We start from the raw sequence: 55,886 nt of genomic DNA, 5'->3' as shown, positions 1-55,886 counted from the left end.
GGGCAGACGGGCCGGGCGCCTTCGAGGGGGCGGGCCGGGGGAGCCGGTGGCCTCAGGCCAGCAGGTCCTCGAAACCGCCCTCGCGGGCCAGCGCCTCCAGCTCGTCCAGCGCCGCCACGGCCGCCGCGGCGGCCCCCGGGTCGGCCTCGGCGAGACCGCTCTCGGCGAACTCGTCCTCGTCCAGCCGCCGTACGTCCGTGCCGTCGGCTGAGCGCCACAGGTCCAGGTCGAGGTCCTCCACGACCAGCCGGCCGCCGGACAGGGCGGCCGGGCGGGTCACGTCGCAGTACCAGCCCTTCAGCGTGCCGTCCCCGGCCCGGACCTCCTTCACCGAGTACCAGCGGTCCCGCCAGTAGTGCTCGGTGAACACGTCACCCGGCTCGAAGCGTACGAAGCCGAAGTCGCGCACACCCTCGCCCGCCCACGGCGCGCGAACGAGGACGTGGCCGCCGTCGTCGCGCAGCAGCTCCGCCGCATAACGGATCTTCGTACGGCCGCCCTTGACCAGCACGACCTCCACCTGGGCCGCCGGTTCAGCCGAGTTCACGGACATAGCGCACCTCCGTGGCGCAGATCTCGTACCCGAGCCACTTGTTGATCGCGATCATGGGGTCGTTGCCGGCGTCGTTGCCCGTGAAGGCCTCGGTGATCCCGGCGGCACGGGCCCGGTACAGGGAGTGGATCTTGGCCAGCTTGGCCAGGCCCCGGCCGCGGTGGGCCCGGGCGGTGCCGGTCATCGCGGTGGAGTAGCGGGTGGCGCCGTCGGTGTAGGCCACGCTGAGTGCGACGGGACGGCCGTCGGCGACCGCCAGCATGGTCAGTTCGTGGTCCAGCAGCGGATGCCGCCAGCTCTCCGCCAGCCATGCCTCGTAGTCCGTCAGCTCCACGGGCACCATGCCGGGCTCGTCCGACACCGTCTCCGCGTCGAGCTCGAACACCGGGCGTGGGTCGTCGGCGAAGTCGGCGGCCGTGCGCAGCTCGACGCCCGGCGGGAGCTCCGGCAGCGGCGGCAGCTCGCGGTGCGCCAGGTCGAGGCGGAGGAAGTGGGCGGGGCGGCCCTCGGTGTAGCCGTGCAGCTCGGCGAAGGCGCGGTTGGCGGGCTCGTCGAGGACCCAGGTGTACAGCCTCGTCGCACCGACGGTCGCGAGGTGCTCCTCGGCCACCCGGGCCAGCAGCCGGCCGGCCCCCCGGCCGACCCGGTCCGGGCGCACGTAGACGTTGAGGGCCCCCTGGCCGGGCTCCGGGCTGTCGTACGCCAGCGACACCCCGGCCGCGCCGATCACCTCGCCGTCCTCGACCGCGACGAGCGTGCGCACGTGGGCGTCCGGATGGCGCTGGGTCCCGAGGTGACGGACCGACTCGGGGGTGAACAGGATGTACGGCAGGGCGAGTTGACGGACCCGGGCATAACCCGCGGTGTCGGCCGGTACGTCGGGGTCGAGATCACGCACGATCACGGTCATGAGGCGGCACCGTACGGGCAGACGGGACGGGGGTGCCTCTCATTTTCTCCCGGGTGCGGGACAATCGGCCTGTGAGCCTGAAGATCCGTATCGATGACAGCGCGCCCCCGTACGAGCAGGTCCGGGCGCAGATCTCCGAGCAGGCGCGGTCCGGCGCGCTGCCGGTGGGTTACCGGCTGCCGACCGTACGGGGGCTGGCGGAGTCGCTGGGGCTCGCGGTGAACACGGTGGCCAAGGCGTACCGCGCCCTGGAGGGCGACGGGGTGATCGAGACCCGCGGGCGCAACGGGACGTTCGTCGCCGCCGCCGGCTCGGCCGCCGAGCGTGAGGCCTCGCTGGCCGCCCAGGCGTACGTGGAGCGGGTGCGCCGGCTCGGCCTGGGGGAGCCGGAGGCGCTGGCCGCGGTACGGGACGCCCTGCGGGCGGCCTACGAGACGCGCTGACCGCCGCCCGGAAGTCCTCGTACTGGGCGTACTCGGGCTTTCGGGCGGTGCGGCGAGAGCGCGTGCCGGGCGCCGCACGGCAGAGGACCACTTTCGCAACAGGCCCTAGCCGTGGCGGGCCGGTTCCGGGGTGCGGGTCACCGTGCGGCCCGCCCGCAGGGCCGCCCTCGCGAACGTCACCGCGTCGGCCACCGCCGCACCGCCGGGGTCGTTGTTGAAGTACGCGTACACGTCCGCCGTGTCCGGCCACGTCGTCGCGACGCGGTCCACCCACGTCTCCAGTGACCGTCTGCCGTAGCGCGGCCACGGCTGGGCGCGCCCCTGGTGGAAGCGCACGTACCCCCAGTCGGCGGTCCGCCACAGCGGGCTCACCGGGCGGGCCAGCACGTCCGCCCAGCACAGCGCCGCGCCCCGCGCCTCCAGGACCGCCCGCACCTTCGGCGTCCACCAGGAGTCGTGGCGCGGCTCGACCGCGACCCGGGTGCCCCCGGGGAAGCGGGCGAGGCAGTCGTCGAGCAGGGCCGGGTCCGCGCGCAGGGTCGGTGGGAGCTGGAGGAGCACCGGGCCGAGGCGGTCGCCGAGGCCCGCCGCGTGGGTCATCAGGCGCCGGACCGGTTCCTCGGGCTCCTTCAGCCGCTTGATGTGGGTCAGATAGCGGCTGGCCTTGACCGCCACCACGAAGTCCGGCGGCACCCGGTCCCGCCAGGCCGCGAAGTTCTCCCGGGACGGCAGCCGATAGAACGCGTTGTTGATCTCCACGGTGGCGAACAGCCGCGTGTACTCCTCGAGCCACAGCCGCGTGGGAACACCCGCCGGGTAGACGACGTCCCGCCAGTCCTTGTACTGCCACCCCGAGGTGCCGACGAACAAGGTCATGCCACCATCAAAGCACTACAGGTACAGCCCCGCGTCCGCCCCGTCCCGCGCCCCCGGCACCGACGTGGGCGCGCTGCCCCGGCGCAGCGCGTACAGCTCGGCGAGCGTCGCGCCGTCCCGGCCGACGGCGTCCGGGTGCCCCTCGGCCTCGCCGCCCAGCCAGGTCATCGCCTCCCGGCGGGTCAGCGGGCCCACCTCGATCCGGGCCAGACAGCGGCCGGGCCTCACCACGGCCGGGTGCAGCCGCTCCAGGTCCTCGTTGGTGGTGACGCCGACCAGCACGTTGCGCCCCTGGCCGAGCAGGCCGTCGGTGAGGTTGAGCAGCCGGGACAGGGCCTGGCCCGCGGTGTGCTTGGCCTCGCCGCGGATCAGCTCGTCGCAGTCCTCCAGCAGCAGCAGGCGCCAGCGGCCCTTGCCCGTGCTGTCGTCCTCGCCGATCGCGATGTCCATCAGGTAGCCGACGTCGGAGAAGAGCCGCTCCGGGTCGAGAACGCAGTCCACCTGGCACCAGTCCCGCCAGGAGCGGGCGAGCGTGCGCAGCGCGGAGGTCTTGCCGGTGCCCGGCGGCCCGTGCAGCAGGAGCAGGCGGCCCGCGATGTCCTCGGGCGTCGTCCTCATCAGCCGGTCCATCGCGTCCGCCACCGGCGCCGTGTAGTTGGGCCTGACCTCGTCCCAGGTGCCCGCCGAGATCTGGCGGGTGGTGCGGTGCGGGCCGCGCCGCGGGGAGACGTACCAGAAGCCCATCGTGACGTTCTCCGGCTGCGGCTCCGGCTCGTCGGCCGCGCCGTCCGTGGCCCGGTCGAGGACGGTCTTCGCCAGTTCGGCGGTGGTCGCGGTGACCGTGACGTCCGCGCCCCGGTTCCAGCGGGAGACCAGCAGGGTCCAGCCCTCGCCCTCGGCGAGGGTCGCGCTGCGGTCGTCGTCGCGGGCCACCCGCAGCACCCGGGCGCCCTCCGGGAGCAGGGTGGCGCCGGAGCGCACCCGGTCGATGTTCGCCGCGTGCGAGTACGGCTGCTCGCCCGTCGCGAAGCGGCCGAGGAACAGCGCGTCGACGACGTCGGACGGCGAGTCGGAGTCGTCGACGTGGAGCCGGATCGGCAGAGCGTCGTGTGGGTTCGCAGACATGCCGCCATGATCCGCCACGGATGCCCCCCGCGCACGGCATTTCCGCCGCTTGTTCCGGGTGTTCCCAAGACCTGCCCCGTATGTGCCGTACGCCGTTACTGTTGTCCTTGATGGGACGTCATGGGTGGTATACGGGGGCTCGGCGGTGGCGGCTCACCGCTCTGCTCGGGGTCGGGGTGGCCGCGCTCGCCCTGGTGGTGACCCTGTTCAACACGCTGCCCGGGGGAGGCGCGAGCACCGCCGGCACCTCACGCGACGGCGACAAGGTGCACGGCACCCCGGCCACGCCGTCCCGGCCACCGCGGCCCGAGGTGGGCTGGGGCTTCACCCACACCCAGTACAGCGCCGACGACGGCGGCGGCACGGCCGTCGACCGGGTCCGGCGGCTGCTCGCGAAGGACGGCGGACTGCCGCAGGACCAGGCGCTGATGGGCTGGGGCGCCGACAACCCCGAGCCGGTCGAGGGCCGTTACGACTTCGGGGCGATGGACCGCCGGATCGACTTCATCCGCAGGTCGGGCGGCACCCCCGTGGTCACGCTGTGCTGCTCGCCGGACTGGATGAAGGGCGGCAGGCCCGGCGCCGGCAACACCGACTGGAGCCGGTCCGCCCTGGAGACCGCGCCCACCCCTGACCACTACCAGGACTTCGCCGACCTGGCCGCGACCGTCGCCAGGCGCTACCCCGACGTACGCCACTTCGTCGTCTGGAACGAGTTCAAGGGCTTCTGGAACAACGCCCGCGGCCGCTGGGACTACGAGGGCTACACGAAGATGTACAACCTCGTCTACCGGGCGCTGAAGAAGGTCGACAAGGACATCATGGTCGGCGGCCCCTACCTGGTCATGGACAGCCTGGACCCGCGCGACCAGAACGCCTCGGGCGCGCTGAAGGGCCCCTGGGGCGCCATGGACCAGCGGGTCCTCGACGCCTTCGGCTACTGGAACGCCCACCGGGCCGGAGCCGACTTCGTGGTCGTCGACGGCTCCAGCTACACCAACGACGACGAGACACTGCCGGACGAGTTCGCCGCCACCGCCAAGTTCACCGCGGTCGGCGACTGGGTCGGGCGGCAGACCCACGGCCTTCCCCTGTGGTGGGCCGAGTACTACGTGGAGCCCGCCGACGGCAAGGGCGAGCGCACCGGCTGGTCCGAGGCCCACCGCCTCGCCGTGCACGCCGCCGGGCTGATCGCCATGGTCGAGGGCGGCGCCTCCTCCGGCTTCTACTGGAACCCGGAGGAGGCCAGGGGCACCGACTGCGCCGGTTGCCTGTGGAGCCCCACCGGCAGCGCCGATGGGGGACGCCAACTGCCCATGTACGCCCTGCTGTCACGGTTCGGCGAGGCGTTCCCGCCGGGCACCCGGTACGAGACGGTGTCCGTCGCCCCGGACGACGTGCCCCACGTCCGCGTCCTCGCCGACCGCGAGCGGGTGCTGGTGGTCAACACCCTCGACCGGACGATCAGTGCCCGGGTCGACAGGAAGCGGTTCGACCTGCACGCGTACGAGGTGAAGTGGCTCGACCGCTGAGCCGCCCACCCCGCACCCGTCACCGCGCTTGACCTGACCTCACTTCATGGTCAGGAACCGCTGCACCAGCGAGCCGAACAGCACCGCGAGCAGCGGCAGCGCGAACCAGAAACCGCCCTGGAGCAGCCGCAGCCGGCGCACCCCCGGCCGCACCGCGACCCGGACCACCTCACGTGCCGTGAGCAGCAGGACCAGGGCCACGGCGGCCAGCGCGCCCATCACCGACCAGGGTGTCCACGTCACCTGCGGCCCGATGGGGCCGGGGTCGGGCACCGGCACCCGGCCCGCCGGCCGCCCCCGCATCGCGTACACCGTGACGTCGTCGTCGACCAGGACCCTCGTCAGCTCCCGCCGCTCGTCCAGGTGCCGGACCAGCCGGGACTCCCAGGTCGCCGGGTAGCCCGCGTCCAGCTCCAGGTAGGTCACCTGACTCTCGTTCACCATCAGGTACGAGTTCGGTCCCGCGTCCTTGAGCGCCTTGACCAGGCCGGAGACCCGCACCGGGTCGACGGGCGCCTGCGTCGGCAGGTAGTCCACCCGCTCCATGTCCCGCGCGCCCCACGGCAGCGCCGGGGTCACGTCGTCGACCGGGTCCTGGGTCAGCCACAGCAGCCGTACGGTCGGCCGGTCGTGGGCGTACACCCAGTCCATGGCCGCGACCTCGCCGGGCCGGGTCCGCTCGAACGGCTCGTTGCCCCACCGGGCCACCAGGAAGCCGCCCATCAGCAGCAGCCCCGCCACGAGCGCGGCCACCGGGGCGAGGCTGATCCGGTGCCTCGCCCGCTCCTCCGCGGTGGCACCGGCGCGCGGGAACAGCGCGAGGGCGCCGAGCAGGGCCGCGCCCGGCACCGCGAACATGAAGACGCGCAGCGCCATCTCACCGCCGTAGGACTGCATGCCGAAGCCCAGGAACGGGACGAAGGTGAGCACCAGCAGCGACCGCTCGCGGTACCGGTGGAGGCGTCTGCGCCACCAGCCCCAGCAGGCGAACGCCATCACCGAGCCGGCCAGCAGCACCCGGGTGTACAGGACCAGCTTGTGGGTCGAACTCCCGCCCTGGATACGGCCGGAGACGGACGTCGAGACGTTGCTGCCCACCCCGCCGACCCCGCCGAACAGGTCGTCGAAGTGGCCGGACCAGTACGGCTCGGCCATGAAGCCGACCCAGGCCGCCACCAGCACAGCGAACAGGATGGGCAGCCCGCGCAGTTCCGACCGCCCGGCCAGCACCAGTGCCGTGAGCACACCGAGCATCACGAACGGGGTGAGCTGGTGGGCCGGGACGCTCGCCGCGTACAGGCCGATCAGCACCAGCAGCAGCACGGCACGCTGCCGCCGGTCGGTGGGCGCCACCTCGGCCTCGCCGGGGCGGCGCCCGGACCAGATCACCCGCGGGGCGCGGAACCAGACCAGCAGGACGGCGACGAAGACGAGGTACAGCAGATAGGTGAAGCCCTGCGGGGAGAAGTAGTCCTGGCCGACCCAGCCGCTCAGCACGAAGAGCCAGACTCCGGTCCACTTGGCCCGCCAGCTCGCCCGCAGGGACCGGGTCAGCAGGAACATCGGTGCCAGATAGGCGAGCTGGACGGCCGTGGGCCACCAGCGGATGATCTCCGTGAAGTCGTCGATCCCGCACGCCCGGGCGACGAACGCGGCCGCCGCGAAGAAGCCGGGCCAGCTCCAGCGGGCGTCCAGGTCCGGTACGGCGGAGCCGGTGCGGTCGATGTAGTCGATGAAGCCGAGGTGCTGCCAGGCCGTCGCGAACCGCGGCTCGGTCTCCAGCACCGCGGGCAGCGCGTGCAGGGACACCACCGTCGCCAGCAGGGTGACCAGGAGCAGCGCCCGGTGCTCGCGGCGCAGCCACAGCAGCGAGGCGAACACCGTGACCAGCAGCGCGGCCCCCACCAGGGTGGGCAGGGGCAGCACGGAGACCAGGCCGAGCCCGCCCATCCCGTCCAGGTCGCCCTCACCGAGCCGCAGCGCCGGCACCCAGTACAGCAGCAGCGCGGCGACCAGCAGACAGCCGAGGACCACTCCGGAACGGGTGGGCGTGGCCCGCTTGCCCGGTGCGGGCGGTGCGGGCGGTGCGGGCGGTGCGGGCGGTGCGGGTGGTGGCGGCTCGTCGGGTACGGCGTCGCCGTCCGCGAGGTCACCGGCCGCCGCCCGCGTGAACGGCGCGTCGACCTCGGTACCACCGGTGGGCGACACGTACCCGAACGGCGCGACGCCCGCTCCGAACGGGGCGTCCACCTCCTCCGAGGGCTTGCCGGACGTCCCGGACGTGGCGCCGGCCTCTCCGAACGGGAGCGGCGCGTCCGATTCCTCGAACAGGGCGTCGACCCCTCCGAACGGCGCCTCGGACTCCTCGAACAGAGCGTCAGCGGGCCCGAAGGGGGCGTCGGTCTCCTCGAATCGTGCGTCGGCTGTCCCGAAGGGGGCGTCCACAGGCACGAAGGGGGTGTCGGTCTCGCCGAATCGTGTGTCGGCGGTCCTGAACGGGGCGTCCCCAGGTCCGAGCGGTGGATCGGCCGTCCCGAACGGTGTGGCAGCGTCGTGCTGCGGTGTGCCGGTCCCCGCTTTTCGCAGGAGTGCCGCCTCCGCCGGGCCGAGTGACGCCTCGGCGCCCGGCTCCGGTTCCTCGACCGGGCGCGGTACGGGCACGCCGGCCGGTGGGGTGCCGGGGCCCGGGCGGACGTCCGGGCGGCGTTCGAGGTGGTCGAAGTCGACGTGGATGCCGAGGGCGAGGGTGTCCTTCTCCAGTGCCCAGCCCGGACTGTGCCGGGGCGTGGGGGAGCCGGCCGGGAGGCCGGGGTCGTCCCCGCGCGGGCGGGAGCCCGCGCGCGGCCGGGAGCGGGAGGGCTCCCCGAGGTCGGCGAGGTCGCCGTCCGGTGCCGCGGCGTCCGGCACGGTGACGGGAGCCGCACGGACCGTCCGCCACAGTCTCGGCGCGGCGAGCGCCACGATCACGGTCAGGCTGGAGATCTCGGCGACACCCGCGCCGGTCAGGCCCATCCGCGGCAACAGCAGCAGGGTCAGGCCCAGCACCAGCACGCACAGCAGGCCCTGCAGCCAGGCGAGTCCGGCGGTCCGGCTCTGCGCGCGCAGCACCGCGAAGTGCGTCTCCATCACGACCCGCAGCACCGAGCCGATCGCGAACCAGCGCAGCAGCGGGGTCGCCGCGTCCGCGTAGCCGTCGCCGAACACGCCGAGGATCCAGGGCGCGCCGACGAACAGCGCACCCGCGATCGGCAGCATGATCCGGGCCATGCGCCGCAGCGCGGCACGGGTGTCGGCGGCGAGCCGCCCCGGATCGTGCGAACCCTCGACCGTCAGCGACGCGCCCATGTTGATGGCGAGCAGGTTGGTCGTGCCGCCGATGGTGGTGGTGATGTAGAAGTACGCGTTGTCCTCGGCGCTGACCTGCGAGGCGATGATCACCGGGACCAGGTAGACCACGGCGAGCGAGAACAGGGACCCGGTGTAGTCCCCGGCCAGGAACCTGCCGATCTCGCGCAGCGCCGGCGGCTTGGCGTGGCCCTCGGTCGACCTGACGTGCCGCGGCACGAGACGCCGGAACACCAGCCAGCCCAGCGGCACCACCGAGGTGGCGATCGCCGCGACCCAGGACACGAAGACGCCGGTGGTCGGGACGGCCACGGCGAACGCGACGAGCAGCCCCAGCTTCACGGCCGAGAACACGGTGTTGCCGACCGGCACCCACGGCGCGCTGCGCAGCCCGGTCAGCACACCGTCCTGGAGGGTGAGCAGGTTCCAGGCGACGACGGCCGCGATGAATCCCAGCCCGTTGACCGGCCCGTGCAGGAAGCGGTACGACGGCCCCCACGCGCCCAGGGTCATCAGGAAGACGCCGGCGGCGAGCGCCACGATCAGCGAACTGCCCGCGTAGGTGCGAAAGATGAGGCGGCCGGTGCGCTGCCCCGACACCGGGATGAAGCGGGCCAGCGCGCCGGTCAGGGTCACCGCGGTCAGTCCGGCGAGCAGCTTCATCGCGGCGATGGCGGCGGAGCCCTGGCCGACCGCCGCCTCGGAGTAGTAGCGGGCCGCGGCCAGCCAGAAGCCGAGCCCGAGGACGGCGGAGATGCCGGTGTTGAGCATCAGCGCGTAGGCGTTGCGGAACAGCGGGCTGCCGCCGGCCGGGCGGCCCGCCCCGGGCAGGCGCAGTCGGCGTCCGGGCCGCTCGGGCGCCTGGGTCCCGGGCGGCGCGGTCTCGGTGGTGGTGGTCGTGTCAGACACGGGAGCTGATGGCCTTCCGGCGGACCTGGTGTGCTCTTCGGACGAGTGCGTAGCCCTTGGTGAGGGCGCGGTCCCTGGCGAAGTTCCGGGCGATCGCGCGGCCCTTGAGCAGCCGTTCGAACTCCTCGACGCCGGTGCCGCGGCGGACGGTGACGCGGCGCAGGGCGTAGGGACCCTGCCGGCGGCGGGCGAGCCCGTTGCCGACGGCCAGCGCCTGGCCGTACCCCGCCGCGCGCACCGCCTGGCGAACCCGGCGGCTGGAGTAGCCGTAGGGGTAGGCGAACGACACCGGCCGCGCGCCGAGTTCCGCCGTGAGGATGTCGGTGCTGTGCCCGAGTTCCGCGCGCAGCGCCGCGTCGTCGAGCTGGTCGAGTTGCGGGTGGGTGTGGCTGTGGCCGCCGATCTCGACGCCGGTGTTCGCGAGGTCGCGCACCTGCTGCCAGTCCAGCATGGTGTCCAGGCCGCCGCCGGTGTCGTACGCGCCCTTGATCCAGCCGGTGGAGACGAACAGCGTGGCCGGGAAGCCGTGCCGGGCGAGCACGGGCAGGGCGTGCCGGTGGACGCCCTCGTAGCCGTCGTCGAAGGTGATCAGCACCGGCCGGGCGGGCAGCGGGGCGCCGCGGCGCCAGTGCGCCGCGAGGCCGGCGGTGGTCACCGGGGTCAGCCCGAGGTCGCCGATGAGCGCCATCTGCTCGGCGAACGCCTCGGGAGCGACCGACAGCTCCCGGGTGGCGTCGTTGGGCGCGCTCGCCACCGCGTGGTACATGAGGATCGGCACGGGTGCGTCGGTCACGGGCGTTCCCCCTCGATCCGTACGACGGAGAACGTGGTACCGCCCCGCCGGGCGCGCACCCGTCCCACGACGTAGCCGCTCGCCGCCGTCAGCACCCCGGCGACGATGGCGCCCGCGCGTCCCGCGCCACCCGGCCGGGCGAGCAGCGCGTCCCGCAGGCCACGGGCGACGCCCGCGGGCAGCACGCGGGTCGTGTACCGGCGTTCGGACTCCAGCCCCTTGCCGGCGCCGACGCTCCGCGCCACCAGGGCCTTCGACAGGCCCTCGGCGTAGGTGCGGGTGCGGAAGTACGCGAAGCGTTCCCGGGGCCCGGGCACCCGGTGGTGGATCACCGCGCGGTCGTCGATGAGCAGCAGCGCGTCGGGGCGGGCCCGGGTGAGGCGAATGCACAGTTCCGTCTCCTCGCAGCCCAGCGGGCGCCGGTCGCCGTCGCGTCCGATGCCGGTGGCGAAGCCGCCCGCGGCCTCGAACGCCGTACGCCGGAAGGAGGCGTTCCCGCCCAGGACGTTGCGGACCCGGACCCGGCCGGGCGGCAGTCCCCGGTAGGTGCAGCCCACCACCCAGTCGAACTCCTCGGGGAACCAGGCCGGGCGCCGGCCCGACGCCCAGACGGGGATCGTGCGGCCGCCGACGGCCATCACCTTCGGGTCGGCATACCCCTCGGCGAAGCGGCGCAGCCAGTCGCGCTCGGCCACGGCGTCGTCGTCGAGGAAGGCGATCACCTCGCCGTGGGAGGCGGCGATGCCGGTGTTGCGGCCGGCCGACAGGCCGCGCGGGCCCGCGTTGGCCAGCACCCGCACCCCGGCCTCCGCCTCGTACTCCCGGGCCAGCCGCTCCAGCAGGGCGGCGTTGTGGTCCACGACCAGGAGCGTCTCCAGCGCCGGACACGACTGCGCGCGCACCGAGGAGACCGCCGCGAGGATGTCCTCCCAGCGGTCCTCGGTGTACACGCAGATCACGACGGAGATGCCGGGATCTCTCAAGACACCTCTCCCCGGACCGAGTCGAGCAGTGGGGAGTGGTGTTCCTGGCGGCGCAGCTCGCGCCGGTTGGAGCGTTCCCTGAGGATGACCTTCAGCACCCGGAACCCGTCGCGGACCGCGCGCAGGTTGCTCGTGCCGTGGATCCGCAGGTACTCGTGGCTCGGGATCTCCTGCACCTTCAGGCCCGCCTTGACCACTCTGATGTTCATCAGCGTCTCGACCTCGAAGCCGGTGCAGTCGAGGTCGATCTTGTCGAGGCAGTGCCGCCAGAACGCGTTGTATCCGTAGCACAGGTCGGTGTAGCGGGCGCCGAACTTGCGGTTGACGACCGTGCACAGTGCCCAGTTGCCGAGCTTGCGGATGAAGGTCATGTCGTCGGTGCCGCCGCCGTTGGCGAAGCGGGAGCCCTTGGCGAAGTCGGCGCCCGAGACGAGCGCGGAGACGTAGGAGACGATCTCGCCCCCGTCGGCCGAGCCGTCCGCGTCGACCATCACGACGATGTCGCCGGTGCACGCCTCGAAACCGGAGATCAGGGCATCCCCCTTGCCCTTGCCCCGCTGTTCGACGACCTTCACCGCGGGCCACAGCGAACGGGCGACCTCGACGGTGTCGTCGGTGGAATTGCCGTCGACGAGAACGACTTCCTGGATCCAGCCCGGAAGGGTCTTGAAGACGTAGGGCAGATTCTCCGCCTCGTTCATGGCGGGAATCACCACGCTCACCGGCGGAGTGATCGCCAGGTGGGAGGAGATGGGCCGGTAGTGGGTGGCGATCAGCGGATTCTTGCCCGAACTGGGCGGATGCAGAACAGAACTCATGAGTGTGTGTCCCTCTCGTCCGGTGGACCGCCCGCCCCTGGGCGGCCCGGCTCTGTGTCCGGTTCGAAAGGGGGGTTCTCATCGCGGGCACGGCGAACTGCTCTCCGTGCACCCTGACGAGCTGGCAAAGCTGGCCGGCCTGCCCGAAGAAGAAGGCAGGCGGTCGCGCGGCACGACTCGGTGACACGCGCGGTCACCGAGCACGGCACCCCCCTACCGCGCCCCGCGCCGGAACGTCACGGCCCTGAGCCCTCCCCTGAACCGCGTGCCGACGGACCGATGCGGGTGAGATGTACGACGGTATTGACGATTGAAGCAAAATGGCAAGGCCTGGAACGAGCCTCACGTTTTTGTTGGTTTGGCCGTTACACAACTTTGGCCCGGGTTGGTCACTCTTGCGGGAGTTTCCTCGCAGACCGTTCCCGGTGAGCGAGGATCCGATGAGCAAGGATTCGGTGCGCGAGGAGAGGCAGGAGGAGGAGCAGGCTGAGCACGGTCACCGCGACGACACCGCCGCGGACCGACCAGCGGTGCACCGCCAGCATCGCCTGGGCGACCAGCATGTTCAGCACGACCGCTCCCGCCAGCGCGGTGAGCACCCGGCCGAACGGTTCCAGCCCGCGCAGCGCCGCCCCGATGCCCGCGGCGGGTGCCGCGAGCAGGAAGAACAGCGTGCACGGGCCGCGCAGTGGTGTGCCGGCGTCGGTGAGGGCGAGAGTCGCGCCGACCGCTCCGACGGCCGTGGCCGCCCCCGCGAGCAGGGGTGACAGGTCCCTCCCCGGTCCTGTCCCGGTCCGCTCGGCGCCGCCTCCGGCGTCGTCCGTCGAAGGTGTCTTGATGCGTAACGTCTGCATTGGCGACTTTGCCCCCCAAGGCGCCGGATGTCGGCTTCAATGTCGCGCAGCCGTGCCGGGCCGTCAAGACGGCACCCTCTCTTTAAACATGTGTTCCCATCGCGGGATCCCCGGTGGCCATCCCGCGCAATTGACGCTCCGTCGGCATATCTGACATGCACACGCAAGCCCTGGAAGGGTGAACTTCCTGGGGCGATCCGGTCGAGACGTCGTTGAGAGCTGAAAAGTCTTGGCATGGACACTTCCCGTCAACACGCGTAGTTGCTACGAAAGTCATGGCAGAGATCCTGCTAAAGGGAGGTTCCATGAGACGTTCCCGACTTACCGGATTCGTTACCTCGCTCCTCCTCGCCACCGGTCTCGGTCTGACCGGGGCCGCCACGGCGCAGGCTTCACCGACGGCCGCGACCGGCGGCTACGTGGCGCTCGGCGACTCCTACTCCTCCGGGGTGGGATCAGGCAGTTACATCAGCTCCAGCGGCAACTGCGACCGCAGCACCAAGGCGTACCCGTACCTGTGGAACGCCGCCCACGGCCCGTCCTCGTTCGCCTTCAACGCCTGCTCGGGCGCCCGGACCGACGACGTGCTGGCGGGTCAGCTCGGCTCCCTCAGCTCCTCCACCGGCCTGGTGTCCATCACCATCGGCGGCAACGACGCCGGTTTCTCCGACGTCATGACGACCTGTGTCACCAGCTCCGACAGCACCTGCCTCGCCAGGATCAACACCGCCAAGGCGTACGTCGACTCGACGCTCCCCGGCAAGCTCGACGCCGTCTACGACGCGATCAGCGCCAAAGCCCCGGCCGCCCGGGTGGTCGTGATCGGCTACCCCCGCTTCTACAAGATCGGCCAGACCTGCATCGGGCTCTCCGACACCAAGCGGTCCGCCATCAACAGCGCGGCCGACTACCTGGACGACGCCATCCAGAAGCGCGCCCTGGACCACAACTTCGTCTTCGGTGACGTCCGCACCCCGTTCACCGGTCACGAGATCTGCTCCGGCGACTCCTGGCTGCACAGCCTCAACTGGCTCGACATCGGCGAGTCGTACCACCCCACGGCGACCGGCCAGTCCGGTGGCTATCTGCCGGTGCTCACCAACGCGGCCTGAGCCGTACGGCCGGCATCGTCAACGCGAGACCTTCCCGGTTCGACCCGTCAGGGTGAATTCACCCTGTGGTTCCCCGTGCGACTCACCGTGTGGTTCCCGGAGCGCATGCTCAGGGTGAGGCCGAAGGGGATGCGGAGGCCCCGTCCGACGGGGTCTCCGTGGCCGTCGTCGCGCACGTCACCGTGAACGGCACCGCGTTCGACGTGGCCCGCACCGGACTCCGCACCTCCACGCTGATCCCGTTCTCGACCGTCCCGCTGTCGGAGTAGGCGGTCACGACCACCCGCACCTGCCGGGTGGCGCCCCCGCCCGACGGGAACGACAGCGTCTTCCACCCCGGGTCGGACACCGACCCGTGCGCCAGCACCCACCGGTACTCCACCCGCGCGGGCAGCCGGCCCACCGTGAACGTCGCCGTGAACGCGGGCGCCTGGGCGTCCGGCGGCGGGCAGGTCCCGTCGTACGTCGTGTGCGCACCCGCCAGCGTGACCCGCACCGACTGGGCCGGCCGGCTGCTCGGCGCGGCACTGCTCGGCGTGGACGGCGGCGCCTCGGACTTCGCGTCGGTGCCGGTGCTCGCCGAGGGGGAGTGCGCGGTACCGCTCGCCCGTCCGGTGCGCGCGTCGTCGCTCCCGTCACCGCCGCCGTGCCCGTGGTCGAGCAGCGCGTACGTCAGCCCCGCGACCGCCAGGACGACCGCCAGCAGACCCGCCACCAGCACCGCGCCCGAACGCCGTCCGCGCTCCGGCCCGGCCGCCGTGGTGCGCGGCTCCGCGTACCCGGTGGGCAGCGGCACCGGCGGCGTGGGCGAGGGCCGTTGCGGCCGCGCGGCGACCGTCGGGGCGTACGGCGAGGACGGCAGCGGCCGGGTGCGGGCCGCTCCGCCCGCCGCCACGGTCCGCAGATCCCGCTCGGCCCGCTCGGCGGACAGCCGTTCGGCGGGGTCCTTGCGCAGCAGCCCCTCGATGACCGGGGCGAGCGGTCCGGCCCGCCGGGGCTCGGGCAGTTCGTCGTCCACCACCGCGCGCAGGGTGCTCAGCGGAGTGTCGTGCCGGAACGGGGAGTTGCCCTCGACGGCCGCGTACAGCAGCACGCCCAGCGACCACAGGTCCGACTCGGGGCCCGGGTTGCGTCCCAGTGCCCGCTCGGGGGCGAGGAACTCGGGCGAGCCGATCACCTCCCCGGTCATGGTGAGCGCGGAGCTGCCCTCGACCGTCGCGATGCCGAAGTCGGTGAGCACCACCCGGCCGTCGTCGGCCAGCAGCACGTTGGCCGGCTTCACGTCCCGGTGCAGCACCCCGGCGGCGTGCGCGGCGCGCAGCGCGGCCAGCACCTCGGCGCCGATGTGCGCCGCCCGCTCCGGCGTGAACGGGCCCTCGGCGTCGAGCCGGTCGGCCAGCGACAGGCCCCGCACCAGCTCCATCACGATCCAGGGGCGCCCGCCCTCCATGGCCACGTCGTACACCGTGACCACGTTGCGGTTCCCGACCCGGGCCGCCGCCCACGCCTCGCGCTCCAGCCGCGCGTACAGCCGCTCGACGTCCGCGACGTCCAGCCCGGCCGGGGCCCGCACCTCCTTGACGGCCACCTCGCGGTGCAGCACCTCGTCCCGGGCGCGCCACACGGTGCCCATGCCGCCCTCGCCCAGCGGGGACAGCAGACGGTATCGGTCCGCGATCACACGTTCACGGCCCGGCTCTTCGGACACGGGGTCCCCCCACGGCATCTGTCGCGATATCAACACAAAAGTAGCTCAGCCCAGCGCGGTTGCCGCCCCCTTGAGCACCAATCCGGCACCCAGGGCGAGCACCACGAGCGCGGACGCGAGCGGCAGGGTCCGGCGCAGCAGGCCGGCCATCGGGTGGCCGGTCCAGCGCGGACGCCGGTCCAGTACGCGGCTGACGCCCGACCCCAGCCGGACGACGGCGAACCCGGCCGCCGTGAGCGTCAGCGCGAGACCGGCGCCGTACGCCACGACGAGCAGCAGCCCGAACCACGCCTTGCCGAGCGCGGCGGCGCCGACCAGCACGACGACCGCGGACGGGCTGGGCACCAGGCCACCGGCGAAGCCGAGCAGGATCGTGCCGCGCAGGGTGGGGGCGACGGGGTGGCTGTGGGTGTGCCCGCCGTGGGTGTGTTCGAGGACGCCGTGGCTGTGGTCGCGGCTGTGGCCGTGACTGTGTTCCGCTTCGTGGCCGTGTTCGTGGCCGTGTTCGTGCGGGGCGTGGTGGTCGTGATGGTCGGGGCCGTGGTGGGCGCGGCCGTGTTCGCGGTCGTGGGGGTGGCTGTGCTCGTGCCGGTCGTGGGGGTGGTCGTGCCGGTCGTGGTCGCCGTGGTCGAGGTGGCCGTGCGCGTGGGGGGCCGTCCCGTGGTGGGCGCCGACGGCGACCGGCCGGCGCCGGGTCACCTGGGCCGCCGCGGTCACCTCGCTCACCTCGGCCGGGGCGGGTGCGCGGGTGCGCGTGTGCGTGTGGTTGCGCCAGGCCCGCCGGGTCAGGTTCACGCCCGCCACCAGCACCAGGGCGCCGCTGGCGATGCCCAGCCAGGCGATCACCGAGGGCGTGGCCGCGGAACCCGCGGTGACGAGCAGGCCGAGGGCGACCACGCCGAGCGTGTGGGTCACCGTCACCGAGGCCGCCAGCGGCAGCACGTCCCGCAGCCGGGCCCGGCCCCCGCGCGCGGCGGCCGTCGCGGCCATCAGCGTCTTGCCGTGGCCGGGCGCGAGGGCGTGCATCGCGCCGAGCACCACGGCGATGAGCAGGGCGAGCGCGGCGAAGCCGACGGTCAGGTCGTGCCGGGCCACCAGGTCGTCCAGGGCACGCGTCCAGCGGTCGGCGCCCCGGGGCAGCACGGAGGCGCCCGGGGCGTCCTGCCGCTCCCGCGCGAGGGCCGGACCGCCGGGGCGCACGCGCAAGGAGGCGTCGACGGTGTCGGCGGGGGAGGACAGCAGATCCTTCGGATAGGTGGTGAGTTCGCGCGAGACCGACGCCTTCGGCACGTCCGTCGCGGTGAGCGTCGTACGGTCGCCGCGCGCGGTGATCTCCCGCCAGCCCGGGCCGCCGGTGGCGCCCGCGCTGTGGAAGCCGACGGTGACGGTCCTGCCGCGGGGCAGCGGCGCGGTGAACCGGCACTCCACGCGCAGCGTGTGCAGTCCGGCCTGACCGGGGCGCAGGGCGGCGTGCGCGGCACCGGGGGTCAGCGTGGCGGCACGGCCCTGGACGGTGAGCCGGCTGCCCCGGGCGGCCTCGGCGCACCGCTGCTCGGCCCAGGCGGGCAGGCCGAGCCGCCGGACGGCGGGGCCGGCCTGGGTGGCCGGGATCTCCGCGAGGTCCTCCACATGGTCGATCCGCACCTGCCCCGGAGCGGTGACCAGACCGTCGTAGCGGTTGACGGTGAAGTTGCCGAGGGGATGCGCGCTCGCCGCCGCGGCCGGGGCCAGCAGGAGGGCGCAGGCGGCGGTGAGGACGGCGGCGGCCGAGGCCACCGGGCGGCGGAGGTTCACTCGGCGGCCTCCAGCGCCTTGCGGGCCGCGGCCGCGCCCAGGGGGGAGAAACCGGGGTTCAGCTGCAGGGCGGCCCGCAGCGAGGCACGGCCGGCCGCGGTGTGCCCTGTGGCCAGCTCGATCATTCCGCGGTGGTACCGGAAGGCGGCGCTGCGGTAGCCGGTCGCCGTGGCCCTGCGGGCATAGCCGAGGGCTTCTGTGTCATGGCCGTTGACGTGCAGCGCCCAGGCCAGGGCGTCCGCGGTGTGCACGGTGTGGCGGCGGGCCCACTCGGCGCGGGCCGCGCGCAGGGCGGACACCTTGTCACCGTGGTCGGCCGCCGCGAGCGCGGTGTCGAGGTCGGCGTTGACGCCGTTGGCGCGGGCGAGGGCGATCCAGGCGTCCACGAGCGCGTACTGCTCGCGTGCCCTGGCCCGGTCGCCGGACCCGCCCCTGGCCTCGTACAGCTCGCCCAGCTCGACCAGCGGCCCGGGCAGCGGATAGCGGGCGACCACGGTCCGCAGGCCCTCGATCGCCTCGTCCCGCCGACCGGTGGCCGCCTGCGCACGGGCCCGGCCCTCCAGCGCGGGGAGGTAGTTGTCGTCGGCGGCCAGCGCCCGGGCGTAGTAGCCGAGCGCCTCGCTGTAGCGCCCCTGGTTCCAGGCGAGTTGGCCGAGCTGGGCGGCCACGTACGCCACGTCGCCCGGCGAGGTGGCGGCGGTGAGGGCCTGCCGGAGCACGCGCCGGGCGGTCGTCACGTCGCCGCGCAGCTCGTACACGTACGCGTACCGCGTGAAGACCGGCACGCCCGGCCTGCGGTCGTCGGCGGTCCGGGCGGCGTGTGCCGCGTCGGCGTAGCGGCCCAGTTCCACCAGGGCGTCGATGCGCGAGGACAGGGCGCGTTCGCTGTACGGGTTCCGCCGCAGCGCCTGGTCCGACCAGACCAGGGCGTCCTTGAAGTCGTGCCGCGCGGCGGCGAGGGCGGCCCGGCCGGCCAGCGCCTGGTCGTTGCCGGGGGTCAGGGACAGGGACCGCTTCAGCGCCTTCTCGGCCTGCGGGTAACGGGCCGGGTCCCCCTTGGTGCGCGCCTGCTCGACGTAGGCCAGGCCGAGGGTGGCCCAACTGCCCGCGTCCTTCGGCTGGGACCGCAGGTGGGACTGCAGCGCGGCGATCCCCGCGTCCAGGTCGCCACTGCCCAGCGCCCCCGGATCGACGGCACCGGAGGAAGCCGCCACGGCCACGGAGCCCTGGTCCCGCGCGGCCCCGAGAGCGATCGCCCCACCGGTGAGCGCCACGGCCAGCAGCGCCGCACACCCGACGAGCCGCACACCCCGCCACCGCCGCCCGGCGGCGGAGACCCGGCGTACGGCGGCTACGCGTTCGTCGCCGACGGGGCCATGGCTGACCGTGTCATGGGCGTCGGGTTCGTGGGCGTCGGGCCCGGCGGGTCCTCCCGGGCGGGAGCCGTTCGTGCGGGGCGGGTCCCCGGCCTCGGAGTCGACTGCCGCGGCTTTGCCCGTGGCGAGTTCCGCGGACGCGGGGGGCCGGGGGGCGGACGGACCGGGGCGTGCCGTGTCCGTCGCCGTGGCTGCGGCCGCTGTCCGCTCCGCGCCGATCCGGCGGACGGCGGCGGTGCTCTCGTCGGCGACGGCACCGTGGGCGACGGGTTCCTGGGCGCTGGGTTCGTGGGCTGCCGGCCCTCCCGGGCGGGAGCCGTTCGTGCGGGGCGGGTCCCCGGCCTCGGAGTCGGGTGCAGGGGCTTTGCCCGCGGTGAGTTCCGCGGACGCGGGTGCCCCCGGGGCGGATGCGCCGGGGCGCGCTGTCGCGGTCGGAGCGGTGGCCGCAGCCTTCCCCGGCGCGGCGGGCGCCACCCGGTCCGGCACCGCGGGCGCGGGCCGTGTCGTGCCGATCCGGCGGACGGCGGCGGTGCGTTCGTCGGTTTCGCCGGTCGTGGCGGCGGGTTCGCCGGCAACGGCAGCCGGGGCACCCGGGTCAGCCGGGGAGGTCGCCCGCTCGGCACCGGTCCGGCGGACGGCGGCGGTGCGTTCGTCCGGGCCGGTCACGGCGGTGGCGTCGTCGGCGACGGTGGTCCGGCCGGCCGGGGAGGGGCCGCCCGCGCCGGGTGGGGGTCCGGTGTCGGGGCCGGCCTGGGCCGGGCTCCGCTCGCCGGGCTCGTCGTCGTTCGTGCGCGCGGGCATGCCTCTCCTCGGTCGCCTGGTGGGTGGAGCAAAGGGCGCGGCCCGCCGTGGGGGGAGGGGAAACGGGCCGCGCCGGTCGGTGGGGTGCGGAAGGGTCAGTACGGGCGCTGCATCCGGCGGCGCCACCACGCGAAGGCGGTGCCGATCAGCAGGATCCCGGCCGCGCCCGAGGCCGCGGAGGCGGCGATCAGGACGGTGTCGCCCGAACCGCCGGAGGACGAGCCGGCCGGTGAGAGCGCGTCACCGAGCTGGCTGCGCACGTCAGCGCCGGAGGTCGTGCCCTTGGCGAGCGCGCCGCGCGAACCCGAGGTGGGCTCGGCCACGTACGGGAAGTACTTCTCGAACTTCTTGTCGTTCTTGTCGACCGCGTCGCCCAGGTCGTTCTTGGAGCCGACGAGTTCGCCCTCCACGACCTGGAGCGCCTCGTCCACCACGTCGTCGGTGAGCCGGCGGCCGTTGGGGAAGCCCGCGTTGTCGCCGTCCAGGACGCCCAGCCGCTTGGGGTGCATGCTCGGCTTGATCGAGGTGTTCAGCCGCAGCTCCTCCGCGGGCCGTACCTTCGGGGGCTGGTTGAGCCCCTTGACGCCCTTGAGGAAGACGTCGACCAGGTCGTTGCGCGGCTCGGCGGGCGCCTTGATCTTGTAGATCGACTCGATCAGCTTGGGCAGCTCGGGATTGGTGACGTTCTTCAGGAACTGCCCGTCGTACGCGGGCTGGGAGGCGTTGAACCGGTCCTTGTCCTTCTGCGGGTTCACCACCTCGTTGACCAGCGGGTTGCCCAGCCGCGACACCTGCGCGTAGTAGCCCTGCGCGTTGCGGCGCTGGGTGGTGGACCAGATGCCGACGATCGGCTGCTTCGCGGACTCGCGGATCAGGTCGGTGGGTACCTGAAGCGCGATGGTGTTGACGTTGTAGCCCTTGAGCGTGTCCCGGCCGACCTCGGTGAGGTTGCCGCCGTACAGCAGGTCGAACACCCGCAGGTCAAGGAAGAACGGGTCGTCGGCCTGGCCGGCGAAGGTCGCGGCACCGCCCGCCGCCTTGTACACGGCCTGGGCGCGCAGCTTGCCGTAGTCCGGCATGGACGCCTTGCCCACGTTCGACGGCGCGACCGGCACGTCGTCCGCGACCCTCGTCTTCGACACCACGTGCTGGTGCTTCAGCCGGATCAGGTCGATGTCGTACGTCTGCGTGATGTTGAGGTCGGGGTCGTCGAGGCTGGTCACCGGACCGGTGTTGTACAGGAACGTGTTGCCGTTCTTGGTGTGCGTCCTGAACGTGTAGCGGAACAGCAGATCGTCCTGCGCGTCACCGTTGCTGTCTATGTGGATGTCGTACTGGGCGTCGTCCGCGAACGTGTAGAAGTTCGGCCCGCCGGCGGGCTCCTCGAACGGGATCCAGTTCGCCACGATCGTCGTGGAGTCGGGCTTGTCCGGGCTGACGAACGCGTACAGGTCCGTGTTGTCGTACTGCGGCGTCCCCGAGATCAGTGGGGCCTCCCGGTGGGAGGAGGCGGAGGCCGCCCCGGGTTCCAGCGTGGCGACGCCGGCGGCTGCGAGCCCCCCGGCGGCCAGCGCGCCACAGATGAGCGAGACCAGGCCCTTGCGTCCTGTGCCGCTCCTGGAGAAGAGAGGTGTCATGCCGTCCGTCCTCAGTGCCGACTTGCCTTTGACGGACGGGTATACGGAACCGGGCGCCGGATCGGATTGGTCGGACGGAAAAAATCTTTTCGGCGTTCCGGACCCGCGTTTTCGGCCCCCTGATCCGTATCAACCGCCGGAGGTGTGCGCTCGTGCGGATGCGTGGAGCCAGAGGCAGGGCCGGCTGCGGCCACGGAAGGGCGGCCGGGGTGGAGGCGGACCAACTCCTCGTGCTCGTCGCGGGCGGCGACCAGAGGGCGTTCGAGGATCTCTACGGACTGGTCTCGGGGCCGGTGTTCGGACTCGTCCGGCGGATCGTGCGCGACCCCGCGCAGTCCGAGGAGGTGGCGCAGGAGGTGCTGCTCGAACTCTGGCGCTCCGCCGCCCGGTTCGACCCGCGGCGCGGCAGCGCCCTGTCCTGGATCCTCACGCTCGCCCACCGCCGCGCCGTCGACCGGGTGCGCAGTGCGCGCGCGGCCGGGGAACGCGAGCAGCGGGAGGCGCTGCGCGCCGGGGAACCCGCCTTCGACCACGTGGCCGAGGAGGTGGAGGCGGGCCTGGAGCGCGAGTGGGTGCGCCGCTGCCTGGACCGGCTCACCGCGCTGCAGCGCCAGTCCGTGACCCTCGCCTACTACGACGGCTACACCTACCGTGAGGTGGCCGAGCGGCTCAAGCTGCCGCTGGGCACGGTCAAGACGCGGATGCGCGACGGGCTCACCCGGCTGCGCGAGTGCCTGGGAGGTGCCGCATGAGTGTCATCGGCCGCCTGCTGGGCCGCGAGGACCTGCACTCCCTCGCCGCGCCCTACGCGCTCGACGCCCTCGAACCGGGCGAGCGGCGCCGTTTCGAGAAGCACCTCGGCTCCTGCGACCGCTGCGCCGGCGAGGTCCGGGCGCTGGCCGAGGACGCCGTCCGGCTGGCCTGGTCCACGGCCGCCCCCGCGCCGGCCGCGCTGCGCGACCGGGTCCTGGCCGCCGTCCGCACCCTCCCGCAGGAGCAGCCGCAGGGGCCCGCCAGGGAGCACGCCCCCCAGCTCCCGCCGCACGTCTGGGGCGTCCAGCCCCCGCCCGCGCGCACCCGCACGCCCCGGGGGCGCCCCCTCTTCGTGCCGTTCGCCACGGCGACCGCCGCGGCCGCCCTCGTCGTCGCCTCGCTCTTCGCGGTCCAGGCGCACCACACCCAGGACCGGCTGGACGCCGAGCGGGACCGGGCACGTGAGATCGCCCACGTTCTCGCCGCTCCGGACGCGCGCGCCGCCGCCGGCACGGACGCGCGCGGCCGCGGTATCGGAGTGATCGCTTCCGCATCGGAGCGGCGGGCCGTCGTCACGCTGAGCGGATACGGCACGCCGTCCGGCGGCCGCGTCCATCAGCTCTGGCTCATGCGCCCCCATGTGCAACCGCGCTCCCTGGGGCTCTTCGCGGGCGACACGCCCTTGGTGGCGAAGGGGCTCGACCCGTCCTCGACGTCACTCGCCGTGACCGTGGAGCCTGACGGCGGCTCAGTGCAGCCCACCAGCCAGCCGGTTGTCCAACTCACCCTGAAATCGGTCGGATTCGGAGAGTAGTCAAAATGGGATGGTCAACCGCCTTGTGGGGAAGGTGAATCCTGTGACCGAGATACACGCGCGCCCCACCGGGACGATAGGGTTACCCTGCCCGGGCCGGGTGGACTCGTACGGGTGGGGAGTGACATGGAGCAGATAACAGTGCGCAGCAGGGCGAGGGTCCCTGCGATCACCTGCGGGAGCAGCGCGACGAGTTCGCGCCTCGACCGCCATCTGTCGGTGCTGGCGGGTCCCGCCATACCGCAGCGGGAGACGATCGAGGCGACCTCGCTGATGCTGGAGCTGACGGCACGTGACACCGCGCACAAGCGCAGCGACCGGGGCGCGCGGGTCCGCCGTGTCTCCCTCTTCGCTCCGCTGCGCCGGCTGCGCCGTTCGCTGTTCGGCGGCCACTGACCGGCAGCCGGCCGGCCACTGAGCGGCCGCCGAGCGGCCACCGGCCGAACCGGACCGAACCGGCCTCCTCGGAAGTCACTTCCAGGACCCGCGCTCAGGCCGTCACACCGTCCCGGCGCAATGCTGCGATCTCGCCGTCCGTCATCCCCACGGCACGCAGCAGTGCATCGGTGTGCTGCCCGAGCGCGGGCACGTCGCCCATCCGCGCCTCGTCCCCGCCCGGCAGCGTGATGGGCGGCAGCAGCGCCCTCAGCGGCCCGACCGGCGTCCCCACCTGGCGCCACCGCTCCCGGGCCGCGAGCTGCGGATGCTCCGCCAGTTCGTGCAGATCCCTGAGCCGTGCGCAGGCGATGCCGGCCTTCTCCAGCCGCGCCACCGCCTCGTCGGCGTCCAGCGCGGCCAGCGCGCCCGCGACCAGCGCGTCGGTCCGCTCCCGGTTGGCCACCCGCGCGGCATTCGTCGCGTAGGCCGGGTCCGTCCCCAACTCGGCCCTTCCGATGACCAGTTCGGCCAGCCGTCGCCATTCCCGGTCGTTCTGCACCGACAGCAGCACCCGTCCGCCGTCCGCCGTCGCGTAGGCGTCGTAGGGCGCGATGACGGCGTGCGCGAGGCCGGTGCGGGCCGGCGGCTCGCCGCCGTGCATCGCGTGGTGCAGCGGATGGCCCATCCATTCCGCCAGCGCCTCCAGCATGGACACCTCCACCGGCCCGCCCCGCCCGGTCGTACCGCGCCGTACCAGGGCGGCCAGCACCCCCGAGAAGGCGTACATGGCCGCAGCGATGTCCGCCGCCGGGATGCCCGCCTTCACGGGCTGCGCGGGCGTCCCCGTCACCGAGACCAGCCCCGCCTCGCACTGCACGAGCATGTCGTAGGCCCGCTTGTCGGCGTACGGGCCCGAGCCGCCGTACCCCGAGATGTCCACGGCGATCAGCCGGGGGTGCGCCGCGCACAGCGTGGCCGCGTCCAGGCCGAGCCGGGCGGCGGCGCCCTGGGCCAGGTTCTGCACGAACACGTCCGCGTCCGCCACCAGCCGCCGTACGACGTCCAGACCGCGCGGGTCCTTCAGGTCCAGGGCGAGGGACTCCTTGCCGCGGTTGCACCACACGAAGTGCGAGGCCAGGCCGCCGGCCGCGGCGTCGTAGCCCCGTGCGAAGTCACCGCCGTCGACCCGTTCCACCTTGATCACCCGGGCGCCCAGGTCGGCGAGCTGCCGGGTCGCGAACGGCGCGGACACGGCCTGTTCGACGGCGACGACGGTGATGCCCTCCAGGGGCAGCGGGAGAAGGTCCATGGGGTGGATGATCTCCCCCGGCCGGCGGTTCTGTCAGCAGGGGCCCCGCTAGAGCAGGGCGAACTGGCCCTCCGGCCCCTCCTCGTGGTGATCCAGGACCGAGGCGGGACGGCGGGACGCCTCCGGCGGGGGCAGGACGCCGGCCCGGCGCAGCTCGGCCGCCGTCACCGGCGACGTCACCGTCAGCTCGGCCCGCAGCGGACGCAGCCCGCCCAGCAGGGTCAGCACGGTGATCAGCTCCAGCAGCTCCGACGTCCACGCCTGGGGCCAGGCCGTGGGGCGGATGGCTTCGAGACCACCGCCGGGCGCGGCCGGTGCGGTGCGGGCCGCGAACCACGCCTCCAGGACGCGGACCCCGGCCACCTCGTACTCCCAGGCCTGTGCCGGGACCGGGGAGATACGGCCCTCGTCCAGGTGGAGGGTCTCCTCGGCACGGTCGTAGTGGAGGGTGACGGGCCGCGCGGGCAGGGGCGCGCGGACATAGGGGCGGCGGCCGCCCGGCAGCTTGGGCCGCTCGCCGTCACGGCGCATCAGCCAGAGCATGCGCCGGCCCAGTTCCACGCCCTGGTGCCAGAGTTCGGCGTCACCGGTGAGCGGCACCGTGAGGTCGGGGCGGGCCGCGGCGAGGATCCAGGCCAGCAGGTCGAGTGCGCCGGGGCGGGACCCCAGCCGGGCCGCCAGGTGGTCCAGCAGGCCCGGTGCCAGGTTGGGTTCGCCGCCTGAGGGCCGGCGGTGGAGCGGGCGGACGCGGCCGGTGCGCAGGAGGGGCAGGTGCGAGGTCGCCAGCAGGGGGTCGTCGCCGCCCGTCTCGACCACGAACACCTGGTGCTCGTCCGCGACCCGCCACAGCTCCGGGCGGGCCGTGTCGATCAGCCGGTGGTCCGGGATCAGCCACTGCTCGTCGAAGGGGGCCGCGAGCACCCGGACCGGCTCGGCGCAGGGGCCCTCGGCGCGCACCAGCCGTTCCGTGCCGCCGGCCCGGCCGGGCAGCTGGCCCACCGCCGACCGCAGGGTGCGTGCGCGGGTCGGCTCGAACAGGGCCTCCCGGTCCGGCCCCTCGGCCTTGAGCAGGGCGTCCCAGCGGGCCTTCAGCGAGCCCGGGTCGGGTGCCGTCGGCCAGGCGCGGCCCGGCCGCAGCGGTGCGACGGACCACGGCATGAGGTCCGCCAGCGGCGGAGCGTCGTCGTGCGGCACGCTGGGCATGGTACGGGCTCGTCCCGCCGCCGGGGTCAGGTGGCGTCCAACGTCACCGTGAAGGAGAAGCGGTCGCCGCGGTAGTGGATGACCGCCACGTCCAGCACCCTGCCCTGGGCGTCGTAGGTGACGCCCGTGTAGTGCAGGATCGGGCTGAGCAGCGGCACCTGGAGCAGCCGCGCGGTCTCCGGGTCGGCGAGCCTCGCCTCCACGGTGTCGGTGATACGGCTGATGTCCGCCCGTACGACGTCCCGCAGCACCTTGGTCATCGGCCAGCGGACCAGGTCCTCCCGGTCGATGCGCGCGGCCAGTTCGGGACGTACGTGGTTGCGCGCGTGGTTGGTCGGCTCGCCGGTCTTCTCGTCGCTGCGCAGCCGGTGGTACGTCGCCACCTCCGTCAGGTCCGGGAAGTACTCGGTGAGTTCGCCGGCCACGGGCGCGTGCCCGTGGTCCAGCAGTTCCGTCGTCATGCCGGACTGCTGGGCCACGATCGCGTCCACGGAGCCCAGCAGCCGCACCGGCGCCCCACGCCGCACCCCGGGCTCGATGAACGTGCCGCGCCGCCGGTGCCGGCTGATCAGCCCCTCGTCCTCCAGCTCCTTCAGCGCCTGCCGCATGGTCAGCACGCTGACGCCGTAGTGCCCGGCCAGCTGCTCCTCGGTGGGCAGCCGCAGCGGGTCGCGCGGCGATCGGCCGAGTATCGAGGCGCGCAGCGACTGCGACACCTGGTACCACAGCGGCAGCTTGCGGTTCAGGACGATCGAATCCGGAGCGAAGGAGGTCACATGGTTATCCGTACCTGTTGGGGAACGTTCGGTGCAACGGAGGCGTCACCGTGCGCGGAAGTGACGCTGGAGGCCCTGCCACACGTCGTCGTACCGCTGCTGGAGCTGGTCGGCCCCGGCCGCCTGCGGGGTGAGGGTCACCGGCCAGCGCGTCTCGAACATGAACGCGAGCCCGTCGTCGATCTTCTGCGGCCTCAGCTCGGCCGCGCTCGCCCGGTCGAAGGTCTCCCGGTCGGGGCCGTGCGCGGACATCATGTTGTGCAGCGAGCCGCCGCCCGGCACGAAGCCCTCCGCCTTGGCGTCGTAGGCGCCCTCGATCAGGCCCATGTACTCGCTCATCACGTTCCGGTGGAAGTACGGCGGCCGGAAGGTGTCCTCGCCCACCAGCCAGCGGGGCGCGAACACCACGAAGTCGACGCCGGCCAGGCCCGGGGTGTCGGACGGTGAGGTCAGGACCGTGAAGACGGACGGGTCGGGGTGGTCGTAGGAGATGGTGCCGATGACGTTGAAACGGCGCAGGTCGTAGACGTAGGGCACGTGGTTGCCGTGCCAGGCGACCACGTCGAGCGGAGAGTGGTCGTAGGTGGCCGTCCAGAGGTTGCCGCAGAACTTGTTCACCACCTCCACCGGCCCTTCCACGTCCTCGTACGCGGCGACCGGTGCCCGGAAGTCCCGGGCGTTGGCGAGCCCGTTGGCGCCGATCGGCCCGAGGTCGGGGAGCTGGAACGGCGCCCCGTAGTTCTCGCACACATAGCCCCGCGCCGACTCGTCCAGCAGCTCCACACGGAAGCGCACACCACGCGGGATCAGCGCCACGTGGGCGGGCTCCACATGGAGCCGGCCGAACTCGGTGTGCAGCAGCAGCCCGCCGCGCTCCGGGACGATCAGCAGCTCACCGTCGGCGTCCGAGAACACCCGCTGCATCGAGGAGTTGGCGTGGTACAGGTGCACGGCGATGCCGGAGCGCTGGGTCGCGTCGCCGTTGCCGCCCAGGGTCCACAGCCCCGCCAGGAAGTCCGTGCCCGCCGCCGGCTCCGGCAGCGGGTTCCAGCGCAGCCGGTTGGGGTCGGGCACCGTCTCGGTGAACGGGGCGGTGCGGATCGCGCCGTTGCCGGTGCGGGTGAACGCCGGGTGCGCGGCCGACGGGCGGATGCGGTACAGCCAGGAGCGGCGGTTGTGGGCCCGGGGCTCCGTGAACGCCGTACCGCTCAGCTGCTCCGCGTACAGCCCGAGCGGTGCCCGCTGCGGCGAGTTGCGGCCCTCCGGCAGGGCGCCCGGCACCGCCTCGGAGGCGTGTTCGTTGCCGAACCCGGTGAGGTACGACAGTCCCTCGGCGGTCTTCCGTGCGTCCCCGCTCATGATCGCTCCCTTGCGCTCCCGATTCCTATGCATCACCGTAGGAATCAGAGGGGTCGGACGCAAGAGGGTCCCGGCTCCTCCCTCCCGGGTAGGGCGGGAACCAGACTTCAGGGGGATTCGGGTGCGGGAACGTTGCTCTAGTGTCCCGGGCATGTCGTGGACGCGCAGGACTCTCGTCGCGCTCGCGGTCTGCGTCCTGGTGCCGCTCGGCGCGGAGGGCTGCGTGACCGGCGGGGCGTCCGGGCACGCCGGCACCGTCTCGCCCTCACCGGTGGGCAAGGTGCTGCGGGACACCGACGGGACGGGCCGCCATCTGCGCGAGGTCGCCGGGGAGGACGCGCCCGAGGTCGGCGTGGAGGTGACCCCGGACAGCGCCCGCGGCTGGGACGTCCTGCTGACGGTGCGCCGCTTCCGCTTCTCCCCGGCCGGGGCGCGGCACGAGGCGGTGCCCGGGCGCGGGCACGCCCGCCTGTTCCTCGACGGCCGCCCGGTGACCCCGCTGCGCACACCCGAGTACCACCTGGCCGGCCGGCTCGTCCCGCACGGCACCCACCACCTCACCGCCCGCCTGTACGCCGACGACGGCACGGTGTGGGCCGTGCGCGGCAGGCCGGTCGAGAGCACCGCCGACATCACCGCGTCCGGCGCGGAGCCGGGCCCGGCGGGCACTCCGTCAGGTTCCGCCCCCTGACCGTCCGCTCCGGCCCCGCGGCCCCGTCCGCCCCGTCCGTCGCGGTGACCGGCGACGGCGGCCGATGAGTGCGCCGGCCACCCTTTCGCGTACTGGGGGGCGAGGTTCACCAGACCCCGGCGGAAAGGCATCATGAAGTCCGTGCCCCACGCGACATCGCTTCGCCGCGCGCCCGTCCAGCGGCGCAGCGCGGAACGGCTGACCAGGATCCTCGACGCCTGCGCCGCCCTCCTCGACGAGGTCGGCTACGACGCCCTGAGCACCCGCGCCGTGGCCACGCGCGCCGGCGTGCCCATCGGCTCGGTCTACCGCTTCTTCGGCAACAAGCGGCAGATGGCCGACGCCCTCGCCCAGCGCAACCTGGAGCGGTACACCGAGCAGGTCACCGGACGCCTCGACGGGGCGCGGCCGGGGGACTGGCGGGCCGCCATGGACGCCGTGCTGGACGAGTACCTGAGCATGAAGCGCACCGCGCCCGGCTTCTCCCTCGTCGACTTCGGCAACCAGATACCGGTCGGCGTCCGGCAGGCCGAGCCCAACACCCGGGTCGCCGACCGCCTCACCGACCTGCTCTCGGGCCACCTCGGGCGCACCCCGGACGAGGAGCTGCGGCGGGTCTTCCTGGTCGCCGTGGAGAGCGCGGACACCCTCGTCCAGCTCGCCTTCCGGGTCGACCCGCAGGGCGACGAGGCGATCATCCGCGAGACACGGGAGCTGCTGCGCGCGTATCTGGGACGCGTGCTGGACTGAGGCCGCCACCGGACGGCTTCAGGGTCTCCCGTCCATGCCAACCGGTCGGTATGCTCGCCGGGACCCGCCCGCGCCCGCGCGGCACGCCGCCGGCCCGTCCGCGCGGCGACCCCGGCACCCGCCGACCACCCCGGGAGGACCCGTGTCCCGCACCGCCCTGCGAATCTGCCCCCTGTGCGAGGCCACCTGCGGGCTGACCCTCACCGTCGAGGGCACCCGCGTCACCGGCGCCCGCGGCGACCGGGAGGACGTCTTCAGCAAGGGGTTCATCTGCCCCAAGGGCGCCTCCTTCGGCGCCGTCGACGGAGACCCCGACCGGCTGCGCACCCCGCTGGTCCGCACCGACGGCGCCCTGCGCGAGGCCACCTGGGAGGAGGCCTTCGACGCGGTGGCGGCGGGGCTGCGCCCGGTCGTGGAGCGGTACGGCCCCGACGCCCTCGGTGTCGTCCTCGGCAACCCCAACGTGCACACCGTGGCCGGCGCCCTCTACCCGCCCGTCCTGCTCGGCGCCCTGCGTACCCGGAGCCTGTTCACCGCCTCCACCGTCGACCAGATGCCCAAGCACGTCTCCAGCGGACTCCTCTTCGGCGACGCCCACGCCATTCCGGTGCCGGACCTCGACCACACCGACCACCTGCTCCTCATCGGCGCCAACCCCCTGGAGTCCAACGGCAGTCTGTGCACCGCCCCCGACTTCCCCGGCAGGCTCAAGGCCCTCAAGGCGCGCGGTGGCCGGCTCACCGTCGTCGACCCGCGCCGCACCCGCACCGCGAGGATGGCCGACCGCCACCTCGCGATCCGCCCCGGCACCGACGCCCTGCTGCTCGCCGCGATGGCCCACACCCTCTTCGCCGAGGACCTGGTCGACCTCGGGCACCTCGCGCCGCACGTCCAGGGCGTCGAGGACGTGCGCGACGCCCTGCGGGAGTTCACCCCCGAGGCCGTGGCCGGGGCCTGCGACATCGAGGCCGACGTCATCCGCGCCCTGGCCCGGGAGCTCGCCGCCGCGCCCACGGCCGCCGTCTACGCCCGCATCGGCAGCTGTACCGTCCCGCACGGCACCCTCGCGAGCTGGCTGGTCGACGTCCTCAACGTCCTCACCGGCAACCTGGACCGGCCGGGCGGCGCCCTGTTCCCGCAGGCCGCCACCGACCGCACCCCCCGACCGGCGGGCCCCGGCCGCGGCTTCGCCCTGGGCCGCTGGCACTCGCGGGTGCGCCGACTGCCGGAGGCGAAGGGCGAGTTGCCGCTGTCGGCGCTCGCCGAGGAGATCGACACCGCCACCGAGCAGGGCGAACCGGTCCGCGCGCTGGTCGTGGTCGCGGCCAACCCGGTGCTGTCCGCCCCCGACGGTGACCGGCTCGACAAGGCCCTGGACGCACTGGACTTCATGGTCAGCGTCGACCCGTACCTCAACGAGACCTCCCGCCACGCCGACGTCGTCCTGCCCCCGCCGCCCCCCTCGCAGAGCCCGCACCACGACTTCGCCTTCAACACCTTCGCCGTCCGCAACCAGGTCCGCTACAGCCGCCCCGCCGTCCCCCTCGAACCCGGCCGTATGGCCGAGACCGAGATCCTCGCCCGGCTGGTCCTGGCCGTGACCGGGATGCACGGCACCGACCCGGCCGCCGTGGACGCGCTGGTCGTCGACCAGACCCTCGGCAAGGCCGTGACCGAGGCGCACTCGCCGGTGCACGGCCGCGACCCGCGGGAACTGGCCGCACAGCTCACCGGGGACAACGGCCCCGAGCGCCGGCTCGACATGATGCTGCGCCTCGGCCCGTACGGCGACGGATTCGGCGCCCGGCCCGACGGCCTGACGCTGGAGCGGCTGCTCGCCCGTCCGCACGGCATCGACCTGGGCCCGCTGCGCCCCCGGCTGCCGCAGCCGCTGAAGACGGTGAGCGGCAGCATCGAACTTCTGCCCGGGCCGATCGCCGGCGACCTGCCCCGGCTGCGGGAGGCGCTGCGCGAGCGGCCCGCCGGCCTGGTCCTGGTCGGCCGCCGCCACCTGCGCTCCAACAACAGCTGGATGCACAACGTGCCCGCCCTGACCGGTGGCTCCAACCGCTGCACCCTGCACATCCACCCCGCCGACGCGGCCCGCCTCGGCGTGACCGACGGCGCGCCGGTGCGGGTCAGGGGCGCCGGGGGAGAGGTGACCGCGCCCGCCGAGGTCACCGACGAGGTGCGCCCCGGTGTGGTGAGCCTGCCGCACGGCTGGGGCCACGACCGGCCCGGGACCCGGCTCGGCCACGCGGCGGCCGTGCCCGGGGTCAACGTCAACCAGCTCCTCGACGGCAGTCTGCTGGACCCGCTGTCGGGCAACGCGGTCCTGAACGGTGTTCCCGTCGAGCTCGCCGCGAGCCAGTGAGCGGTGCGTTCCGCGCTTGTCGCGCGAGCGCCGGCGCCGGGGGGGCGTGGGCGGGCCGGAAGGGGGCGTCGTTGCGCCGCACGGGCGATATCTGACGGCGCGTCCGGCGTTGGTGCCGTGGGTCATGACGTATATGCGTGAGAGTCCCATCGAAAGGTCGATTTGTATGAAAATCGTCTAACTCGGAGGAGCTTGCATGGCCACGCTGACACTTCCGCGGACCTTCTCCCGCGCGGGCGCCACCGTCGTCCTCACCGCCCTCGCCACGGCGGGTGCGTCGTGGGTGGCGGCAGCCCCCGCGGCGGCCCAGGGAGAGAACGGCGACATCAGGATCCACCGAGAGGGCGTGCCCTTCGGGGTCTCCAAGGACGACCCGGTGACCTGCAAGTTCTACCTGGACGCCGTCAACTTCGACATCCTGCCCACGATCGCCTACACGATCACCCCGCAGCCCCCGCTGCCCACCGCGGCCACCGTCACCGGTGGCATCCAGCTCGCCGGCGGCGCCGGGCACACCGACCCGCTGGGCCTCGCGGACGGCCAGTACAAGATCACCTGGATCGTCGGGGGCGCCCCCAAGGAGAAGGTCTTCCGGGTCCGCTGCCACGACGAGAAGCAGGAGGGGCAGCACTCCCCGGGCGGTCAGGGGCAGATCGAGGACCACCAGCGGGACGACCAGCACTCCGACACCGGCTGGGGCCAGAGCGGCGGCGACCACAACGACGGTCCGAAGGGCGGCGTGCACGCGGGCGGCGGCGGCCTGGTCGACACCGCCGGCGCGTTCTCCCCGGTGGCCGCGGCGGCGGCCGTGGGACTCATCGCGGTCAGCGGCGCGGTGTACTTCCGGCTGATCCGCCGGCGGCCGCATGGCGCCGCGTAGGCGCGGACGCAGGCCGTGGCACCGGACCCGCGCCTACCGCCTCGCCAGGACGGCTCTGCTCGCGACCGTCCTGGTGACGGTGGGGGTCCGGTGCGACGGACATCACCGGTCGGCCCCCGCCGTCCAGGCGGGCGGCCCGGCCGCGGGCCCCGACTCCGCCCGCGGCGACGGACGGAGCGGGAGCCGGGAGGAGTCCGGTCAGGACGGCCCGACGCCCCGATCACCGGTCTCCAACTCGACGGCAACCGGCAGCTGGAGACCCCGCCGCTCGACAAGCCCAAGCTGGTCGGCTGGTACGAGGGCGGCGCCACACCCGGCGAGACCGGCACCGCCATCGCCGTCGGCCACCGCGACACCGCTACCGGCCCCGCGGTCTTCTCCGCGCTCGCCCTGATCAAGCCCGGCAAGCAGATCGAGGCCCGGCGCGCGGACGGCCGTACGGCCGTCTACACCGTGGACCGGGTGAAGGTCTTCGACAAGACCGGCTTCCCCGACAAGGAGGTCTACGGGCCCTCCCGGCGGCCGGAGCTGCGCGTGCTCACCTGCGGCGGCCTGTTCACCCGGCGCACCGGCTACACCAGCAACGTGGTGGTCTTCGCCCATCTGACCGCGACGAGGTGAGCGCGCCGCGCGGACGGCGGCGCCCGGGCCCGGGTCCGGCGACCCGAACGCCGCCGTCCGTTTCGGCCGCTGCCTGGAGCTCCGATCACGGTGCCGCCGCCACTCTTCCCCGGCCGGGCACATTCCGTTAACTTCCGTGACCCGTAGGGCTCGTCGCCCCCCGACGGCGGTCGCGGGCGGGACCGGGTCGACGCTGCCCCGGCCCCGTACGACCCGCACGGGGCCTTCGGACCCACGGAGCAGCGGCGCTCCGGACAGCCCCCGGGGGCGGCAAGATGACACGCGCCATATCTCTGCACGACGTGAGCAAGTCCTACGCGCGGGGCCCCCGCGTGGTCGAGAGCCTCTCGCTGGACATCGCGCCCGGCGAGTTCCTGGTCCTGCTCGGCCCCTCCGGCTGCGGGAAGTCCACCGTGCTCCGCATGATCGCCGGACTGGAGGACATCGACGAGGGACAGCTCCTGCTGGACGGCGAGTACGCCAACGACTGGCAGCCCTGCGAACGCGACATGGCGATGGTCTTCCAGAACTTCGCCCTCTACCCGAGCATGACCAGCCGCGACAACATCGGCTTCCCGCTGCGCATCGAGGCCCCCGGCGCAGACCCCCGCCCGCGGGTGGACGCGACCGCCCGCATGCTCGGCATCGAGGACCTGCTCGACCGCTTCCCCGGCCAGCTGTCCGGCGGCGAACGCCAGCGCGTCGCCATGGGGCGGGCCATCGCCCGCCACCCCTCCGCGTTCCTGATGGACGAGCCGCTGTCCAACCTCGACGCCAAGCTGCGCAACCACCTGCGGGCGGAGATATCCCGGCTCACCCGCGAACTGGGCGTCACCACCGTCCACGTCACCCACGACCAGTCCGAGGCCATGTCCCTCGGCGACCGGGTCGCCGTCCTGCGCGGCGGCGTCCTCCAGCAGGTCGGCAACCCGCGCGAGGTCTACGCCCTGCCCCGGAACGTCTTCGTCGCCGCCTTCATCGGCACCCCGCGCATCAACCTGCTGCGCGGCCTGGTCCGCGCCCCGCTGGACGGCGCCATGACCGTCAGCCTGGGCAAGCAGTTCCTGCGGCTGCCCGAACCCCTTTGCCTGGACCACCAGTTGCTCCGGGTGCAGCAGGGCCGCGAGGTGATCGTCGGGCTGCGCTCGGAGGCGGTGCGCATCGCCAAGCACAGCGCCGCCCGGCCCGGCGAGGTGCCGCTCACCGGGCTGGTGGAGCACGTGGAGTTCCAGGGGCACGAGACCCTGGTCCACTTCGACACCGGCTCCCGCCCGGCCGTCGTGCCCGAGCTGGAGGCCCCGCGCCCGGCCGCCCGGCCGGCCCGGCGGCGCCGCCGGGAGGCGCCCGGCGTGCTGGACCGGCTGCGGGAGCGGGCCGGCGCCCTGCGGGCCGGGCCGGTGGTGGTGCTGGACCATCCGGCGGACACGGAGGCCGAGCCCGCGCCCCCGGAGGGACGGCTCCCCGGCGACCTGGTGGTGCGCACCACCCCCGACATCCGGCTCCGCCACGGCATGCAGGTCCCGCTCCTGGTCGACCTCGCCCACCTGTTCGTCTTCGACCAGCACGGCGACCGCATCTGCCCCTCCCCGGCCCGGTTGCCCGACCTGGAGGAGTGAGGACCTCCGGCGTGCTCCGTCACCGTCGGTGTCCTGGTGCGTCCGATGGCCGGGTGTCCCTGGCGCGCGAAAACTATCGCCGCTAGTTTGTTGCCGGACGACGGAGACCCGCCAGGAGGAAGCACCATGAAGGCACACGACGGCCTGTACATCGACGGCGCCTGGCGCCCGGCGGCGAGCCGGGACGTGATCGAGGTGGTGAACCCGGCCGACGAGCAGATCGTCGCCCGGGTCCCGGCCGGGGACGCCGGTGACGTGGACACCGCCGTCCGCGCCGCGCGGGCCGCGCTCGCGGGCTGGGCCGCCACACCCCCGGCCGAGCGGGCCGCCCGCCTGGCCGCCCTGCGCGACGTCCTGGTGGCCCGCAAGGACGAGATCGCCGAGACGGTCACCCTGGAACTGGGCTCCCCGCCGCAGTTCTCGCAGACCGTGCACGCCGGGGTGCCCATCGCGGTCGCGGGCTCCTACGCCGAACTGGCCGCGACCCACCCCTTCGAGGAGAAGGTCGGCAACTCCACCGTCCTGCACGAGCCGATCGGCGTGGTCGGCGCGATCACCCCCTGGAACTACCCGCTCCACCAGATCGTCGCCAAGGTCGCCCCCGCGCTCGCCGCGGGCTGCACGATCGTCCTCAAGCCCGCCGAGGACACCCCGCTCACCGCCCAGCTCTTCGCCGAGGCGGTGCACGAGGCGGGCGTGCCGGCCGGCGTGTTCAACCTCGTCACCGGCCTCGGCCCGGTCGCCGGCCAGGCCCTCGCCGAGCACCCGGGCGTGGACCTGATCTCCTTCACCGGCTCCACCGCGGTCGGCCGCCGGATCGGCGCGCTGGCCGGCGGTGCCGTCAAGAAGGTGGCGCTGGAGCTCGGCGGCAAGTCCGCCAACGTCATCCTGCCGAGCGCCGACCTCGCCAAGGCCGTGAACGTCGGCGTGGCCAACGTGATGTCCAACTCCGGGCAGACGTGCAGCGCCTGGACCCGGATGCTGGTCCACCGGGACCAGTACGACGAGGCGGTCGCACTGGCCGCGGCCGCGGCCGCCCGCTACGGCGACCGCATCGGCCCGGTGGTCAGCGCCCGGCAGCGCGACCGGGTGCGCGGCTACATCGAGAAGGGCGTCGCCGAGGGCGCCCGGCTGGTCGCGGGCGGCCCCGAGGCGCCGCGCGAGACCGGCTGGTTCGTCAGCCCGACGGTCTTCGCGGACGTCACCGCCGACATGACGGTCGCCCAGGAGGAGATCTTCGGCCCGGTCCTGACCATCCTGCGCTACGAGGACGAGGAGGACGCCCTGCGCATCGCCAACGGCACGGTGTACGGTCTCGCGGGCGCCGTCTGGGCCGGGGACGAGGCCGAGGCGGTCGCCTTCGCCCGCCGCATGGACACCGGCCAGGTGGACATCAACGGCGGCCGGTTCAACCCGCTCGCCCCCTTCGGCGGCTACAAGCAGTCCGGGGTCGGCCGGGAACTCGGCGGCCACGGACTCGCCGAGTACCTCCAGACCAAGTCCCTCCAGTTCTGAGGAAGCCCCGGACCATGACCGTACGAGCCGCTGTCCTGCCCGCCGTCGGCGCCCCGCTGGAGATCACCGATATCGACCTGCCGGAGCCGGGTCCCGGACAGGTCCGGGTCCGCCTCGCCGCCGCCGGCGTCTGCCACTCCGACCTGTCCCTGTCCAACGGCACCATGCGGGTGCCGGTCCCGGCGGTCCTCGGCCACGAGGGCGCGGGGACGGTCGTCTCCGTGGGGGAGGGCGTCACCCACGTGGCCCCGGGCGCTCCCGTCGTCCTCAACTGGGCGCCCGCCTGCGGCGACTGCCACGCCTGCGCGCTCGGCGAGGTGTGGCTGTGTGCCAACGCGCTGAACGGCGCGGCGGGCGTCCACGCCCGCACCGCCGACGGCACCGAGCTCCACCCCGGTCTGAACGTCGCCGCGTTCGCCGAGGAGACGGTGGTCGCGGCCGCCTGCGTGCTGCCCCTGCCGGACGGCGTCCCGCTGACGGACGCCGCCCTGCTCGGCTGCGCCGTCCTGACCGGGTACGGCGCCGTCCACCACGCGGCACGGGTCCGCCGGGGCGAGACGGTGGCCGTCTTCGGCGCCGGCGGGGTCGGCCTCGCCACCCTCCAGTCGGCCCGCATCGCGGGCGCCTCCCGGATCATCGCCGTCGACGTCTCCCCGGCGAAGGAGGAACTGGCCCGCGCCGCCGGCGCCACCGACTTCGTCCTCGCCTGCGACACCACCGCCCGCGAGATCCGCGCCCTCACCGGCAAGCAGGGCGCCGACGTCGCCATCGAGTGCGTGGGCCGCGCGGCCACCATCCGCGCCGCCTGGGACTCCACCCGCCGGGGCGGCCGGACGACCGTGGTCGGCATCGGCGGCAAGGACCAGGAGGTCACCTTCAACGCCCTGGAGATCTTCCACTGGGGCCGCACGCTGTCCGGCTGCGTGTACGGCAACACCGACCCGGCGCGCGACCTGCCGGTGCTCGCCGCACACGTACGGGAGGGCCGCCTCGACCTCTCGGCCCTGGTCACCGAACGGATCGCGCTGGACGGCATCCCGGCCGCCTTCGAGAACATGCTCGCCGGCAAGGGCGGCCGGGCGCTGGTCGTCTTCTGAGGCTTCAGGACACCTTCTCGGGTCGCGGTTCCCCGGCCGCGACCCGGGTCGTCCGGCCGGCGCGCGCCCGGGAGCGCGACACCGCCACACCCGCGAGGCACAGCACACCGCCCGCCAGCGTGAGCACCCCGGGCACCTCGCCGAGCACCAGCCACGACATCAGCACCACCAGCGCGGGCACCGCGTACGTCGTCGCGCCCATCCGGCTCGCGGTGGTGCGGGCCAGGGCGTAGGCCCAGGTGGTGAAGGCCAGGGCGGTCGGGAAGACGCCCAGGTAGACCATGTTCAGGGTGGCCGACACCGGCGCGTGGGCGGCCTGGTGGGCGAGCTGCCCGGCGAACGGCAGGCAGGCCACCGCGCCGACCAGGCAGCCGAACGTCGTCACCTGCAACGCGCTCGCCCGGCCCAGGGCGGGCTTCTGCGCGACGACACCGGAGGCGTACGCCACCGCCGCGAGCAGGCACAGCGCCACGCCGAGCAGCGAGGCCCCGCCGCCGCCGGACATCGACAGACCCACGGTCACCGCGCCCGCGAACGACACGGCCATCCCCGCCAGCAGCCTCGGTGGCATCGGGTCACCGAGCAGCCGGGCGCCCAGCAGGGCGATCAGCAGCGGGCCCACGTTCACGACCAGCGCCGCGGTCCCCGCGTCCACCTGCTGCTCGCCCCAGTTCAGCACCACCATGTAGAAGCCGAACCAGAGCAGCCCGGAGAGCAGGATCCCGCGCCAGGCGGCTCTGGGTGGCAGGCCCTCCCGGCGTACGGCCCAGATGACCCCCAGGGCGACGGAGCCCGAGGCCAGCCGGCCGAGCGCGAGCGCGCCGGGGGAGTAGGCGTCCCCGGCGCTCCGGATCGACACGAAGGCGGAGGCCCACAGGACGACGGTGACGGCCGCGGCGCAGGTGGGAAGTATGTGGGGGCGGTTCCGGACGACGTTCATCATGCTCCTGAGGTTAGGCAGTCCCGTGGGCGGGGACCGGCGGGAACGGGACGGGGCGGAGGGTACGGCCGGTGGACGCCCGCGCTCAGCGCAGCGCGGCCGGTTCGATGCCGAGCAGTTCGGACAGGGCCCGCTCGCCCGAGGGGGTCACCTTCACGGCCCGCGCGGAGCCGACGCGCACGCACCAACGCGCGTCCAGCGCGTGCCGGCACAGCGCCGCCCCCGCCGCCCCGGCGAGGTGCGGCCGCCGCTCGGTCCAGTCCAGGCAGGCCCGGGCCGGCGGGCGCCGGCCGGAGAGGTCCAGGAGGATGCCCGCCGCGCCGAACCACTCGATCCCCGCGTCCGTGAGCGCGAACCCCGTGTCCTGGCGCAGCAGCCCGCGCCCGGTCAGCGCGTCCGTGACCGCGATGCCCAGCCGCCCCGCGAGATGGTCGTAGCAGGTACGGCCGCGGGCCATCGCCGAGCCGGCGCTCGACTCCCGCAGGCCGCGCACCGGGCGCGTCGCGGCCGCCGCGGCCGTCGGCGGCACCTGTGCGGCGAGGTCCTCGACGAGCTGGGCCATCCCCGCCCCGGCCAGCCGCACATACCGGTGGCGGCCCTGCCGCTCCTCGGTGAGCAGGCCCCCCGAGACCAGCTTGCCCAGGTGCTCGCTGACGGTGGAGGCGGCGACCCCGGCGTGCCGGGCCAGCTCCCCGGCGGTCCAGGCCCGTCCGTCGAGCAGCGCCAGCAGGCAGGTGGCCCGCGTCTCGTCGGCGACCAGCGAGGCGAACGCGGCGAGGGCGGCGGCCCGGGAGTCCTTGGCGGTCATACGTCCAGCATGGGACACCGACGCTTCGGCGACGGCCGAAGCGTCCACGCCCGCTCCCCACACCCGCCCCGTCCACGGCCGCACCGGCGCTACACGCTCTGCCGTACCTGCTCGTACTGCTGCGCCAGACCGTCCAGCAGGGCCGTCAGCCCGGTCTCGAAGGCCCGCTCGTCGATCTTCTCCTGCTGGTCGGCGAGCAGGTGCGCCTGCCCGAGGTGGGGGTAGTCGGCGGGGTCGTAGGCGCTCGCGTCGTCCACGAAGCCCCCGGCGAAGGAGCCGAGCGCCGAGCCCATGATGAAGTAGCGCATGAGCGCGCCGATGGACGTGGCCTGCGCGGGCGGCCAGCCCGCGTCGACCATCGCGCCGTACACGGCGTCGGCCAGCCGCAGCGCCGCGGGGCGGCGGCCGGGCCCGCGCGCGAGGACCGGGACGATGTTCGGATGGGCGCGCAGGGCCGCCCGGTAGGAGACGGCCCAGTCGTGCAGCGCGGTCCGCCAGTCCCGGCCGTCCTCGAACATCGACAGGTCGACAAGTCCGCTCACCGAGTCGGCGACCACCTCGAGGATCTCGTCCTTGGTGCGGAAGTGGTTGTAGAGCGAGGGCCCGCTCACCCCGAGCCGGGCGGCGAGCCGCCGGGTGGAGACGGCCGCCAGGCCCTCCGCGTCCACGAGTTCGCGGGCCGTCTCGACGATCCGGTCGGTGCTGAGGAGGGGCTTGCGCGGTCGGGCCATGGCGCACATAGTAGGGCTGCGACTGAAAACTAGCGGTGCTAATTTAAATGTACGGCTTTCAAGATCCGTCTGGTGTGGGGTGATCTCGTGGTGAACCTGGGGCTCAGCGAGGAGCAGGCAGCCGTGCGGCGGCTCGCCCGGGACTTCGTGGAGCGCGAGATCGCCCCGCACGTCGTGGCCTGGGACCGGGCCGAGGAGGTCGACCGGGGCATCGTCAAGAAGCTCGGCGACGTCGGCTTCCTCGGGCTGACCGTCGACGAGGGGTACGGCGGCTCGGGCGGCGACCACCTCGCCTACTGCCTGGTCACCGAGGAGCTGGGGCGCGGCGACTCCTCGGTCCGCGGGATCGTCTCGGTGTCCCTGGGCCTGGTGGCCAAGTCGGTCGCCGCCTGGGGGAGCGAGGAGCAGAAGCGGCGCTGGCTGCCCGGTCTGACCGCGGGTGAGTACGTGGGCTGCTTCGGCCTCACCGAGCCGGGCACCGGCTCCGACGCGGGCAGCCTCGCCACGCGGGCCGTACGCGACGGCGGCGACTACGTCGTCAACGGCACCAAGATGTTCATCACCAACGGCACCTGGGCCGACGTCGTCCTGCTCTTCGCGCGCTCCACGGACGCCCCCGGCCACAAGGGCGTCTCCGCCTTCCTGGTGCCCACCGACACCCCCGGCCTGAGCCGCCGTACGGTCCACGGCAAGCTCGGCCTGCGCGGCCAGGCCACCGCCGAGCTGGTGTTTCAGGACGTGCGCGTGCCCGCCGCCGCCCTGCTCGGCGAGGAGGGCAAGGGCTTCTCCGTCGCGATGTCCGCACTGGCCAAGGGGCGGATGTCGGTCGCCGCCGGCTGCGTCGGCATAGCCCAGGCGGCCCTGGACGCGGCGGTCGGGTACGCCGGTGAGCGCGAGCAGTTCGGCAGGTCGATCGCCCACCACCAGCTGGTGCAGGAGCTGATCAGCGACATGGCCGTCGACGTGGACGCGGCCCGGCTGCTCACCTGGCGGGTGGCCGACCTGATCGACCGGGGCGAGCCGTTCGCCGTCGAGTCCTCCAAGGCCAAGCTGTTCGCCTCCGAGGCCGCGGTCCGGGCCGCCAACAACGCCATCCAGGTGTTCGGCGGCTACGGCTACATCGACGAGTACCCGGTCGGCAAACTGCTGCGCGACGCCCGCGTGATGACCCTCTACGAGGGCACCAGCCAGATCCAGAAGCTGCTCATCGGACGGGCGCTGACCGGGGTCTCCGCCTTCTGAGTACCGCGCCTGAGTATCCCGGCGGATGTGGCGCGGGCCGCGTCCGCCGACGATCGACGTCATGAGTGACACACCGGTCAAGCAGCAGAACACGGCCGCCTTCTACGGCCAGGCCGTCGCCTCCTTCTCGGTCGCCATGGCGGCCACCGCCGTCGGCATCCTCCGGCTGGACGCGGACGCCTGGGTCCGGGCCTTCCTGGCCATCGCCGTCCTGTACCTCGTCACCTCCGCCTTCACGCTCGCCAAGGTGATCCGGGACCGCCAGGAGGCGGGGCGGATCGTCAGCCGCGTCGACCAGGCGCGGCTGGAGAAACTGCTCGCCGAGCACGACCCGTTCGAGAAGCTGTGAAAAGCTCCGAGCAGCCACGCTAAGCGCCCGCTCACCGTCGGCGGTATGGTGGTGCTCCTGTCACCGAGAGGGGCGAGCGAGCGATGAGTACGGCGGAGGAGACGACCGGCGGCGAGGTCGAGCCGTGGGAACAGGTCACCCCTGACGCGGCCCGGCGACTGCTGGTCGCCGCCGTGGAGGCCTTCGCCGAGCGCGGCTACCACGCGACGACGACCCGCGACATCGCGGGCCGCGCCGGCATGAGCCCGGCCGCGCTCTACATCCACTACAAGACCAAGGAAGAGCTGCTCCACCGGATCAGCCGCATCGGCCACGACAAGGCGCTGGACATCCTGCGCACGGCCGCCGGGCGCGAGGGCACCGCGGCCGAGCGGCTCGCCGACGCGGTCAGCTCCTTCGTGCGGTGGCACGCCGGGCGGCGCACCACCGCCCGGGTCGTGCAGTACGAACTCGACGCGCTCGGCCCCGAGGCCCGCGCCGAGATCGTCGCGCTGCGCCGGCAGGTGGACGCCGAGGTGCGCGGCATCATCGAGGACGGCGTGGCCTCGGGCGAGTTCCAGGTGCCGGACGTGCAGGGGACCACGCTCGCGGTGCTGTCGCTGTGCATCGACGTGGCCCGCTGGTTCACCGTGAACGGGCCGCGCACCCCCGAGGAGGTCGGCGCGCTCTACGCCGACCTCGTGCTGCGGATGGTGGGCGCCGGCTAGGCCGTGTCCGGAGAGTCCCGTCGTCCGCCCGTGGGGCAGGCGGGACTTCGCGGACACGGCCCAGCGCGTCCTCCCGGCTCGTGGGCGGTCGCGCCCCGGGCTCAGAGGTAGTAACGGGACACCGACTCCGCGACGCACACCGGCTTGTCGCCGCCCTCGCGCTCCACCGTGAAGGCCACGGCCACCTGCACACCGCCCGGCACGTCCTCGACACCCGTGATCGTCGCGGTGGCGCGCAGCCGGGAGCCGACGGGGACGGGCGCGGGGAAGCGGACCTTGTTGGTGCCGTAGTTGACGCCCATCCGCACGCCCTCGACGCTGATCAGCTGCGGCCCGAAGAGCGGCAGCAGCGAGAGGGTCAGGTACCCGTGGGCGATGGTGGTCCCGAACGGCCCGGCGGCGGCCTTCTCCGGGTCCACGTGGATCCACTGGTGGTCCCCGGTGGCCTCGGCGAACAGGTCGATCCGCTTCTGGTCGACCTCCACCCAGTCCGTGTGGCCCAGCTGCTCGCCCACGGCGGCCCGCAGCTCGTCGGGGGAGGTGAAGGTCCTCGGTTCTGCCATGTTCCCGGCCTCTCGCTCGCATGTCTAAGCAACTGCTTAGCATGCTCGGGTCGGCGGTCCCTGTCAACGGACCACGGCCGGCCGCCCCGGTAGGCTCCGCGGAGTGCCCCAGATCCCCGAGCAGATCCACGAGCTGACCGTGGGCCAGTTGTCCGCGCGCAGCGGCGCCGCCGTCTCCGCCCTGCACTTCTACGAGTCCAAGGGGCTGATCAGCAGCCGCCGCACCGCGGGCAACCAGCGCCGCTACGCCCGGGACACCCTGCGCCGCGTCGCCTTCGTGCGCGCCGCCCAGCGGGTCGGCATCCCGCTGGCCACGATCCGCGAGGCCCTCGCGCGGCTCCCGGAGGAGCGCACCCCCACCCGAGCGGACTGGGCGCGCCTGTCCGAGGCGTGGCGCTCGGAGCTGGACGAACGCATCCGGCAGCTCAACCGGCTCCGGGACCACCTCACCGACTGCATCGGCTGCGGCTGCCTCTCCCTGGACAGCTGCGTGCTGTCCAACCCGGACGACCTGTTCGGCGAGCGGCGGTCCGGGTCGAGGCTGCTGCCCGGCTAACGCCCCGGCGCCGGCCCCGCGTTCTCCGGCAGCGCCAGCGCCTCGGCCACCAACTCGGCGTTGGACGAGGCCCGTTCACCGCCCGGCAGGAACAGGGTGTCCTCCAGGCCGATCCGGGTGGCCAGGCCGAGCCGTCCCGCCAGCCGCAGCACCGGCCAGGTGCCGCCCTCCTCGCCGTGCAGCAGGACGGGGCGGCCGCGGGCGTCGCCGAGGTCGGCCAGCAGGGCCCGCGCCGAGTCCTCGGCCGTCGCCGGGTCCGGGTCGGTCACCTCGGCCAGCACACGCAGCACGCTCGGCCCGAGCGGGGAGGCCGCGAACCGGGCCGCGCCGTCCGTGCCGGACCAGATGCCCGCCTCCACGCCGACACCCATGGTGAGGAAGTGCTCGGCCACGTCCTCCGCGCCGGGCTCGTGCCAGTTCACCGAGACGAAGTCGGGCAGCACCGACCAGCAGGACACCCGCGCCAGCCGCACCGCCGGGTCGGGGGCGGCCCAGGCGCCCGTGGTGACCCCGAGCGGCACCCGCACCCGCCGCCGTACGACGTCGATGGTCTCCTCGACCACACGCGGCGACAGACTGTCCCGTCCGCACGGTGTCCGGGGGTGGACATGGACCTCCGTGGCCCCGGCCGCCACGGCCTCGGCCGCGGACCGCGCCAACTCCCCCGGGGACAGCGGCACCGCCGCTCCGTCGGCGCCCGAGCGGCGCCCGTTCAGACACACCTGCACCATGTCCCGATGGTGCCAGGGGTCACTGACAACGCCGCCGCGTCCGAGCACATCAGGGGGTGCGGCATCCCCGGCGCACCCCCCGTGCATCCCCGCCGAACGGTCCGGCCCTTCGGTCAGGCCGACATCAGCAGCCGCCCGTGCCTGGCGTACGCCAGGGCCTGGGGCGTGAGCACGGGCCGGGGCACGAGGATCCCGCAGTCCGCGCAGACGGGACCGGAGGAGGGCTCGTGGTCCAGGCCGTATCTCCACACGAGGCGTTCGCCGCCGCACACCGGACAGGCCGCCCCCGGATCGCGGTTCAGCGCGGCGATGATCCGGCGCAGCACCTCCGCCAGCGGCTCGTCCGGGTGCACCCGCGGGTCGTCACACCAGGCGACCCCGAACCCGCCCCAGGTCAGCCGATGCCAGTCGTCCACGCTGCCCGGCCGGCGCAGCCCGTCGTGCTTCTCCTTCTTGCGGCGCTCGGCGAACTCGGCCTCGTAGCCGAGCCAGACCGCCCGCGCCTCCTCCAGCTCCTCCAGTGCGGCCACGAGCCGCGCCGGGTCGGGGGACCGGTCCTCCGGACCGAAACCGGCCCGCGAGCAGAGATGGTCCCAGGTCGCGCGGTGCCCGTAAGGAGCGAACCGCTCCAAGCACTTGCGCAGTGAGTAGCGCCGCAGCGCCAGATCACATCGCGGATCTCGCACCTGTCTCGCGAGACTTCGGAATCCGGCCATCGCCCTGCACCTCCGTCACACCTGCGTCCGCACTTCGGTCACTTCGTCGTCGCCGTACGGGTTCCGCGCGACATCGCCGAGTAGACGTGTCGACACACGATTCGGCTCCATCCGTTTTCCGATGCCCTCCCATAAGGCGCCCCGGGTTGACCGCCGGGCACCGGTCCGACGACTCCGAAAGTTGACGCATGTTCATCTTCCATCCCGGGGATACCGGCGGTAACGTCCGGCCCACCCTCGTTCGGGAGGAGTCGCCATGCCACGGCGCACCCCACGCAACGCGCTGTTCGACACACTGAGAACTCCCCGCAAGCTCGCCGGGTTCCTGAAGACGGCGTCCGTATGCGTTCTGATCGCCGGCCTGCTCTCCCCGCTCACCCAGGCAGCCGCCGCCGAACCCGCCGCCACCTCGAACGACTACTGCGGCGGCCAGTGCTCGGACATCCTGCCGCCCGGTGAGAACGGCAACGCCACGCTTGCCCAGATTCTGCTCAACCAGGCATTCGGCACCCAGCCCTCGCACGCCGAGGACCAGCTCGGTCCCTACGCCAACCTGGCGACCGGGTACTCGGGACTCACCGACGCCAAGATCAACACGTTCTTCAACGACGCCTCCTTCGGGGTGCCTTCGGACCAGGTCGCCTCCACCGAGAAGCCCGCGGGCCGCGGCGACGTGACGATCGTCCGCGACAAGAAGGCGGGTGTGCCGCACATCACGGGCACCACCCGGTACGGCACCGAGTTCGGCGCCGGGTACGCGGCCGCCGAGGACCGGCTGTGGCTGATGGACGTCTTCCGGCACGTCGGCCGCGGCCGGCTCACCGGCTTCGCGGGCGGTGCGGCCGCCAACCAGGGCCTGGAGCAGCAGTTCTACCGGAACGCGCCCTACACCGAGGCCGACCTCCAGGCGCAGATCGACGGCGCCGTCGCCCGCAACGGCGCCCGCGGGCAGCAGGCCCTCGCCGACGTCAACGCCTACCTCGACGGCGTCAACGCCTACATCGACGCCTCCGACAGCGGGCGCTACTTCCCGGGCGAGTACGTCCTGACCGGCCACAAGGACTCGATCACCAACGCCGGCACCATAGACCACTTCAAGGTCACCGACATGGTGGCGCTGGCCTCCGTCATCGGCTCCCTGTTCGGCTCCGGCGGTGGTGGCGAGGTCGACAACGCCCTGTCGCTGCTGGCCGCCCAGTCCAAGTACGGCGTGGAACAGGGCACCGCGGTATGGGAGTCCTTCCGCGAGCGCAACGACGCCGAGGCCGCCCTCACCGTGCACGACGGCCGCAGCTTCCCCTACGCCACCAGGCCCGCCGACCCCAAGGGCGAGGCGCTGCCCGACGCCGGCTCCGTCACCCAGGAACCGCTCGTCTACGACCGCACCGGCAGCGCCGCCACCGCGAGCGCCAGGAGCACCTCGGCGGCCGCGGCGAAGACCACCCTCGGCTCCGCCCGGCGCGGCATGTCCAACGCCCTCGTGGTCAGCGGCAAGTACACCGCCGGCGGCCACCCGATCGCCGTCTTCGGTCCGCAGACCGGCTACTTCGCCCCGCAGCTGCTCATGCTCCAGGAGATCCAGGGCCCGGGCATCAGCGCCCGCGGCGCCTCCTTCGCCGGCCTGAGCATGTACGTCGAACTGGGCCGCGGCCAGGACTACTCCTGGAGCGCCACCACCTCCGGCCAGGACATCATCGACACCTACGCCGTCGAACTGTGCCAGGACGACTATCACTACCTGTACCGCGGCACCTGCACCGCCATGGACAAGGTCGAGCAGAAGAACGCCTGGAAGCCGACCGTGGCCGACGGCACGGCCGCCGGTTCGTACACGATGCGCGTGTGGCGCACGAAGTACGGGCCGGTGGAGTACCGCGCCACCGTCGGCGGCAAGAAGGTCGCCTACACCTCCCTGCGCTCCTCCTACCTGCACGAGGCCGACTCGATCATCGGCTTCCAGATGCTGAACGACCCCGACTACGTCAAGGGCCCGCAGGACTTCCAGAGCGCGGCCCAGCACATCAACTACACCTTCAACTGGTTCTACGCCGACTCCCAGCACACCGCGTACTACAACAGCGGCGACAACCCGGTCCGGGCGACCGGCGTCGACGCCGAGTTCCCGGTATGGGCGCAGCCGGCGTACGAGTGGCAGGGCTGGGACCCGGCGACCAACACGGCCGCCTACACCCCGGCCTCCGCGCACCCCAACTCCGTCGACCAGGACTACTACATCTCCTGGAACAACAAGCAGGCCAAGGACTACACGACCGCGTCCTGGGGCGACGGGTCCGTGCACCGCGGCAACCTGCTCGACGACCGGGTGCGCAGACTGGTCGCGGCCGGCGGCGTGACTCGCGCGAAGCTCACCCAGGCCATGGCCGACGCCGCTCTCGCCGACCTGCGCGCCGAGGACGTGCTGCCGAAGCTGCTCAAGGTGATCAACTCCTCCCCGGTGACCGACACCACGGCCGCCGCGGCGGTCGGCAAGCTCCAGGCGTGGGTCGCCGCGGGCGCGAGGCGCACCGAGACCGCGGCCGGTTCCAAGCAGTACGCCGACGCCGACGCGATCCGCATCCTGGACGCCTGGTGGCCGCTGCTGGTGAAGGCGGAGTTCGAACCCGGGCTCGGCAGCGACCTGTACAGCGCGTTCACCGCCGACCTGCCCGTGGACGAGGCCCCGTCCGCCGGTCACGGCCCGACCGGGTCGCACGCCGGAAGCTCCTTCCAGTACGGCTGGTGGAGCTATGTCGACAAGGACATCAGGGCGGTGCTCGGCGAGCCGGTGCAGGGCGGTCTGACGCAGAAGTACTGCGGCGGGGGCAGCCTCACCGCCTGCCGGGACGCCCTGATCGGCACCCTGAAGCAGGCGGCGGGCCTGACCGCGGCCCAGGTCTACCCGGGCGACGACCAGTGCTCGGCCGGCGACCAGTGGTGCGCGGACTCGATCGTCCAGCGCACCCTGGGCGGTATCAAGCACGGCCGGATCGGCTGGCAGAACCGGCCGACCTTCCAGCAGGTGGTGGAGTACACCTCGCACCGGTGAGGTGACGCCGGCGGCGGGTCAGCCGATGCGGCCCGCCGCCAGCACCAGCCGGGCCAGCTCCGGGTGCAGGATGTCGCTGTGCGCTCCGGCCGGTCCGCCGCCGCGGCGGACGACCGCGGCCGCGTCGACGTTCACACAGCCCGACGCGGGCAGCGGGCCGCGCAGGGCCGCGGCGAGGTCGTGGGCGACGGTGCCCGGCACCGCCTGGGCCCCGTCGTGGCCCATGGCCCCCCACCGCGCGCCCAGCGCCCGGCCGAGGTCGAACCCGGCGACCGACCGGTCGTCGTCGGACATCCGGGAGGCCAGCGGGTAGAAGGTGCCCAGGGCCGCGTCGAAGCGCGAGTAGCAGCACACCAGGGGACCGTCGATCCGCTTCTGCCGGTCCGCCAGCGCGCCCGCCGAGTCCGCGGCGCCGGGCAGCCGGGCGGCGAACGCGTAGTGCGAGAAGGCCCCTTGGAGCAGGGTCACGGACTTCACCGCGCGCACGCCGCCGGGCAGCCCGCGCAGCGCGAACGACACCAGCCGCCCGCCGAAGCTGTGCCCGACCAGGTGCACCCGCACCTCGGGGGCCGCGGCGGCCAGCCGCCCGACGAACGGCCCGAGCCCGCGCTCGCCCACGGTCCCGGCCCGCTTCTTCATCGCGTAGTAGGTCGCCTGCCGCAGCAGCTCCTTGGCGCCGTCCCACGGGTTCGGCAGCGCGAACCCGGCCGGCTCCCGCGGCGCGCCGAGGCCGGCCAGCGCCTCGGCGAACTCCGCGCAGGCTGCGCCCGCGTCCCCACCGAACGCCAGTGGCTCACCCTCGTCGGACGTGTCGTCCGCGGCGACCGTCCGCGGGGTGTCGACGAGCAGCCGGACCAGCCGCCCGAACTCCGCCGGCCGTTCTTCGCCCGCGGGCTGCTCGTCCAGCATCCGGGCCAGCTGGTCGAGCACGGTGGCCCGGCCGGGGAAGACGTCCAGCAGGGCCCGCCGGGTGTCCTTGTCCAGCGCCGGGCCGGGCACCGCCTGCGCCGCCGCGGCCGCCACGGACCGGGGGAAGTCGGGGATCGGCTCGTCGCAGAACCGCATCGACGGCCAGATCACCCCCACGTACCCGATCCGCGCCCTGGGGGCGAGCCCCGGGACCGGGGCGAAGAAGGCGCGGTACAGCGCGGTGGCGCCCGAACGGTCGTTGTTCCAGCCGTGCGCGAAGACGATCAGGTCACGGACGCCGTGGTCCGCGACCTGCGTCAGCACCCGGTCGCGTTCGGGGCCGTCCACGTCCCCGTCCGCGTCGAAGGTCAGCTCCCAGTAGGGAGTCACGCTCATCCCCGGATCCGCCATGCCAGGCTCCCTCGTCCCCCCGAAACGATGCGATGTGCGCGTATCGTCCTGCGACGGGGCAGAGTTGGCCATACCGTGCGGGTCACTTGTAGAGCAGGTATCCCTCCCGGACCCGGCGGAACGCGGCCAGCTCCGTCTGCCACGCGCCGGTCACCTCGTCCACGCCGGCCCCCGCGTCGATCATCGTGCGCACCCGGCTGGAGCCGGTGAGCTTGTCGATCCAGTCGTCCGGGCGCCAGGCGAAGCCGTCCCAGACCTTCCGGGCGGTCACCAGCAGCGCGATCCCGGTGCGCACGGGGTCGTAGGCGGCGCGGTCGTGCACATGGATCTGCACACCGCCGACGGTCTTCCCCTGGAACTTGGAGAAGGTGGGCGCGAAGTACGCTTCCCGGAACCGCACGCCCGGCAGCCCCAGTTCACCGGCCGCGGCGGCCCAGCGCCCGTCGATCCCCTCGGCGCCGAGCAGTTCGAAGGGCCGGGTGGTGCCGCGCCCCTCGGAGAGGTTGGTCCCCTCGAACATGCAGGTGCCCGAGTAGACCAGCGCGGTGTCCGGAGTCGGCATGTTCGGGCTCGGCGGCACCCAGGGCAGGCCGGAGGCGTCGTAGAACGCCTCCCGCTTCCAGCCGGTCATCCGTACGGTCTCCAGCGGGACGGGCGTGGTCAGGAACTCCCCGTTGAACAGCCGGGCCAGCTCGGCGACCGTCATGCCGTGCGCCTGCGCGATCGGCTGCCGGCCGATGAACGTGGCGAACTCCTTGTGCAGCACCGGCCCCTCGGCCGCGCGGCCGGTCACGGGGTTCGGGCGGTCCAGCACGACGAACCGCTTGCCCGCGAGCGCGGCCGCCTCCATGCAGTCGTAGAGCGTCCAGATGTACGTGTAGAAGCGGGCGCCCACGTCCTGGATGTCGAAGACGACCGTGTCGACGCCGGACGCGGTGAAGATGTCGGCGAGCGGCCGGCCGCTCTTGAGGTAGGTGTCGTAGACCGGCAGGCCGGTCGCCGGGTCGTCGTAGCGGCCCTCGGAGCCGCCCGCCTGTGCGGTGCCGCGGAAGCCGTGCTCCGGGCCGAACACGGCGGTCAGCTCGACCCGGGGGTCCTCGTGCATGACGTCGACGATGTGCCGGGCGTCCCGGGTGATGCCGGTGGGGTTGGTGACGACACCGACGCGCCGGCCGCCGAGCACGGCGTACCCGTCGGCCGCGAGTCTCTCGAACCCGGTGCGCAGGGGTTCGCGGTGCCGGGGGGCGGCGCGGTGGGGGGAGAGGACGGGAACGGCCGCCATCGAGGCCGAGGCCGCCAGCGTGGCCGAGGCGAGTAGGTTCCGTCGGGACAGGCGCATGGGGTTGCCTCCGTCGTGGGGAACGTGCGGGACGTCGGTGGGTGGCGCTCGCGCGGCGCCGCCGGGGGAGGGCGTGGTGGCACCGTGCCCTTTGAGGTTGGGACAGTTGCCCTTCCCTCACACATACCGACCGGTTAGTCTGGCCGTCGCCGAGCCCAGTCGCGCCGTGTCGAAGGAGACAGATGGTGGAAGCCGTGCAGGATGCGGGAGTGGTGGTCACCGGAGCCGGCGGGGGGATCGGGGCCGCGCTGGCCCGCCGGTTCGCCGCCGCGGGCGCCCGTGTCGTCGTGAACGACCTGGACGCCGAGAAGGCCGAGGCCGTCGCGGCGGAGATCGGCGGCACCGCCGTCCCCGGGGACGCCTCCGCGATCGTCGCCGACGCCCGTGACGCGCTCGGCGGCACCGTGGACGTCTACTGCGCCAACGCGGGCGTCGCCTTCGAGGACGCGGGCGCCGGGGAGCCGCTCGACGAGCGGTCCTGGGCCCTGTCCTGGGACGTCAACGTGATGGCCCACGTCCGCGCGGCCCACGCGCTGCTGCCCGGCTGGCTGGAGCGCGGAAGCGGCCGGTTCGTCTCCACCGTCTCCGCCGCCGGGCTCCTCACCATGATCGGCGCCCCCTCCTACGCCGTCACCAAGCACGGCGCGCTCGCCTTCGCCGAATGGCTGTCCCTCACCTACCGCCACCGCGGGATACGGGTGCACGCCATCTGCCCCCAGGGTGTGCGCACCGACATGCTGGCCGCCACCGGCAGCGCGGGCGACCTGGTGCTCAAGCCCACCGCGATCGAGCCGGACGCCGTGGCCGACGCCCTGTTCCGGGGCATCGAGGAGGACCGCTTCCTGATCCTGCCGCACCCCGAGGTCGCCGAGTACTACCAGGCGCGGGCCGCCGACACCGACCGGTGGCTGGCCGGCATGAACCACCTCCAGCGCAAGTGGGAGGCCGGCCGGTGACCGACTCCCCCTACGCGGCCCGCCCCTGGCTGGCCCTGCTCACCGAGGCCCAGCGCGCCCCGGTCACCCCCGCCGACTCCCTCGTGCACACCCTGCGCGAGGCGGTCGCCGAGGCCCCCGACCGCGCCTTCCTCGCCTACTTCGACGCCCGCCTCTCCTACCGCGAGACGGACGCCCTGACCGACTCGCTGGCCGCCCACCTCGCCGAGCGCGGTGTGCGGCGCGGCGACCGGGTCGCCGTCCTGCTGCAGAACTCCCCGCACTTCGTCCTGGCCGTGCTCGGTGCCTGGAAGGCGGGCGCGACCGTCGTACCCGTCAACCCCATGTACAAGTCGGCCGAGGTCGCCCACGTGCTGCGGGACGCCGAGGTGACCGCCCTGGTCTGCTCCGACCGGGCCTGGGAGTCGTACCTGCGCGACACGGCCGCCGGTTCGCCGGTGCGGATCGTGCTCACCGCGTGCGAACGCGACTTCCAGACCCGCGACGACGCGCGCGTGCTCGCCTTCGAGCGGCTGCCCCGGCCGGCCGACACCGACGACCTCGCCGCCGTCGCCCGGCAGGGCGGGAAGGCGCCCGAGGACCGCGATCCGCGTCCCGAGGACATCGCCCTGATCAGCTACACCTCGGGCACCAGCGGCACCCCCAAGGGCGCCACCAACACGCACGCCAACATCATGCACAACGCCGAGCGCCAGCGGACGGGGCTCGGCCTGCCCGACGCGCCCGTCTACTACGCCCTCGCGCCCCTGTTCCACATCACCGGCATGGTCTGCCAGTTCGGCGCCTGCCTGGCCGGCGTGGGCACCCTGGTGCTGACGTACCGCTTCGAGCCCGGCGTCGTCCTTGAGGCGTTCGCCGAGCACCGGCCGCACTACACCGTCGGTCCGTCCACCGCCTTCATGGCGCTGGCCGCCCACCCGGCCGCCACCCGCGACCACTTCGCCTCCTTCGTGAACATCTCCTCGGGCGGCGCCCCCGTGCCCCCGGCCCTGGTGGAACGGTTCCGCGAGCGGTTCGGGCCCTACATCCGGGTGGGCTACGGCCTCACCGAGTGCACCGCCCCCTGCGCCTCCGTCCCGCCCGGCCTCGAAGCGCCCGTCGACCCGGGCTCCGGAACGCTGTCGGTCGGCCTGCCCGGCGCCGACACCCTGGTGCGCGTCCTGGACGACCGAGGCGAGGAGGTACCCCTCGGCCAACCGGGCGAGATCGTCGTCCGCGGGCCCCAGGTGGTGCCCGGCTACTGGCGGCGGCCCGACGCGACCGCCGAGACCTTCCCGGACGGCGAGCTGCGCACCGGCGACATCGGGTTCATGGACCCCCAGGGCTGGCTCTACGTCGTGGACCGCAAGAAGGACATGATCAACGCGTCCGGCTTCAAGGTGTGGCCCCGCGAGGTCGAGGACGTCCTCTACACCCATCCGGCGGTACGCGAGGCGGCCGTGGTCGGCGTCCCCGACGGCTACCGCGGGGAGACCGTACGCGCCTACATCAGCCTGCGCCCGGACAGCGACACGGACCCGGATGAACTGGCGGCGTACTGCAAGGAGAGACTGGCCGCCTACAAATACCCCCGCCAGGTGGAGATCCTGCCCGACCTGCCGAAGACGGCAAGTGGGAAGATCCTCCGGCGGGAACTGCGCTCCCGCGCGCGGGACAGCGCCGACGACAGTCAGTAGACACGACGGAAAGGCAGGTGGCGGCAGTGCCAAGGACGACGGACGGAGACGGGACGCCCGTTCCGCAGCGGCTGCTGGACGCCGCCACCCGCCTCTTCGCCGAGCAGGGATACGACCGCACCTCGGTGCAGGAGATCGTGGAGGCGGCCGGCGTCACCAAGGGGGCGCTGTACCACTACTTCGGCTCCAAGGACGACCTGCTGCACGAGGTGTACGCGCGCGTGCTGCGCGTCCAGCAGGAGCGGCTCGACGCGTTCGCGGGCGCCGACGAGCCGATCGAGAAGCGGCTCAGGGCGGCGGCCGCCGACGTCGTGGTGACGACGATCGAGAACCTCGACGACGCGATGATCTTCTTCCGCTCCATGCACCAGCTCAGCCCGGAGAAGAACAAGCAGGTGCGCGCGGAGCGCCGGCGCTACCACGAGCGCTTCCGCGCGCTCATCGAGGAGGGGCAGCGCGAGGGCGTCTTCTCCACGGCGACCCCGGCCGACCTGGTCGTGGACTACCACTTCGGCTCGGTCCACCACCTGTCGACCTGGTACCGCCCCGACGGCCCCCTCACCCCCCAGCAGGTCGCCGACCACCTGGCCGACCTGCTGCTGCGGGCGCTGCGGCCGTAGCACCGCCGCCCGCCCGGCTAGCCGATGATCTCCTTGAGGAACATCACCGCGGTGACGGCGCCGCCGGCAGGAAGACCAGGGCGGCCCGCTGAGTGAGGAGCGGCCCGTCCCGTTCGGGCCGCGTCGTGCGGTCGGGCTGGGGCACCCCGGCCTCCTCAGCCGATGCCGTGGGCCGCGGCGCTCACCGACTCCGGCGGCCGCACCCGCACGCCGTCGCGGTCCGACAGCAGCCACGGGTCGTGCGCGGGACGGATGAGCGTGAAGTCGATCCGGCCGTCCGCGAGCACGCGGACGCCGTGCACCGCCGGCTCGGGCAGGCTGTTGTAGTGGAACGGCGTCGAGAAGTAGTAGGCGCCGGTGTCCGGGACGACGACCAGGTCGCCGGGGTGGAGCAGGGGCAGCGCCCGGTCGCGGGCCAGCAGGTCGCCGGCGAAGCAGGCGGGACCCGCGACGTCCTGGCGCACCGCACGGCCGTGCTTGGCCGTGCCGTCGCCGCCGTGCGCCTCGATCCGCAGCGGCCAGGCGTCGGGCCCGAACACGGTCCGGGTGGCGACCTGCACCCCTGCGTGGGTGACCGCGATCGGGCGGCCCCCTGCCGTCTTGGTGTACTCCACGTACGCGGCCATGAAGCCGTTCTTGGCCAGCAGGGAGCGGCCGAACTCCGTGACCACCTCGTACCGGCCCGCGAACAGGCCGGGGGCGTGGGCGCGCAACTGCTCGACGTAGTCCGCGAACGTGGGCGTGAACGCGTCGTCGGCGAAGTTGACGGGCAGACCGCCGCCGATGTCGATGCCCGCGACCCGGCCCGGCCCGAAGGCCGCCTCGACCTGGCCGGCGAACTCCACCGCCTGCGCCACCCCGCGGGCCATGAGGTCGAGCGGGCAGCCCTGGGACCCGGTGTGCGTGTGCACCCAGGTCAGCCACGGGTGCTCGGCGAACGCCCGCAGCAGCCGCTCCCGGTTGCCCGGGTCCCCCAGCGGGACCCCGAACTTCGAGGTGCTGGTGGCCGTGCTCATCGCGGCGATGGCACCGCCGCCGACCTGGCAGTTGAGCCGCACCCCGATCCGTGAGGCCGAGGAGCGGTGCGCCAGGATCTCCGCGATCCGCTCCAGCTCCTGGAAGTTGTCCGCGTTGACGGACACCCCGAGGGACAGGGCCCGCTCCAGCTCCGCCCGGGTCTTGGCCGGGGCGTCGAACACGATCCGCCCGGCGGGGAAGCCGGCCGCCAGCGCCCGGGCCAGCTCGCCCGCGGTCGCGACCTCGCAGCCCATGCCGAGCCCGGCCAGCTCCCCGAGCACCGGCACCAGGCAGTTCGCCTTCGCCGCGAACGTGTGCAGCACGCCGGGCAGCTCGGGCGGGCCGGGGAAGGAGTCCCGCAGGTCCCCGACCGTCACCTCGACCCCGTCCAGGTCGACGAAGGCGGCCAGCAGGGCCCGCTCCGGATCGAGCAGTCCCTGCCGTACGGCCTCCTGGACGATGCGTTCACGCCGTGCGGCGGCGGGGTTCACAACGGTCATGGTGAGCCTTCCGGGGTCGGGGTCGCCACCCGGGGAACCGCTCCCCGGGCACCTCCCCAGACTTGCCGCCGCACCCGCCGCCCGTCTTCGTCGGTTCGGCAGAGACACCCCGCCCGCGACGGGGGAGGGGCGGCAGCGCCCGGCGATCCGGGCCGCCCGTTGTGCGCGCCCACGAGGACGGCGCCCTTCCGTGGTGCGGACGGACGAAGGACGGGACCGACGGCCAGGCGGGCAGGGGGCAGGCGGACAGGCGGCCGCCCGGCTCGTCACGCCCGCCTCGTACGCCCGCGCTGTCCCGGCCGCAGCCTGGTCACGCCCGCCTCGTACGCCCGCGCTGTCCCGGCCGCAGCCTGGTCACGCCCGC

General features: G+C 73.6%; 48 protein-coding genes. 22 read left to right on the top strand and 26 right to left on the bottom strand.

Features of this window, described 5'->3' with window-relative positions; translation table 11 throughout:
- Positions 1-52 precede the first annotated feature (52 nt).
- Both V7E45_RS03385 and V7E45_RS03380 read right to left on the bottom strand, forming a co-directional pair.
- A complete protein-coding gene (locus V7E45_RS03385) occupies positions 53-553 on the bottom strand; it encodes a DUF402 domain-containing protein (RefSeq protein WP_333772534.1) in 501 nt (166 codons plus the stop codon).
- The gene (locus tag V7E45_RS03380; protein ID WP_333772533.1) at positions 534-1,463 is read right to left on the bottom strand and encodes a GNAT family N-acetyltransferase; all 930 of its coding nucleotides are present in this window, start codon (positions 1,461-1,463) and stop codon (positions 534-536) included. The genes V7E45_RS03385 and V7E45_RS03380 overlap by 20 nt, the downstream gene beginning before the upstream one ends.
- A gap of 71 nt (positions 1,464-1,534) precedes the next feature.
- Here V7E45_RS03380 and V7E45_RS03375 point away from each other — a divergent pair, with 71 nt between their 5' ends.
- Positions 1,535-1,906, top strand: a complete 372-nt coding sequence (locus tag V7E45_RS03375; RefSeq protein ID WP_333772532.1) for a GntR family transcriptional regulator — start codon at positions 1,535-1,537, stop codon at positions 1,904-1,906.
- A gap of 105 nt (positions 1,907-2,011) precedes the next feature.
- Here the strand turns inward: V7E45_RS03375 and V7E45_RS03370 are convergent, their stop codons facing one another.
- Together V7E45_RS03370 and V7E45_RS03365 are read right to left on the bottom strand one after the other, a co-directional pair.
- The gene (locus V7E45_RS03370) at positions 2,012-2,782 is read right to left on the bottom strand and encodes a DUF72 domain-containing protein (protein ID WP_333772531.1); all 771 of its coding nucleotides are present in this window, start codon (positions 2,780-2,782) and stop codon (positions 2,012-2,014) included.
- Between the two features lie 15 nt (positions 2,783-2,797).
- Positions 2,798-3,907 (bottom strand): DUF5925 domain-containing protein, encoded by a 1,110-nt coding sequence (locus V7E45_RS03365; RefSeq protein WP_333772530.1) that lies wholly within the window; start codon positions 3,905-3,907, stop codon positions 2,798-2,800.
- A gap of 110 nt (positions 3,908-4,017) precedes the next feature.
- On the opposite strand from V7E45_RS03365, the gene V7E45_RS03360 reads away from it, so the two are divergent.
- Positions 4,018-5,439, top strand: a complete 1,422-nt coding sequence (locus V7E45_RS03360; protein ID WP_333772529.1) for a GH39 family glycosyl hydrolase — start codon at positions 4,018-4,020, stop codon at positions 5,437-5,439.
- 39 nt (positions 5,440-5,478) lie between these two features.
- On the opposite strand, the gene V7E45_RS03355 is transcribed toward V7E45_RS03360, so the two are convergent.
- The 5 genes from V7E45_RS03355 to V7E45_RS03335 all read right to left on the bottom strand — a co-directional run bounded on the left by V7E45_RS03355 (position 5,479) and on the right by V7E45_RS03335 (position 13,141).
- Complete coding sequence (locus tag V7E45_RS03355; protein WP_333772528.1) at positions 5,479-9,693, bottom strand: lipopolysaccharide biosynthesis protein; 4,215 nt, start codon at positions 9,691-9,693, stop codon at positions 5,479-5,481.
- Positions 9,686-10,486 (bottom strand): polysaccharide deacetylase family protein, encoded by an 801-nt coding sequence (locus V7E45_RS03350; protein WP_333772527.1) that lies wholly within the window; start codon positions 10,484-10,486, stop codon positions 9,686-9,688. Before V7E45_RS03350 ends, V7E45_RS03355 begins: the two co-directional genes overlap by 8 nt.
- Positions 10,483-11,469, bottom strand: coding sequence for a glycosyltransferase family 2 protein (locus tag V7E45_RS03345; RefSeq protein ID WP_333772526.1), 987 nt, complete (start codon positions 11,467-11,469; stop codon positions 10,483-10,485). Before V7E45_RS03345 ends, V7E45_RS03350 begins: the two co-directional genes overlap by 4 nt.
- Positions 11,466-12,287 (bottom strand): glycosyltransferase family 2 protein, encoded by an 822-nt coding sequence (locus V7E45_RS03340; RefSeq protein WP_333772525.1) that lies wholly within the window; start codon positions 12,285-12,287, stop codon positions 11,466-11,468. The genes V7E45_RS03345 and V7E45_RS03340 overlap by 4 nt, the downstream gene beginning before the upstream one ends.
- Positions 12,288-12,676: 389 nt before the next feature.
- A complete protein-coding gene (locus V7E45_RS03335) occupies positions 12,677-13,141 on the bottom strand; it encodes a hypothetical protein (RefSeq protein WP_333772524.1) in 465 nt (154 codons plus the stop codon).
- A 305-nt stretch (positions 13,142-13,446) separates the two neighbouring features.
- Here V7E45_RS03335 and V7E45_RS03330 point away from each other — a divergent pair, with 305 nt between their 5' ends.
- Positions 13,447-14,253 carry an SGNH/GDSL hydrolase family protein gene (locus tag V7E45_RS03330; RefSeq protein WP_333772523.1) on the top strand — a complete coding sequence of 269 codons (807 nt, stop codon included), beginning with the start codon at positions 13,447-13,449 and terminating at the stop codon, positions 14,251-14,253.
- A gap of 109 nt (positions 14,254-14,362) precedes the next feature.
- Here the strand turns inward: V7E45_RS03330 and V7E45_RS03325 are convergent, their stop codons facing one another.
- The 4 genes from V7E45_RS03325 to V7E45_RS03310 all read right to left on the bottom strand — a co-directional run bounded on the left by V7E45_RS03325 (position 14,363) and on the right by V7E45_RS03310 (position 21,569).
- Positions 14,363-15,979 carry a serine/threonine-protein kinase gene (locus V7E45_RS03325; protein ID WP_333772522.1) on the bottom strand — a complete coding sequence of 539 codons (1,617 nt, stop codon included), beginning with the start codon at positions 15,977-15,979 and terminating at the stop codon, positions 14,363-14,365.
- A gap of 27 nt (positions 15,980-16,006) precedes the next feature.
- Positions 16,007-17,755: an urease accessory protein UreH domain-containing protein gene (locus V7E45_RS03320; protein WP_333772521.1), complete on the bottom strand. Its 1,749-nt coding sequence runs from the start codon at positions 17,753-17,755 to the stop codon at positions 16,007-16,009.
- On the bottom strand, positions 17,752-19,932 hold the full coding sequence (locus V7E45_RS03315; protein WP_333772520.1) for a tetratricopeptide repeat protein: 2,181 nt from the start codon (positions 19,930-19,932) through the stop codon (positions 17,752-17,754). The genes V7E45_RS03320 and V7E45_RS03315 overlap by 4 nt, the downstream gene beginning before the upstream one ends.
- Before the next feature lie 95 nt (positions 19,933-20,027).
- Complete coding sequence (locus tag V7E45_RS03310; protein ID WP_333772519.1) at positions 20,028-21,569, bottom strand: DUF4331 domain-containing protein; 1,542 nt, start codon at positions 21,567-21,569, stop codon at positions 20,028-20,030.
- Positions 21,570-21,778: 209 nt separating this feature from the next.
- Between V7E45_RS03310 and V7E45_RS03305 the strand changes: the two genes are divergently transcribed.
- The 3 genes from V7E45_RS03305 (at position 21,779) to V7E45_RS03295 (ending at position 23,532) form a co-directional block, all read left to right on the top strand.
- Positions 21,779-22,321 carry a sigma-70 family RNA polymerase sigma factor gene (locus tag V7E45_RS03305; protein ID WP_333772538.1) on the top strand — a complete coding sequence of 181 codons (543 nt, stop codon included), beginning with the start codon at positions 21,779-21,781 and terminating at the stop codon, positions 22,319-22,321.
- Entirely contained in the window at positions 22,318-23,136 is an 819-nt protein-coding gene (locus tag V7E45_RS03300; RefSeq protein ID WP_333772518.1) for an anti-sigma factor, read from the top strand. Before V7E45_RS03305 ends, V7E45_RS03300 begins: the two co-directional genes overlap by 4 nt.
- Positions 23,137-23,262: 126 nt before the next feature.
- Positions 23,263-23,532, top strand: a complete 270-nt coding sequence (locus tag V7E45_RS03295) for a hypothetical protein (protein ID WP_043475115.1) — start codon at positions 23,263-23,265, stop codon at positions 23,530-23,532.
- Between the two features lie 94 nt (positions 23,533-23,626).
- Here the strand turns inward: V7E45_RS03295 and V7E45_RS03290 are convergent, their stop codons facing one another.
- From V7E45_RS03290 to hmgA, 4 genes are read right to left on the bottom strand one after another with little or no spacing between them, the layout of a single operon-like run.
- A complete protein-coding gene (locus V7E45_RS03290) occupies positions 23,627-24,823 on the bottom strand; it encodes a CaiB/BaiF CoA transferase family protein (protein WP_333772517.1) in 1,197 nt (398 codons plus the stop codon).
- Between the two features lie 48 nt (positions 24,824-24,871).
- Positions 24,872-26,026 (bottom strand): type ISP restriction/modification enzyme, encoded by a 1,155-nt coding sequence (locus tag V7E45_RS03285; RefSeq protein WP_333772516.1) that lies wholly within the window; start codon positions 26,024-26,026, stop codon positions 24,872-24,874.
- Between the two features lie 26 nt (positions 26,027-26,052).
- Entirely contained in the window at positions 26,053-26,802 is a 750-nt protein-coding gene (locus tag V7E45_RS03280) for a GntR family transcriptional regulator (RefSeq protein ID WP_333772515.1), read from the bottom strand.
- Positions 26,803-26,847: 45 nt separating this feature from the next.
- Positions 26,848-28,161 (bottom strand): homogentisate 1,2-dioxygenase, encoded by a 1,314-nt coding sequence (hmgA, locus tag V7E45_RS03275; RefSeq protein ID WP_333772514.1) that lies wholly within the window; start codon positions 28,159-28,161, stop codon positions 26,848-26,850.
- Positions 28,162-28,312: 151 nt separating this feature from the next.
- Here hmgA and V7E45_RS03270 point away from each other — a divergent pair, with 151 nt between their 5' ends.
- The 8 genes from V7E45_RS03270 to V7E45_RS03235 all read left to right on the top strand — a co-directional run bounded on the left by V7E45_RS03270 (position 28,313) and on the right by V7E45_RS03235 (position 37,705).
- On the top strand, positions 28,313-28,852 hold the full coding sequence (locus tag V7E45_RS03270; RefSeq protein WP_333772513.1) for a hypothetical protein: 540 nt from the start codon (positions 28,313-28,315) through the stop codon (positions 28,850-28,852).
- A gap of 132 nt (positions 28,853-28,984) precedes the next feature.
- Positions 28,985-29,602, top strand: coding sequence for a TetR/AcrR family transcriptional regulator (locus V7E45_RS03265; RefSeq protein WP_333772512.1), 618 nt, complete (start codon positions 28,985-28,987; stop codon positions 29,600-29,602).
- 142 nt (positions 29,603-29,744) lie between these two features.
- On the top strand, positions 29,745-31,976 hold the full coding sequence (locus V7E45_RS03260; protein WP_333772511.1) for a molybdopterin oxidoreductase family protein: 2,232 nt from the start codon (positions 29,745-29,747) through the stop codon (positions 31,974-31,976).
- Positions 31,977-32,172: 196 nt separating this feature from the next.
- On the top strand, positions 32,173-32,856 hold the full coding sequence (locus tag V7E45_RS03255) for a hypothetical protein (RefSeq protein WP_333772510.1): 684 nt from the start codon (positions 32,173-32,175) through the stop codon (positions 32,854-32,856).
- Positions 32,857-32,946: 90 nt separating this feature from the next.
- Complete coding sequence (locus tag V7E45_RS03250; RefSeq protein ID WP_333772509.1) at positions 32,947-33,477, top strand: class F sortase; 531 nt, start codon at positions 32,947-32,949, stop codon at positions 33,475-33,477.
- Positions 33,478-33,752: 275 nt separating this feature from the next.
- Positions 33,753-35,093, top strand: coding sequence for an ABC transporter ATP-binding protein (locus tag V7E45_RS03245; RefSeq protein ID WP_333772508.1), 1,341 nt, complete (start codon positions 33,753-33,755; stop codon positions 35,091-35,093).
- A 126-nt stretch (positions 35,094-35,219) separates the two neighbouring features.
- Positions 35,220-36,608 (top strand): aldehyde dehydrogenase family protein, encoded by a 1,389-nt coding sequence (locus V7E45_RS03240; protein WP_333772507.1) that lies wholly within the window; start codon positions 35,220-35,222, stop codon positions 36,606-36,608.
- A gap of 14 nt (positions 36,609-36,622) precedes the next feature.
- Positions 36,623-37,705 (top strand): Zn-dependent alcohol dehydrogenase, encoded by a 1,083-nt coding sequence (locus V7E45_RS03235; RefSeq protein ID WP_333772506.1) that lies wholly within the window; start codon positions 36,623-36,625, stop codon positions 37,703-37,705.
- A 4-nt stretch (positions 37,706-37,709) separates the two neighbouring features.
- On the opposite strand, the gene V7E45_RS03230 is transcribed toward V7E45_RS03235, so the two are convergent.
- The 3 genes from V7E45_RS03230 to V7E45_RS03220 all read right to left on the bottom strand — a co-directional run bounded on the left by V7E45_RS03230 (position 37,710) and on the right by V7E45_RS03220 (position 40,184).
- Positions 37,710-38,645 (bottom strand): DMT family transporter, encoded by a 936-nt coding sequence (locus V7E45_RS03230; RefSeq protein ID WP_443055921.1) that lies wholly within the window; start codon positions 38,643-38,645, stop codon positions 37,710-37,712.
- An 85-nt stretch (positions 38,646-38,730) separates the two neighbouring features.
- Positions 38,731-39,453, bottom strand: a complete 723-nt coding sequence (locus V7E45_RS03225; protein WP_333772504.1) for an ArsR/SmtB family transcription factor — start codon at positions 39,451-39,453, stop codon at positions 38,731-38,733.
- 89 nt (positions 39,454-39,542) lie between these two features.
- Positions 39,543-40,184 carry a TetR/AcrR family transcriptional regulator gene (locus V7E45_RS03220; protein ID WP_333772503.1) on the bottom strand — a complete coding sequence of 214 codons (642 nt, stop codon included), beginning with the start codon at positions 40,182-40,184 and terminating at the stop codon, positions 39,543-39,545.
- 90 nt (positions 40,185-40,274) lie between these two features.
- Here V7E45_RS03220 and V7E45_RS03215 point away from each other — a divergent pair, with 90 nt between their 5' ends.
- From V7E45_RS03215 to V7E45_RS03205, 3 genes are all read left to right on the top strand, one after another.
- Positions 40,275-41,426, top strand: coding sequence for an acyl-CoA dehydrogenase family protein (locus V7E45_RS03215; protein ID WP_333772537.1), 1,152 nt, complete (start codon positions 40,275-40,277; stop codon positions 41,424-41,426).
- Positions 41,427-41,487: 61 nt separating this feature from the next.
- Positions 41,488-41,775: a YiaA/YiaB family inner membrane protein gene (locus tag V7E45_RS03210; RefSeq protein WP_317442469.1), complete on the top strand. Its 288-nt coding sequence runs from the start codon at positions 41,488-41,490 to the stop codon at positions 41,773-41,775.
- A gap of 83 nt (positions 41,776-41,858) precedes the next feature.
- On the top strand, positions 41,859-42,482 hold the full coding sequence (locus tag V7E45_RS03205) for a TetR/AcrR family transcriptional regulator (protein ID WP_333772502.1): 624 nt from the start codon (positions 41,859-41,861) through the stop codon (positions 42,480-42,482).
- Between the two features lie 101 nt (positions 42,483-42,583).
- Here V7E45_RS03205 and V7E45_RS03200 read toward each other — a convergent pair whose 3' ends face one another.
- Entirely contained in the window at positions 42,584-43,045 is a 462-nt protein-coding gene (locus V7E45_RS03200) for a MaoC family dehydratase (RefSeq protein ID WP_133922861.1), read from the bottom strand.
- Between the two features lie 103 nt (positions 43,046-43,148).
- Between V7E45_RS03200 and soxR the strand changes: the two genes are divergently transcribed.
- Entirely contained in the window at positions 43,149-43,601 is a 453-nt protein-coding gene (gene soxR, locus V7E45_RS03195; protein ID WP_333772501.1) for a redox-sensitive transcriptional activator SoxR, read from the top strand.
- Here the strand turns inward: soxR and V7E45_RS03190 are convergent.
- Both V7E45_RS03190 and V7E45_RS03185 read right to left on the bottom strand, forming a co-directional pair.
- Positions 43,598-44,332 (bottom strand): 3-keto-5-aminohexanoate cleavage protein, encoded by a 735-nt coding sequence (locus tag V7E45_RS03190; protein ID WP_333772500.1) that lies wholly within the window; start codon positions 44,330-44,332, stop codon positions 43,598-43,600. The two genes, soxR and V7E45_RS03190, sit on opposite strands and share 4 nt — an antisense overlap.
- 113 nt (positions 44,333-44,445) lie before the next feature.
- Positions 44,446-45,048, bottom strand: coding sequence for a hypothetical protein (locus V7E45_RS03185; RefSeq protein ID WP_319149301.1), 603 nt, complete (start codon positions 45,046-45,048; stop codon positions 44,446-44,448).
- Positions 45,049-45,304: 256 nt separating this feature from the next.
- Here V7E45_RS03185 and V7E45_RS03180 point away from each other — a divergent pair, with 256 nt between their 5' ends.
- Positions 45,305-48,094 carry a penicillin acylase family protein gene (locus V7E45_RS03180; RefSeq protein WP_333772499.1) on the top strand — a complete coding sequence of 930 codons (2,790 nt, stop codon included), beginning with the start codon at positions 45,305-45,307 and terminating at the stop codon, positions 48,092-48,094.
- An 18-nt stretch (positions 48,095-48,112) separates the two neighbouring features.
- Here V7E45_RS03180 and V7E45_RS03175 read toward each other — a convergent pair whose 3' ends face one another.
- Both V7E45_RS03175 and V7E45_RS03170 read right to left on the bottom strand, forming a co-directional pair.
- Positions 48,113-49,414, bottom strand: a complete 1,302-nt coding sequence (locus V7E45_RS03175; RefSeq protein ID WP_333772498.1) for a serine-threonine protein kinase — start codon at positions 49,412-49,414, stop codon at positions 48,113-48,115.
- An 82-nt stretch (positions 49,415-49,496) separates the two neighbouring features.
- Positions 49,497-50,753: an exo-beta-N-acetylmuramidase NamZ family protein gene (locus V7E45_RS03170; protein ID WP_333772497.1), complete on the bottom strand. Its 1,257-nt coding sequence runs from the start codon at positions 50,751-50,753 to the stop codon at positions 49,497-49,499.
- 182 nt (positions 50,754-50,935) lie between these two features.
- Between V7E45_RS03170 and V7E45_RS03165 the strand changes: the two genes are divergently transcribed.
- From V7E45_RS03165 to V7E45_RS03155, 3 genes are read left to right on the top strand one after another with little or no spacing between them, the layout of a single operon-like run.
- Complete coding sequence (locus tag V7E45_RS03165; RefSeq protein ID WP_333772496.1) at positions 50,936-51,709, top strand: SDR family oxidoreductase; 774 nt, start codon at positions 50,936-50,938, stop codon at positions 51,707-51,709.
- Positions 51,706-53,385, top strand: a complete 1,680-nt coding sequence (locus V7E45_RS03160; protein WP_333772495.1) for a class I adenylate-forming enzyme family protein — start codon at positions 51,706-51,708, stop codon at positions 53,383-53,385. Before V7E45_RS03165 ends, V7E45_RS03160 begins: the two co-directional genes overlap by 4 nt.
- A gap of 26 nt (positions 53,386-53,411) precedes the next feature.
- Complete coding sequence (locus V7E45_RS03155; protein ID WP_020939056.1) at positions 53,412-54,005, top strand: TetR/AcrR family transcriptional regulator; 594 nt, start codon at positions 53,412-53,414, stop codon at positions 54,003-54,005.
- A 155-nt stretch (positions 54,006-54,160) separates the two neighbouring features.
- On the opposite strand, the gene V7E45_RS03150 is transcribed toward V7E45_RS03155, so the two are convergent.
- Positions 54,161-55,522 carry a diaminopimelate decarboxylase gene (locus V7E45_RS03150; RefSeq protein ID WP_333772494.1) on the bottom strand — a complete coding sequence of 454 codons (1,362 nt, stop codon included), beginning with the start codon at positions 55,520-55,522 and terminating at the stop codon, positions 54,161-54,163.
- Positions 55,523-55,886 lie beyond the last annotated feature (364 nt).

It is taken from the genome of Streptomyces sp. IBSBF 3136 (assembly GCF_036815105.1).
Classification (GTDB): domain Bacteria; phylum Actinomycetota; class Actinomycetes; order Streptomycetales; family Streptomycetaceae; genus Streptomyces.
This window is presented reverse-complemented; position numbering and strand designations above follow the sequence as displayed.

Coding starts and splice junctions, on each gene's coding strand:
- V7E45_RS03385 (WP_333772534.1), bottom strand. CDS start 553: ATGTCCGTGAACTCGGCTGAACCGGCGGCCCAGGTGGAGGTCGTGCTG.
- V7E45_RS03380 (WP_333772533.1), bottom strand. CDS start 1,463: ATGACCGTGATCGTGCGTGATCTCGACCCCGACGTACCGGCCGACACC.
- V7E45_RS03370 (WP_333772531.1), bottom strand. CDS start 2,782: ATGACCTTGTTCGTCGGCACCTCGGGGTGGCAGTACAAGGACTGGCGG.
- V7E45_RS03365 (WP_333772530.1), bottom strand. CDS start 3,907: ATGTCTGCGAACCCACACGACGCTCTGCCGATCCGGCTCCACGTCGAC.
- V7E45_RS03360 (WP_333772529.1), top strand. CDS start 4,018: ATGGGACGTCATGGGTGGTATACGGGGGCTCGGCGGTGGCGGCTCACC.
- V7E45_RS03340 (WP_333772525.1), bottom strand. CDS start 12,287: ATGAGTTCTGTTCTGCATCCGCCCAGTTCGGGCAAGAATCCGCTGATC.
- V7E45_RS03335 (WP_333772524.1), bottom strand. CDS start 13,141: ATGCAGACGTTACGCATCAAGACACCTTCGACGGACGACGCCGGAGGC.
- V7E45_RS03330 (WP_333772523.1), top strand. CDS start 13,447: ATGAGACGTTCCCGACTTACCGGATTCGTTACCTCGCTCCTCCTCGCC.
- V7E45_RS03325 (WP_333772522.1), bottom strand. CDS start 15,979: ATGCCGTGGGGGGACCCCGTGTCCGAAGAGCCGGGCCGTGAACGTGTG.
- V7E45_RS03315 (WP_333772520.1), bottom strand. CDS start 19,932: ATGCCCGCGCGCACGAACGACGACGAGCCCGGCGAGCGGAGCCCGGCC.
- V7E45_RS03310 (WP_333772519.1), bottom strand. CDS start 21,569: ATGACACCTCTCTTCTCCAGGAGCGGCACAGGACGCAAGGGCCTGGTC.
- V7E45_RS03300 (WP_333772518.1), top strand. CDS start 22,318: ATGAGTGTCATCGGCCGCCTGCTGGGCCGCGAGGACCTGCACTCCCTC.
- V7E45_RS03295 (WP_043475115.1), top strand. CDS start 23,263: ATGGAGCAGATAACAGTGCGCAGCAGGGCGAGGGTCCCTGCGATCACC.
- V7E45_RS03290 (WP_333772517.1), bottom strand. CDS start 24,823: ATGGACCTTCTCCCGCTGCCCCTGGAGGGCATCACCGTCGTCGCCGTC.
- V7E45_RS03285 (WP_333772516.1), bottom strand. CDS start 26,026: ATGCCCAGCGTGCCGCACGACGACGCTCCGCCGCTGGCGGACCTCATG.
- hmgA (WP_333772514.1), bottom strand. CDS start 28,161: ATGAGCGGGGACGCACGGAAGACCGCCGAGGGACTGTCGTACCTCACC.
- V7E45_RS03270 (WP_333772513.1), top strand. CDS start 28,313: ATGTCGTGGACGCGCAGGACTCTCGTCGCGCTCGCGGTCTGCGTCCTG.
- V7E45_RS03265 (WP_333772512.1), top strand. CDS start 28,985: ATGAAGTCCGTGCCCCACGCGACATCGCTTCGCCGCGCGCCCGTCCAG.
- V7E45_RS03255 (WP_333772510.1), top strand. CDS start 32,173: ATGGCCACGCTGACACTTCCGCGGACCTTCTCCCGCGCGGGCGCCACC.
- V7E45_RS03245 (WP_333772508.1), top strand. CDS start 33,753: ATGACACGCGCCATATCTCTGCACGACGTGAGCAAGTCCTACGCGCGG.
- V7E45_RS03240 (WP_333772507.1), top strand. CDS start 35,220: ATGAAGGCACACGACGGCCTGTACATCGACGGCGCCTGGCGCCCGGCG.
- V7E45_RS03235 (WP_333772506.1), top strand. CDS start 36,623: ATGACCGTACGAGCCGCTGTCCTGCCCGCCGTCGGCGCCCCGCTGGAG.
- V7E45_RS03230 (WP_443055921.1), bottom strand. CDS start 38,645: ATGAACGTCGTCCGGAACCGCCCCCACATACTTCCCACCTGCGCCGCG.
- V7E45_RS03225 (WP_333772504.1), bottom strand. CDS start 39,453: ATGACCGCCAAGGACTCCCGGGCCGCCGCCCTCGCCGCGTTCGCCTCG.
- V7E45_RS03220 (WP_333772503.1), bottom strand. CDS start 40,184: ATGGCCCGACCGCGCAAGCCCCTCCTCAGCACCGACCGGATCGTCGAG.
- V7E45_RS03210 (WP_317442469.1), top strand. CDS start 41,488: ATGAGTGACACACCGGTCAAGCAGCAGAACACGGCCGCCTTCTACGGC.
- V7E45_RS03205 (WP_333772502.1), top strand. CDS start 41,859: ATGAGTACGGCGGAGGAGACGACCGGCGGCGAGGTCGAGCCGTGGGAA.
- V7E45_RS03200 (WP_133922861.1), bottom strand. CDS start 43,045: ATGGCAGAACCGAGGACCTTCACCTCCCCCGACGAGCTGCGGGCCGCC.
- V7E45_RS03190 (WP_333772500.1), bottom strand. CDS start 44,332: ATGGTGCAGGTGTGTCTGAACGGGCGCCGCTCGGGCGCCGACGGAGCG.
- V7E45_RS03185 (WP_319149301.1), bottom strand. CDS start 45,048: ATGGCCGGATTCCGAAGTCTCGCGAGACAGGTGCGAGATCCGCGATGT.
- V7E45_RS03180 (WP_333772499.1), top strand. CDS start 45,305: ATGCCACGGCGCACCCCACGCAACGCGCTGTTCGACACACTGAGAACT.
- V7E45_RS03175 (WP_333772498.1), bottom strand. CDS start 49,414: ATGGCGGATCCGGGGATGAGCGTGACTCCCTACTGGGAGCTGACCTTC.
- V7E45_RS03170 (WP_333772497.1), bottom strand. CDS start 50,753: ATGCGCCTGTCCCGACGGAACCTACTCGCCTCGGCCACGCTGGCGGCC.
- V7E45_RS03165 (WP_333772496.1), top strand. CDS start 50,936: ATGGTGGAAGCCGTGCAGGATGCGGGAGTGGTGGTCACCGGAGCCGGC.
- V7E45_RS03150 (WP_333772494.1), bottom strand. CDS start 55,522: ATGACCGTTGTGAACCCCGCCGCCGCACGGCGTGAACGCATCGTCCAG.